Origin of the sequence: Tsukamurella sp. PLM1 (assembly GCF_023168325.1) — a bacterium.
In the GTDB taxonomy this organism is placed as follows: domain Bacteria; phylum Actinomycetota; class Actinomycetes; order Mycobacteriales; family Mycobacteriaceae; genus Tsukamurella.
The window spans coordinates 2445582-2502778 of the sequence record NZ_AP025688.1 but is presented as its reverse complement, the minus strand read 5'-3'; the positions used below and the strand labels follow the sequence as shown (position 1 = coordinate 2502778).

Annotated in this window: 48 protein-coding genes and 9 pseudogenes (2 of these 57 cut by a window edge); 33 read left to right on the top strand and 24 right to left on the bottom strand. The window is 69.9% G+C overall.

The genetic code is table 11. The features are described 5' to 3' along the window. Nucleotides 1-144 carry the 5' portion of a metal-dependent hydrolase gene (locus MTP03_RS12920; protein ID WP_248488644.1) on the bottom strand. Its footprint begins 780 nt before the window's first position, so 144 of the gene's 924 nt are visible here — the first part of the coding sequence; it begins with the start codon at nucleotides 142-144; its stop codon lies beyond the left edge, outside the window. Nucleotides 145-209: 65 nt separating this feature from the next. On the opposite strand from MTP03_RS12920, the pseudogene MTP03_RS12915 reads away from it, so the two are divergent. The 5 genes and pseudogenes from MTP03_RS12915 to MTP03_RS12895 all read left to right on the top strand — a co-directional run bounded on the left by MTP03_RS12915 (nucleotide 210) and on the right by MTP03_RS12895 (nucleotide 4856). Then, nucleotides 210-819, top strand: a pseudogene (locus tag MTP03_RS12915) (TetR/AcrR family transcriptional regulator). A gap of 51 nt (nucleotides 820-870) precedes the next feature. After that, a pseudogene (gene eat, locus MTP03_RS12910) lies at nucleotides 871-2311 on the top strand (ethanolamine permease). A gap of 44 nt (nucleotides 2312-2355) precedes the next feature. Then, nucleotides 2356-3721 (top strand): annotated as a pseudogene (locus MTP03_RS12905) (ethanolamine ammonia-lyase subunit EutB). Next, nucleotides 3718-4548 carry an ethanolamine ammonia-lyase subunit EutC gene (gene eutC, locus MTP03_RS12900; protein WP_248488643.1) on the top strand — a complete coding sequence of 277 codons (831 nt, stop codon included), beginning with the start codon at nucleotides 3718-3720 and terminating at the stop codon, nucleotides 4546-4548. The pseudogene MTP03_RS12905 and the gene eutC overlap by 4 nt, the downstream one beginning before the upstream one ends. A gap of 44 nt (nucleotides 4549-4592) precedes the next feature. Beyond that, nucleotides 4593-4856 (top strand): hypothetical protein, encoded by a 264-nt coding sequence (locus MTP03_RS12895; protein WP_248488642.1) that lies wholly within the window; start codon nucleotides 4593-4595, stop codon nucleotides 4854-4856. 17 nt (nucleotides 4857-4873) lie between these two features. On the opposite strand, the gene MTP03_RS12890 is transcribed toward MTP03_RS12895, so the two are convergent. Together MTP03_RS12890 and MTP03_RS12885 are read right to left on the bottom strand one after the other, a co-directional pair. Next, nucleotides 4874-5950 (bottom strand): acetylserotonin O-methyltransferase, encoded by a 1077-nt coding sequence (locus tag MTP03_RS12890; protein ID WP_248488641.1) that lies wholly within the window; start codon nucleotides 5948-5950, stop codon nucleotides 4874-4876. A 13-nt stretch (nucleotides 5951-5963) separates the two neighbouring features. Then, complete coding sequence (locus MTP03_RS12885; RefSeq protein WP_248488640.1) at nucleotides 5964-6743, bottom strand: helix-turn-helix transcriptional regulator; 780 nt, start codon at nucleotides 6741-6743, stop codon at nucleotides 5964-5966. A gap of 76 nt (nucleotides 6744-6819) precedes the next feature. On the opposite strand from MTP03_RS12885, the gene MTP03_RS12880 reads away from it, so the two are divergent. After that, nucleotides 6820-7317, top strand: a complete 498-nt coding sequence (locus MTP03_RS12880; protein WP_248488639.1) for a glyoxalase/bleomycin resistance/extradiol dioxygenase family protein — start codon at nucleotides 6820-6822, stop codon at nucleotides 7315-7317. Between the two features lie 24 nt (nucleotides 7318-7341). Here MTP03_RS12880 and MTP03_RS12875 read toward each other — a convergent pair. The 3 genes and pseudogenes from MTP03_RS12875 to MTP03_RS12865 form a co-directional block, all read right to left on the bottom strand. Next, nucleotides 7342-8564: pseudogene (locus MTP03_RS12875) on the bottom strand (IS110 family transposase). A 271-nt stretch (nucleotides 8565-8835) separates the two neighbouring features. Beyond that, a complete protein-coding gene (locus MTP03_RS12870) occupies nucleotides 8836-9144 on the bottom strand; it encodes an LppP/LprE family lipoprotein (protein WP_248488638.1) in 309 nt (102 codons plus the stop codon). Between the two features lie 5 nt (nucleotides 9145-9149). After that, nucleotides 9150-9335, bottom strand: coding sequence for a hypothetical protein (locus tag MTP03_RS12865; protein WP_248488637.1), 186 nt, complete (start codon nucleotides 9333-9335; stop codon nucleotides 9150-9152). A 112-nt stretch (nucleotides 9336-9447) separates the two neighbouring features. Here MTP03_RS12865 and MTP03_RS12860 point away from each other — a divergent pair, with 112 nt between their 5' ends. Together MTP03_RS12860 and MTP03_RS12855 are read left to right on the top strand one after the other, a co-directional pair. Then, nucleotides 9448-10443: a glutathione S-transferase family protein gene (locus MTP03_RS12860; protein WP_248488636.1), complete on the top strand. Its 996-nt coding sequence runs from the start codon at nucleotides 9448-9450 to the stop codon at nucleotides 10441-10443. Nucleotides 10444-10501: 58 nt separating this feature from the next. Further along, complete coding sequence (locus MTP03_RS12855; protein WP_248488635.1) at nucleotides 10502-10924, top strand: nitroreductase/quinone reductase family protein; 423 nt, start codon at nucleotides 10502-10504, stop codon at nucleotides 10922-10924. 1 nt (nucleotide 10925) lies between these two features. On the opposite strand, the gene MTP03_RS12850 is transcribed toward MTP03_RS12855, so the two are convergent. Next, nucleotides 10926-12407, bottom strand: a complete 1482-nt coding sequence (locus MTP03_RS12850) for an MFS transporter (RefSeq protein WP_248488634.1) — start codon at nucleotides 12405-12407, stop codon at nucleotides 10926-10928. A 102-nt stretch (nucleotides 12408-12509) separates the two neighbouring features. Here MTP03_RS12850 and MTP03_RS12845 point away from each other — a divergent pair, with 102 nt between their 5' ends. Continuing rightward, on the top strand, nucleotides 12510-13172 hold the full coding sequence (locus MTP03_RS12845) for a TetR/AcrR family transcriptional regulator (protein WP_248488633.1): 663 nt from the start codon (nucleotides 12510-12512) through the stop codon (nucleotides 13170-13172). A gap of 9 nt (nucleotides 13173-13181) precedes the next feature. Here MTP03_RS12845 and MTP03_RS12840 read toward each other — a convergent pair whose 3' ends face one another. The 3 genes from MTP03_RS12840 to MTP03_RS12830 form a co-directional block, all read right to left on the bottom strand. After that, nucleotides 13182-14171, bottom strand: coding sequence for a MerR family transcriptional regulator (locus MTP03_RS12840; RefSeq protein ID WP_248488632.1), 990 nt, complete (start codon nucleotides 14169-14171; stop codon nucleotides 13182-13184). Nucleotides 14172-14190: 19 nt separating this feature from the next. After that, nucleotides 14191-14823, bottom strand: a complete 633-nt coding sequence (locus MTP03_RS12835; RefSeq protein WP_248488631.1) for a HEAT repeat domain-containing protein — start codon at nucleotides 14821-14823, stop codon at nucleotides 14191-14193. Between the two features lie 133 nt (nucleotides 14824-14956). Beyond that, on the bottom strand, nucleotides 14957-15142 hold the full coding sequence (locus MTP03_RS12830; protein WP_248488630.1) for a DUF1508 domain-containing protein: 186 nt from the start codon (nucleotides 15140-15142) through the stop codon (nucleotides 14957-14959). Nucleotides 15143-15299: 157 nt separating this feature from the next. Here MTP03_RS12830 and MTP03_RS12825 point away from each other — a divergent pair, with 157 nt between their 5' ends. From MTP03_RS12825 to MTP03_RS12795, 7 genes are all read left to right on the top strand, one after another. After that, nucleotides 15300-16454, top strand: a complete 1155-nt coding sequence (locus tag MTP03_RS12825; RefSeq protein ID WP_248488629.1) for an SPFH domain-containing protein — start codon at nucleotides 15300-15302, stop codon at nucleotides 16452-16454. Nucleotides 16455-16456: 2 nt separating this feature from the next. After that, entirely contained in the window at nucleotides 16457-17677 is a 1221-nt protein-coding gene (locus tag MTP03_RS12820) for a hypothetical protein (RefSeq protein WP_248492364.1), read from the top strand. 24 nt (nucleotides 17678-17701) lie between these two features. Further along, on the top strand, nucleotides 17702-18136 hold the full coding sequence (locus tag MTP03_RS12815) for a hypothetical protein (RefSeq protein WP_248488628.1): 435 nt from the start codon (nucleotides 17702-17704) through the stop codon (nucleotides 18134-18136). Nucleotides 18137-18171: 35 nt separating this feature from the next. Further along, nucleotides 18172-20925: a DNA polymerase I gene (gene polA, locus MTP03_RS12810; RefSeq protein ID WP_248488627.1), complete on the top strand. Its 2754-nt coding sequence runs from the start codon at nucleotides 18172-18174 to the stop codon at nucleotides 20923-20925. A 4-nt stretch (nucleotides 20926-20929) separates the two neighbouring features. Continuing rightward, the gene (locus MTP03_RS12805; RefSeq protein WP_248488626.1) at nucleotides 20930-21526 is read left to right on the top strand and encodes a hypothetical protein; all 597 of its coding nucleotides are present in this window, start codon (nucleotides 20930-20932) and stop codon (nucleotides 21524-21526) included. A gap of 40 nt (nucleotides 21527-21566) precedes the next feature. Further along, the gene (locus tag MTP03_RS12800; RefSeq protein ID WP_248488625.1) at nucleotides 21567-22043 is read left to right on the top strand and encodes a GNAT family N-acetyltransferase; all 477 of its coding nucleotides are present in this window, start codon (nucleotides 21567-21569) and stop codon (nucleotides 22041-22043) included. 217 nt (nucleotides 22044-22260) lie between these two features. Further along, a complete protein-coding gene (locus MTP03_RS12795) occupies nucleotides 22261-23541 on the top strand; it encodes a reverse transcriptase family protein (protein WP_248488624.1) in 1281 nt (426 codons plus the stop codon). Between the two features lie 264 nt (nucleotides 23542-23805). Here MTP03_RS12795 and MTP03_RS12790 read toward each other — a convergent pair whose 3' ends face one another. Next, nucleotides 23806-24285, bottom strand: coding sequence for a DIP1984 family protein (locus MTP03_RS12790; protein WP_248488623.1), 480 nt, complete (start codon nucleotides 24283-24285; stop codon nucleotides 23806-23808). A 136-nt stretch (nucleotides 24286-24421) separates the two neighbouring features. On the opposite strand from MTP03_RS12790, the gene MTP03_RS12785 reads away from it, so the two are divergent. After that, nucleotides 24422-24808 (top strand): hypothetical protein, encoded by a 387-nt coding sequence (locus MTP03_RS12785; RefSeq protein WP_248488622.1) that lies wholly within the window; start codon nucleotides 24422-24424, stop codon nucleotides 24806-24808. Between the two features lie 11 nt (nucleotides 24809-24819). Further along, the gene (locus tag MTP03_RS12780) at nucleotides 24820-25422 is read left to right on the top strand and encodes an HAD family hydrolase (protein WP_248488621.1); all 603 of its coding nucleotides are present in this window, start codon (nucleotides 24820-24822) and stop codon (nucleotides 25420-25422) included. A 12-nt stretch (nucleotides 25423-25434) separates the two neighbouring features. Here MTP03_RS12780 and MTP03_RS12775 read toward each other — a convergent pair whose 3' ends face one another. The 4 genes from MTP03_RS12775 to MTP03_RS12760 all read right to left on the bottom strand — a co-directional run bounded on the left by MTP03_RS12775 (nucleotide 25435) and on the right by MTP03_RS12760 (nucleotide 33809). After that, nucleotides 25435-26247 (bottom strand): hypothetical protein, encoded by an 813-nt coding sequence (locus MTP03_RS12775; RefSeq protein WP_248488620.1) that lies wholly within the window; start codon nucleotides 26245-26247, stop codon nucleotides 25435-25437. Beyond that, nucleotides 26244-27566, bottom strand: coding sequence for a hypothetical protein (locus MTP03_RS12770; RefSeq protein ID WP_248488618.1), 1323 nt, complete (start codon nucleotides 27564-27566; stop codon nucleotides 26244-26246). The genes MTP03_RS12775 and MTP03_RS12770 overlap by 4 nt, the downstream gene beginning before the upstream one ends. 4 nt (nucleotides 27567-27570) lie before the next feature. After that, a complete protein-coding gene (locus MTP03_RS12765; protein WP_248488617.1) occupies nucleotides 27571-30933 on the bottom strand; it encodes a DUF499 domain-containing protein in 3363 nt (1120 codons plus the stop codon). A gap of 113 nt (nucleotides 30934-31046) precedes the next feature. After that, nucleotides 31047-33809, bottom strand: a complete 2763-nt coding sequence (locus MTP03_RS12760; protein WP_248488616.1) for a DUF1156 domain-containing protein — start codon at nucleotides 33807-33809, stop codon at nucleotides 31047-31049. A 376-nt stretch (nucleotides 33810-34185) separates the two neighbouring features. On the opposite strand from MTP03_RS12760, the gene MTP03_RS12755 reads away from it, so the two are divergent. Then, entirely contained in the window at nucleotides 34186-34464 is a 279-nt protein-coding gene (locus MTP03_RS12755; RefSeq protein WP_248488615.1) for a helix-turn-helix domain-containing protein, read from the top strand. Between the two features lie 7 nt (nucleotides 34465-34471). Here the strand turns inward: MTP03_RS12755 and MTP03_RS12750 are convergent. Beyond that, nucleotides 34472-37871 (bottom strand): annotated as a pseudogene (locus MTP03_RS12750) (helicase-related protein). Nucleotides 37872-37990: 119 nt separating this feature from the next. On the opposite strand from MTP03_RS12750, the gene MTP03_RS12745 reads away from it, so the two are divergent. Further along, nucleotides 37991-38362 (top strand): helix-turn-helix domain-containing protein, encoded by a 372-nt coding sequence (locus tag MTP03_RS12745; protein ID WP_248488614.1) that lies wholly within the window; start codon nucleotides 37991-37993, stop codon nucleotides 38360-38362. Nucleotides 38363-38446: 84 nt separating this feature from the next. Next, entirely contained in the window at nucleotides 38447-38791 is a 345-nt protein-coding gene (locus MTP03_RS12740) for a helix-turn-helix domain-containing protein (protein ID WP_248488613.1), read from the top strand. A 75-nt stretch (nucleotides 38792-38866) separates the two neighbouring features. On the opposite strand, the gene MTP03_RS12735 is transcribed toward MTP03_RS12740, so the two are convergent. The 3 genes and pseudogenes from MTP03_RS12735 to MTP03_RS12725 all read right to left on the bottom strand — a co-directional run bounded on the left by MTP03_RS12735 (nucleotide 38867) and on the right by MTP03_RS12725 (nucleotide 40584). Next, on the bottom strand, nucleotides 38867-39253 hold the full coding sequence (locus tag MTP03_RS12735) for a hemophore-related protein (RefSeq protein WP_248488612.1): 387 nt from the start codon (nucleotides 39251-39253) through the stop codon (nucleotides 38867-38869). Between the two features lie 29 nt (nucleotides 39254-39282). Next, the gene (locus tag MTP03_RS12730) at nucleotides 39283-39468 is read right to left on the bottom strand and encodes a hemophore-related protein (protein WP_248492152.1); all 186 of its coding nucleotides are present in this window, start codon (nucleotides 39466-39468) and stop codon (nucleotides 39283-39285) included. 331 nt (nucleotides 39469-39799) lie between these two features. Then, nucleotides 39800-40584, bottom strand: a pseudogene (locus tag MTP03_RS12725) (class I SAM-dependent methyltransferase). A gap of 91 nt (nucleotides 40585-40675) precedes the next feature. Here MTP03_RS12725 and MTP03_RS12720 point away from each other — a divergent pair. From MTP03_RS12720 to rpsA, 12 genes and pseudogenes are all read left to right on the top strand, one after another. Then, on the top strand, nucleotides 40676-41485 hold the full coding sequence (locus MTP03_RS12720; protein ID WP_248488611.1) for a hypothetical protein: 810 nt from the start codon (nucleotides 40676-40678) through the stop codon (nucleotides 41483-41485). A gap of 118 nt (nucleotides 41486-41603) precedes the next feature. Further along, entirely contained in the window at nucleotides 41604-41963 is a 360-nt protein-coding gene (locus MTP03_RS12715) for a hypothetical protein (RefSeq protein WP_248488610.1), read from the top strand. Next, a complete protein-coding gene (locus tag MTP03_RS12710; protein ID WP_248488609.1) occupies nucleotides 41960-42781 on the top strand; it encodes a hypothetical protein in 822 nt (273 codons plus the stop codon). Before MTP03_RS12715 ends, MTP03_RS12710 begins: the two co-directional genes overlap by 4 nt. A 7-nt stretch (nucleotides 42782-42788) precedes the next feature. Further along, the gene (locus tag MTP03_RS12705; RefSeq protein ID WP_248488608.1) at nucleotides 42789-43895 is read left to right on the top strand and encodes a DUF4132 domain-containing protein; all 1107 of its coding nucleotides are present in this window, start codon (nucleotides 42789-42791) and stop codon (nucleotides 43893-43895) included. Beyond that, nucleotides 43892-44973 (top strand): annotated as a pseudogene (locus MTP03_RS23780) (AAA family ATPase). Before MTP03_RS12705 ends, MTP03_RS23780 begins: the two are co-directional and overlap by 4 nt. Nucleotides 44974-44975: 2 nt before the next feature. Beyond that, nucleotides 44976-45575: pseudogene (locus MTP03_RS12690) on the top strand (DUF5682 family protein); the annotation flags it as partial. Continuing rightward, complete coding sequence (locus tag MTP03_RS12685; protein ID WP_256465145.1) at nucleotides 45545-46936, top strand: DUF5682 family protein; 1392 nt, start codon at nucleotides 45545-45547, stop codon at nucleotides 46934-46936. The pseudogene MTP03_RS12690 and the gene MTP03_RS12685, both read left to right, overlap by 31 nt. Before the next feature lie 14 nt (nucleotides 46937-46950). After that, a complete protein-coding gene (locus MTP03_RS22805) occupies nucleotides 46951-47253 on the top strand; it encodes a DUF5682 family protein (protein WP_371820754.1) in 303 nt (100 codons plus the stop codon). Next, nucleotides 47250-48386 (top strand): VWA domain-containing protein, encoded by a 1137-nt coding sequence (locus MTP03_RS12680; protein WP_248488604.1) that lies wholly within the window; start codon nucleotides 47250-47252, stop codon nucleotides 48384-48386. Before MTP03_RS22805 ends, MTP03_RS12680 begins: the two co-directional genes overlap by 4 nt. Then, on the top strand, nucleotides 48350-49753 hold the full coding sequence (locus MTP03_RS12675) for a hypothetical protein (protein ID WP_248488603.1): 1404 nt from the start codon (nucleotides 48350-48352) through the stop codon (nucleotides 49751-49753). Before MTP03_RS12680 ends, MTP03_RS12675 begins: the two co-directional genes overlap by 37 nt. Next, nucleotides 49696-50301 carry a hypothetical protein gene (locus tag MTP03_RS12670; RefSeq protein WP_248488602.1) on the top strand — a complete coding sequence of 202 codons (606 nt, stop codon included), beginning with the start codon at nucleotides 49696-49698 and terminating at the stop codon, nucleotides 50299-50301. Before MTP03_RS12675 ends, MTP03_RS12670 begins: the two co-directional genes overlap by 58 nt. A 90-nt stretch (nucleotides 50302-50391) precedes the next feature. Then, nucleotides 50392-51870 carry a 30S ribosomal protein S1 gene (rpsA, locus tag MTP03_RS12665; protein ID WP_248488601.1) on the top strand — a complete coding sequence of 493 codons (1479 nt, stop codon included), beginning with the start codon at nucleotides 50392-50394 and terminating at the stop codon, nucleotides 51868-51870. A 70-nt stretch (nucleotides 51871-51940) separates the two neighbouring features. Here rpsA and MTP03_RS12660 read toward each other — a convergent pair whose 3' ends face one another. From MTP03_RS12660 to MTP03_RS12640, 5 genes and pseudogenes are all read right to left on the bottom strand, one after another. After that, on the bottom strand, nucleotides 51941-53047 hold the full coding sequence (locus tag MTP03_RS12660) for an ABC transporter ATP-binding protein (RefSeq protein WP_248488600.1): 1107 nt from the start codon (nucleotides 53045-53047) through the stop codon (nucleotides 51941-51943). A 42-nt stretch (nucleotides 53048-53089) separates the two neighbouring features. Further along, the gene (locus MTP03_RS12655) at nucleotides 53090-53929 is read right to left on the bottom strand and encodes a carbohydrate ABC transporter permease (RefSeq protein ID WP_248488599.1); all 840 of its coding nucleotides are present in this window, start codon (nucleotides 53927-53929) and stop codon (nucleotides 53090-53092) included. Continuing rightward, nucleotides 53929-54933: a carbohydrate ABC transporter permease gene (locus tag MTP03_RS12650; RefSeq protein ID WP_248488598.1), complete on the bottom strand. Its 1005-nt coding sequence runs from the start codon at nucleotides 54931-54933 to the stop codon at nucleotides 53929-53931. The genes MTP03_RS12655 and MTP03_RS12650 overlap by 1 nt, the downstream gene beginning before the upstream one ends. Continuing rightward, nucleotides 54872-56256, bottom strand: a pseudogene (locus MTP03_RS12645) (sugar ABC transporter substrate-binding protein). Before MTP03_RS12645 ends, MTP03_RS12650 begins: the two are co-directional and overlap by 62 nt. Then, nucleotides 56253-57197, bottom strand: the 3' portion of a protein-coding gene (locus MTP03_RS12640; protein ID WP_248492151.1) for a sugar-binding transcriptional regulator. The gene runs 54 nt beyond the window's last position; the window shows 945 of its 999 coding nt (coding positions 55-999); its start codon lies off the right edge, out of view — the gene reads right to left on this strand; its stop codon occupies nucleotides 56253-56255. The pseudogene MTP03_RS12645 and the gene MTP03_RS12640 overlap by 4 nt, the downstream one beginning before the upstream one ends.

Here is a 57197-nt window from a genome sequence, read left to right as displayed (position 1 = left end):
GACGATCATCTTCTCGAAGCCGACGGCGAGGAACGAGACGGCGTTCATCATCGACGAGAAGGCGGGGTTCTCGGGGTTCCACAGGAACGGCACGGGTGCCTCGTCGAAGTGGAAGTCCATCTTGCGGGGGTGCAGGTCCGTCATGGCTTGACCATACACATAGAACATGTTCTGTATGGTGATAACGCGCGAAGCTGTAGCCTGGGGCGATGGCACGCAGGGGATGGGGCGGCACGCCGCCCGCCGGCGACGAGGAGGCGTCCGCGCGCATCGTCGCCGCGGCGGTCGAGCTCATCGGCGAGCGCGGCACCACGTCGATCGCGGAGGTGGCCGACGCGCTCGGCGTGATCCGCCAGACCGTCTACCGCTACTTCCCGACGGTGGACGCGCTGCTGCAGGCCGCGGCCGTGCAGTCGGTGGGTGCATTCCTCGACCGGCTGGCGGATCACCTGCGGGGCGTCCACGATCCGGCGGAGGCGGTGGTCGAGGGCATCGTCTTCACCCTGGAGCAGGTGCCGCGCGCGCCGCACCTGCGCCTGATGCTGGCGGGGGAGCACTCGCACACCGAGGCCATCGCGTCCCGGCAGGCCATGGCGTTCGGCATGACCATGATCCGCCGGTTCGACGTGGAGTGGCCCGCCCACGGCTACGACGAGGTCCGGCTGCGCGAGCTCGTCGAGTTCCAACTGCGCATCATGCAGTCCTTCTTCATCTCCCGGGGACCCGCCGCGCGATGCGGGTGATCTCCGCGCGTATCTGCAGCGATGGGTCGCACCGGCGGTCACGCGTCCGGCGCTGCAACCCCGCTGCAACCGTTGACTCGTAGTGTTCTGGATCACACCGATGCACCTGTCGGTGGGGAAGGCACACATGACGACAGAGCGCCCGGCGCAGCAGCTCCACCACGACGGGGTGGACGCCACCATCGAATCCGACGACTACCTCGCCAAACGCACCCTCCGATCGGGTTCCGCCGGCTGGGTGCTGCTGGCCGGCCTGGGCGTGAGCTACGTGATCTCCGGCGACTACGCCGGGTGGAACAACGGCCTCGCGCAGGGCGGCTGGGGCGGCCTCGCGATCGCCGGCGTGATCATCGCCGGGATGTACCTCGCGATGGTGCTCGGCATGGCAGAGATGTCGTCGGCACTGCCCGCAGCGGGCGGCGGCTACACGTTCGCCCGCCGCGCGCTCGGCCCCTGGGGCGGCTACGCCACCGGCATCGCGATCCTCATCGAGTACTCGATCGCGCCCGCGGCGATCGCCACGTTCATCGGCGCGTACGTCGACTCGCTCAACTTGTTCGGGATCACCGACGGCTGGTGGGTGTACCTGTTCGTCTACGCGCTGTTCATCGGCATCCACCTCACCGGTGCGGGCGAGGCGCTCAAGGCGATGTTCGTCATCACCGCGATCGCGCTCGTGGGCCTCGTGATCTTCGCGGTCGCCGCGATCGGGAAGTTCGACGTGCACAACCTCACCGACATCCCCGTGACCGACGCGGTCGGGGCCTCCAGCTGGCTGCCCTACGGGTACCTCGGGATCTGGGCCGCGGTGCCGTTCGCGATCTGGTTCTTCCTCGCCGTCGAGGGCGTGCCGCTGGCCGCCGAGGAGGCGCGCGAGCCCGAGAAGAACGTGCCGCGCGGCATCATCGTCGCGATGGCGATGCTCGTCGTGACCGGTGCGACGGTGTTCCTCCTCGCCCCCGGCGCCGTCGGCGCGAACGCCATGGCATCGTCGGGCAATCCTGGTGGAGGCCCTCGGCGACGGGACCGCCTCGAAGGTCGTCAACTACATCGGCCTCGCCGGGCTGGTCGCGAGCTTCTTCTCCATCATGTACGCGTACTCCCGCCAGACCTTCGCGCTCTCGCGCGCCGGCTACCTGCCGAAGAGCCTGTCGGTCACCAACGCTCGCAAGGCGCCGGTCCTCGCCCTCGTGGTCCCCGGCGTGATCGGGTTCGCGCTCTCGCTCACCGGCAAGGGCGCGACGCTGCTCAACATGGCGGTCTTCGGCGCCGCTGTCAGCTACGTGCTGATGATGGTCAGCCACATCGTGCTGCGGCGTCGCGAGCCCGACATGCCGCGCCCGTACCGCACCCCGGGCGGCATCGTCACCACCGCGTTCGCCCTGGTCGTCGCCTGCGTCGCCGTGATCGCCACCTTCCTCGTCGACCCGCTGGCCGCAGGGCTCACGCTCGCCGCCTTCGGCGCGTTCCTCGCGTACTTCGGCGTCTACAGTCGACACCACCTGGTGGCCAACTCCCCGGACGAGGAGTTCGCCGCCCTCGCCGACGCCGAACGGGAGCTGCAGTGATCCGTACCCAATCCGTCCGCGGGGAGAGCTTCACCTTCACGTCGATGGCCGACCTACTGGCCAAGGCCACGCCGCTGCGCTCCGGCGACGAGCTCGCCGGGTGCGCGGCCGCCTCCGACGCCGAACGCGCCGCCGCCAAGTGGGCCCTCGCCGACGTCCCGCTCACCGCGCTGCTCGAAGAACTCGTCGTGCCCTACGAGTCCGACGAGGTCACCCGCCTCATCATCGACACCCACGACCGGGCGGCGTTCGCGCAGATCGCGCACCTCACCGTCGGGGACCTCCGGGACCTCCTCCTGCAGACCGCGGTGGCCGACGATGCCGGTGCCCGGCTCGCCGCGCTCTCGCCGGCGCTCACGCCGGAAATGGTTGCGGCGGTGAGTAAATTGATGCGCAACCAGGACCTGATCGCCGTCGCGCGGGCCGTTCGGGTGACCGCCGGGTTCCGCACCACGATCGGCCTGCCCGGCACCCTCGCGACCCGCTTGCAGCCGAACCACCCCACCGACGACCCGCAGGGCATCGCGGCCGCGACCCTCGACGGTCTGCTGCTCGGCTGCGGCGACGCGGTGATCGGCATCAACCCCGCCACGGATTCGCCGCACGCCACCTCGGATCTGTTGCACTTGCTCGACGAGGTGCGCACCCGCTTCGACATCCCCACCCAGTCGTGCGTGCTCAGCCACGTCACCACCACGCTGGGGCTGATCGAGAAGGGGCACCGGTCGACCTCGTGTTCCAGTCGATCGCCGGCACCGAGGGCGCCAATTCCGCCTTCGGCGTGAGCATCTCGCTGCTCGAGGAGGCGAACGCCGCCGCGCGCGAGCTCGGAAGGGCACCGTCGGGAACAACGTGATGTACCTGGAGACCGGGCAGGGCTCTGCGCTCTCGTCCGGCACCCATCTCGGTACCGGCGGCGCGCCCGTCGACCAGCAGACGCTCGAGACGCGCGCGTACGCGGTCGCGCGGCATCTCGACCCGCTGCTGGTCAACACCGTGGTCGGGTTCATCGGACCCGAATACCTCTACGACGGCAAGCAGATCACCCGCGCCGGCCTGGAGGACCACTTCTGCGGCAAGCTGCTGGGCCTGCCGATGGGGGTGGATGTCTGCTACACCAACCACGCCGAGGCAGACCAGGACGATATGGACGACCTGCTCACGCTGCTCTCGGTGGCCGGGGTGTCGTTCGTGATCACCGTGCCGGGCGCCGACGACGTGATGCTCGGCTACCAGTCGCTCGCCTTCCACGACGCGCTGTACGCGCGCCGCGCGCTCGGCCTGCGGCCCGCGCCCGAGTTCGATGCCTGGCTCGAGAAGCAGGGCATGACCGACGGATCCGGCGGGCTGCGCGACGTGGCCGTCGAGGCCTCGCCGCTCCGCGAGCTCACGGCGGGGGTGGCGCGGTGACCTCGCCCGAGCGCACCGACGGTGACGACCGCCGGCCCACCGACGGGGACTTCTGGGACGCCCTGCGCACCACCACCCAATCGCGGATCGGGTTGGGCCGCACCGGCGACGCGCTGCCGACGCGTCGGGTGCTGGAGTTCGCCGCCGCGCACGCCTCGGCCCGCGATGCCGTGCACCAGCCGCTGGACCTCGACGAGATCGTGCCGCGCGCACGCGAACTGGGGTTCGGCGAGCCCGTCGTCGTCACCAGCCGTGCCGCCGACCGCGGCGAGTACCTGCGGCGGCCCGACCTCGGCCGGGCGCCCGCCGACCTGTCCGGCCTCCCGACGGTACCCGTCGGCACCCGGCCGCCCGACGTCGCGATCGTGTTGGCGGACGGGCTCTCGCCCCGCGCGCTCGCCGATCACGGCGTGACCCTGGCCCGCGCGATCCTCGGTGCGCTGCCGTCCGACGTCGTCGTTGCGCCGCCGGTGATCGCGACGCAGGCCCGGGTGGCGCTGGGCGATCACGTCGCCCGAGCGCTCGGGGCCCGGACGCTGCTCGTGCTGATCGGGGAGCGGCCGGGTCTGTCGGTCGCGGACAGCCTGGGCATCTACCTCACCCACCGCGCCGACCCGGAGGACTTCGCGACCGGCGTCACTGACGCGCACCGCAACTGCATCTCCAACATCCACCCGCCCGAGGGGCTCGGCTACGCTGGCGCCGCCCGGATCGCCGCGGGGCTGGTCGTCGGCGCCCGGCGACTCGGCCGCTCGGGCGTCGACCTCAAGGACACGTCCCGGGCGGAGGTCGGCGGCGCACGGTCCCGCGGAGAGCTCTCGGGCTGAGCGACACGGGGCTACGCTGGGATGACCTCAGCGAAGGAGTAGTCATGGTCGCGAAGCGGATCAAGGACAACATCGACGCGGCCACCAGGATCGCGACCAACTCGGTGCACCGCGCCGGCGACATCGTCGAGGGCGCGGCCGACGTGCTCAAGGGCGATGTGAAGGGCGGGGCCGGCAAGATCGCGGCGAGCGCCGCGAACATCGCCACCACCGCGGCCTCGGAGAGCGTCAAGATCGCGAGCCAGAACCTGGACGCGGCGCGTGAGCAGTCGGACGCCGTCGCCGACAGGATGACGCGCAAGGACTGACGCCCGCCACCCGGCGGCTACCCGGGCGTCGCCTCGATCAGCGAGTGCAACGCGCCCTCGTACAGCGCGGTCCGGTGCAGGTCCGCGGCGGCGAACAGTCGGTCGAACTCGGCCGGCGAGCGCTGCCGCCCGCCGTCGGTCTGGGTCAGCATGGTGAGGTCCACCATCGGGACCAGGGGATGTGCGCGGTCGGGGTTCTGGAGGAACTCCACGAGCACGAGCCGGTCGTCCACGCGCATCGCGTCGCGGACGGAGCGCAGGATCGCGATCGCCCGCTCGTCGTCCCAGTCGTGGAGGATGTCCTTGAGCACGTAGACATCGGCCCGAACGTCGAGCGGAGCGAAGAAGTCGCGTACCTCGAGGAGCACCCGGTCGCGCACGCCCCGCCCAGCGAGGAATTCCGGTGCCTCGCCGATCGGGCCGGCCTGGTCGACGACCACGCCCCGCAGGCTCGGATCGGTAGCGAGAACGTGCGAGATGAGCGTGCCGATTCCGCCGCCCACATCGCAGATCGTCGCGCCTTCCGGCCACGGGTACAGCGCAGCCAGTTCGGGGCCGTTGTAGTCGCACAGCGCGCGCATCGCGGCGGTGAACTCCCGCTCGCTCTCCGGGTGGTCGGTGAACCACTGCCAGGTAGTGCTGCCGTTCGCGGCCTCGAACTGGGATCGGCCGGCGCGCACCGCCTCCGCGAGACGCGACCACGCGGCGCGGGTGGCCGGATTGTGGGCGTAACGGGCGTACGGGGCCGCCGGCGCGGCCGCCGCGGAGTCCCGCAGTGCCCGGCCCATCGGGGCCAGACGGTACGCCGTCCCCGCGCGCCGCACGAGGTGCAGCGATTCGGCGACGCGCAGCAGCCGCAGCAGTGCGTCCGGATCCGCGTCGACGGACGCGGCGATGTCCGGTGCGGTCCGGGGACCGTCGGCGAGCGCGTCCGGGACGCCCAGGCGGACGAGTGCGATGACCACCTCGGTTTCGTACGCGCGGTTGAGCAGGGTGAACACCCGCATCTCCGGCGGGACTGGCGCATCCGCGATCGTGTGGAGCAGGCGGCCGGCGGCGGCCCCGGTCCGGACCGCGAGCGCGGAGAGGTTCATGGACCGATTGTAGTCAGTCCCTCTGACTATTGGAAGAGCTGGATCGGTAGCCGCCCGGCGTGAAGCCGAGGACCTTGCGGAAGTCCCGGACCAGGTGGGGCTGATCGGCGTAGCCCAGCTCGGCGGCGATGTCCGCGATCGAGGTGTCCGGCTTCGTGCTGAGCAGGTGCGCGGCCTCCTGCAGCCGGCGGCGGTGGATCAGCTGCAGCGGGGTGAGCCCCACGAACCGCCGGGACAGGCGTTGAGCGGTTCGCGCCGAGACGCCGATCCTCGCGGCGGCGTCCTCGACCGTGAGGATCGCCTCGTCCTCCTCGATCGCGACGACGAGCCGATTGGCGAGCGCGGCGTCGTCGGACACCGTCGGAACCCGTGCGGTGAGCCAGGATTCGATGGCGAGGCACGCGGAACCCAGGTCGCCCCCGCTCATCGCTGCGGCGACCGCCGCGTGCAGGCCGGGGGCGTCGACGGTGGGGTAGCCGCCCAGGATCGCACGGGCGTCGTCGGTCACCGCCGGCGTCGCCGCGGGGCGTAGCAGCGCGCCGACCGCCCACCCGGTGCCGACGAGGTCGCGGTGGGTGCGCTCCGTCGTCGCGCCCGCGAGCCCGACGAGGTCGGTTTCGACCACCAGGTTGAGGGCGGGGAAGGCCAGTACGTCCTGCCGGGAGGTGCGGCCGGGGGCGATCTGCCACTGCGAGATCCAGAACCAGCGCACCAGCGCGTCCGCGCTCGGAGAAGGCGCCCGGCGCTCGAAGGTGGGCAGTTGCGCCGGGTAGAGGATGCCGCGGGGGTTCACGTTTCGATCGTAGGGGCGCGTGATCTGTCGCGAATGTTCAATCGGCCGGGTGGTCCGCGCTCGTAGCGTTATCGGCATGACAGAGAACTTCACCGCCGCGAACGGCGCGCACACCACCGACGGCGTCCCGCACTCGTTCACCTCGCTGACGCCCTTCCTCGCGATCCCGAATGCCAAGGCGGCCATCGACTTCTACACCTCGGTGTTCGGAGCCCGCTCGCTCGGCGTCACGGAGATGGGCGGCGTCGTCGTCCACGCCGAACTCGATTTCGGCAACGACCGGCTGCAGCTGGGCGAGCCCACCCCGCAGTTCGGTCTCGTCGCCATGCCCGACGGGGAAGCCGACTGCTACTCGATGGGGCTGTACTGCAGCGACGTCGACGACGTGGTCGCGCGGGCCGAGGCCGCGGGTGCCACCGTCCGGGAGCCGGTGGCGGACTTCGTCTCCGGCGACCGGTTCGGCAGCATCCGCGACCCGTTCGGCGTGCGCTGGTCGATCATGACCCGCGTCGAGGACCTCAGCGACGCCGAGAGCGCCGCGCGGGTCGAGGAGTGGGCGGCGGCCCAGGGCTGATCAGACATCCCTGGACGTTGAGTGTCAAGCAGCGACGGGATGTCGGTGGGCCCATGCGACTGCCGAGTCGTATTGGGCACCGTGGATGAGGCAGCCGTGGAGGATGCCGACGAGGCGGTTGGCGAGCTGGCGCAGGGCGGGGTTGTGCTTGAGGCCGCGGGCGCGGAGCTGGTCATAGTAGGTCTTCGCGTCTGTGTCGTGCAGCAGGGCGCAGGAAGCCTGCAGCTGGAGCGCGTCGATGAGGCGGTCGTTGTGCACGTATCGGGCTGCGACGACTCTCGTTTTGCCGGACTGTTTGGTGATCGGGCTGGTCCCGGCGTAGTTCTTGCGCGCTTTGGCGCTGCGATAGCGGCCGGGAGCGTCCCCGAACTCGGCGAGCACCCGGGCACCGAGGATCGGTCCGAGGCCGGGCTGGCTGCAGATGATCTCAGCGGCCGGGTGCCGGCCAAAATGCGCCTTCACCTCCTCTTCGAGGACGGTGATCTGCTCGATGACCACACCCAGCACTGCGACCGAGGAACGCACCGAAGCCGCATACGCGGCGGTGACCACAGCAGGTTGCCCGAGGTGCTCGCCGCGCAGGATCTGCTGCACCCGAGCCGCTTTGGCGTCCTTGTTACGGCAACCCTTGAACATCGGGAGGATCTGCCGCGGTGTGAGTTTCGCCGCCGACCCAGGATCGGGTGCCTTGGCCAGCAACGCCAGAATCGGGCGGCTGGTCAACGCCAGGTCCAGCTCCGAACAGAGGATCAGGATCGCGGGGAAGTACTCCCGCAGAGCTGATCGCAGTCGCAGCATGTGTCGGGTGCGGTCCCAGATCATGCTCTGATGCGCGCGGGTGACGACCTTGACCGCCTCGGAGATCTCCGAGTCCCGACCGGCCTCGAGGAGCTGATGCCGCCGCACCCGGACCATGTCGGCCAGGGCGTGCGCATCACCCTTGTCGCTCTTCGCGCCGGAACTGGACAGGATCTCCCGATGCCGATGCGCCTGCCGCGGATCAACCCCGAACACCCGGTACCCGGCGGCGATCAGAGCGTTCACCCACGGGCCCCGGTCGACCTCGATGCACACCAGCACGTCAGCGGCTTCACCGTCCTCGGGCAGGAACCGGCCGACGAGTTCACCGAACGCGGTGATGCCCTCGATACCCTCCCGCAAACGGGCGCGGCGCAGGACGCGGCCGTGTTCGTCTGGACCTCCACATCGTGATGGTCCTCAGCCCAATCGTCTCCGATGAACAACATTCCCGACACCTCCCTTGGCTGCAACAACACGGAACTTGCTCCGGCAGCCCTGCCGGGGAAGGTAAGTCGCGGACTAATGGACCAGTACTCACACACCTGCCGAGCAGGGCCGGCACGACATCCCAGCAGCGATCGACCTTTCCTGGCGCACCGCTGGGGGCACGATCTGACCCAAGGGCTCGAAGGCCCAGTCCGCGAGAGTGCTCACCCAGCAGCGGCTACCAGTTGCCAAGTCTGCCGAACATCGATCCAAGCTGACCGGCACTTCCCATTAGTCCGCGACCTGCGGCGGGATCGGATCCAGCGGCCGCGGGGTGTCCTGCGGCAGGGCCTGGAAGCGGACGTCGGCCCTGCCGGTGGGGTTGGCGTTCGCGTCCCCCGGGTTGAGCCACTTGAACCGGACGGTGATCTGCCCGGGGCCCCGGCTGCCGACCACATCGGTGAACGCGTCGCCCTTCGGGGTCGGGGTGCCGGCAAACTTCTTGTGGTCGAACAGGAGGATCTGGACCGGGGAGCTCCCGGTGCCGCGGTCGGTCTCGAGGCGCACCCAGTTCAGCGTGCAATCCACCGAACCGCCCATCCCGGTCACCTTCCAGGGGACGCCCGGGAACGGCGGCGCGACGGTGCGCAGCGCACCGTCGACGCGGTCCTGGGGAGCTCGGGGCAGGCGATCGGCGTCGCACCGGCGGCGCCGGTGCCGGCGATGACGGATCCGGCGCCGGTGGCGGCGGCCGCGGCGGAGAGGGCGAGGGCGATCAGAGGCTTGCGCATGGCTTCGTTCCTTCCGGTAAGGGAGGTCGACGCGGGCTCCATCGACAGGCAATGCTTGTATCGGGTAACGATCACTCGACGTTACGCCGCGGGAGTCACTAACGTGGACGCCATGAGCGAGGAGCAGGGCACCTACGTCACCGAGAACCAGCCGTACGAGCGTGACACCCGGTACATCGAGACCCGCATCACCAGGGACGGCCGGGACGGCTATCCCGTCGAACCGGGCCGGTACCGACTGGTCGCCTCGTACGCCTGCCCCTGGGCCACCCGCACCATCATCGTCCGTCGGCTGCTGGGTCTCGAGGATGCGATCTCCCTCGGGATCGCCGGCCCGACGCACGACAAGCGGTCGTGGACCTTCGACCTCGACCCCGGTGGCCTTGATCCCGTGCTGCAGATCCCGCGGCTGCAGGACGCCTACTTCAAGCGAGTCCCGGACTACCCGAAGGGGATCACGGTGCCCGCGATCGTCGACGTCCCGACCGGGGCGGTGGTGACCAACGACTTCCCGCAGATCACACTCGATTTCTCGCTCGAGTGGACGGACTTCCACCGCCCAGGCGCGCCGCAGCTCTACCCGGAGGACCTGCGCAGCGAGATCGACGAGGTGAACAAGCTGGTCTACCGCGACGTCAACAACGGGGTGTACCGCTGCGGCTTCGCGGGTTCGCAGGAGTCCTACGACGCCGCGTACGATCAGCTGTTCTCGCGGCTCGACTGGCTCTCCGAGCGCCTCGCGACGCAGCGGTACCTGGTGGGCGACACCATTACCGAGGCCGACGTGCGGTTGTTCACCACGCTCGCCCGGTTCGATCCGGTGTACCACGGTCACTTCAAGTGCAACCGGGAGAAGCTCAGCGAGATGCCGGTCCTGTGGGCGTACGCGCGGGACCTGTTCCAGACCCCGGGCTTCGGCGACTCCACCCACTTCGACCACATCAAGCGGCACTACTACGAGGTGCACCGCGACATCAACCCGTCGAGCATCGTGCCGAAGGGGCCGGACCTGCAGAACTGGTTCACCCCGCACGGACGGGAGAAGCTGGGCGGCAGCCCCTTCGGCGCCGGCACCGCGCCCGCGCCGCTACCTGTGCCCGCGGGCTGACACCGCGGACGAGGTCACCGATCTCCCTGCCGCCCCTGCTAGGGCGCATGATGATGCCATGAACGACTTCAATCAGGGCATCATCGACGAGTTCCGCGCCAACAACGGCACCGTGACCGCCATGGGGTTCGGGCGGGCGCTCGCGCTCGTCCACAGCACGGGCGCCAAATCGGGTGAGCCGCGGGTGAACCCGTTGGCTGCGATCCGCGACGACGAGGGCTGGCTGCTGCCGGCCTCGGCCGGCGGCTCGCCGACGAACCCCGCCTGGTACCACAACCTCAAGGCCCACCCGGACATCGAGATCGAGTACCCGAACGACGACGACGGGATCTCCACGGCACTGGTCACCGCAACGGAGCTGATCGGCACCGCACGCGACGAGGCGTGGGAGCGCTTCAAGGCCCGCTCGGCCGGGTTCGCCGAGTACGAGAAGACGGCGCAGGGGCGCGTGATCCCCGTCTTCCGCCTCACCCCGCGCTGAGTCAGCAGGCCACGGGCTCCGGCGCGACGGGAGTCCGCTCGCGCAGCACGACGAAGGCGGCGGCCGCGGTGAGCACGAGCAGCAGGCTCGACACGCCCACCGTGGTGGTCAACGCGTCGACCCAGGCCGAGCGGGCCGCGTCGGCGAGGGCCGCACCGTCGGGCCCGCCGGACTCGCCGGCCCGTGCCAGCGTGTCGCCCAGCGTGCGCGACATGCCGTCGTGCCGGGTGAAGACCGCGGTGGCGACCGAGCCGAGCACGGCCAGGCCGGTGGCGGTGCCGAGCTCGAAGCTCATCTCGGACATCGACGATGCCTGGCCCGCGCGCTCGGGCGGCGCCGACGCGAGGGCGACCGCCGAGACGAACGTGAACAGGGTCCCGTAGCCGAACCCCGCCACCACGGTGCCCAGCACGTACAGCCAGGCGGGCCCGTTCGTGCCCAGCCCCACCAGCAGCACCTGGCCGAGGGCGGCGAACAGGAGCGCCGCGACGAACGTGGTCCGGCGGCCCAGGTACTGCTCGATCCACGGTGCGCGCATCGAGAAGTACGCGACCGACGCCGCGGCGGGCAGGCCCAGGAAAGCAGCGGCGAGCACGTCGAACCCGACCACGGATTGCAGGTAGATCCCGGTGAGGTACGACATCGAGCTCAGCGTGGAGATCGCTATCACGGTGCCGACGATCGCCATGGCGAACACCCGGTTCCGGAACAGGTCGAACGGAATCAGCGGGTGCGGGGTGCGCCGCTGCTGCATGATGAACGCGATCAGCATCGCGACTCCGGCCGCTGCGATCAGCACCGTCGACAGGTGTACGCCGTGTCCGGCCGCGGATTTGACGGCGTAGACGATCGGGAAGATCGCCGCCATCGACAGCGCGACGCCCACGAGGTCGAACGGCGCCGACGATCCGGTCCGGAACTCGGGGATCAGGAGGGGCCCGGCCACCAGGAACGCGAGGAACACGGGCGCGTTGATCAGGAACACCGACCCCCACCAGTAGTGGTGCAGGAGGACGCCGCCGATCACGGGGCCCACGGCCATACCGAACGAGAAGGCGGCGGTCCAGACGCCGACCGCGACGCCGCGCGCCCTGGCGTCGCGGAACATGTTCGCGATCAGCGCGAGGCTGGCGGGGAGCAGGGTGGCGCCGCCGACGCCCATCAGGGCGCGGGCCGCGATCAACAGGCCGGGCGTGGGGGAGAAGGCCGCGATCACCGACGCCACGCCGAACAGTCCAGCGCCCCAGGTCATCAGCCGACGCCGGCCCCAGCGATCGCCCAGGTTGCCCATCGTGATGAGCAGGCCGGCGAGCATGAACGGGTAGATGTCGAGGATCCACAGCTGTTGCGCGGAGGTCGGGTTCAGCGCGGTGGTGAGGTGCGGCATCGCCAGGAAGAGCACCGACGCGTCCATCGACACCAGGAACACCGGCAGGAGGAGGGCCGCGAGACCGGCCCAGGCGCGGCGCGGGGTGGTGGACACGAGAGGCTCCTTGGTACGAGACGGGTGCGTACGCCGTACGCATCGGGGGTGGGTACACTGTACGCAGACCGATCCAGTGAGGTCAACGGAGAAAGGGCGCCGGTGTCGGAGACCACTCTTACCCGGGAGGCGATCGTCGCCGAGGGCGTCCGGCTCGCCGACGAGGGCGGGCTCGGCAAGGTCTCGATGCGGCGGATCGCCGACGCACTGGGCTCCGGCGCGATGTCGCTCTACCGTCATGTGCCGGACAAGGACGCCCTGCTGCGCGACATGACCGCCGCGGTCGGCGCCGAGTACCTGTACCCGGACGAGCTCATGGGGGCCCCGGACTGGCGTCGTCGCGTGCACGCCGCGGCCGAGGCGGACATGCGCCTGTACCTGCACCACCCCTGGGTGCTGCTCGCCCACACGATGCCGCGCGCGGCGATGGCGCCGTCGGCGATCTCCTGCTTCAACTGGCTCGTCGAGGCGCTCGTCCACCTCACCGGCTCGGTGCCGGAGGCCGCCGAGCTCTCCCTGCACGTCTGGAATCACGTGCAGGGCGCGGGGATCGGCGCGGTCGGGCAGCTGCTGCTGGCCCCCGGTTCTTCGCTCGAGGGCGCGGGATTCGTCGCCGACCTCGCGGACAATCCGCTCGTGGCGGACTTACCGCTGCTGCGGGAGCTGACCGAGGTGGACCGCCCGGACCTGTGCTCCGCGATGCCGCTGCTGCATGCGGGGATCGAGGCGCTCTGCGACGGGTTCGCCGCGCGCTACGCCGGCTGAACCCGCTCCTCAGCGTTCGTCCCGCTGCTGCAGGATGAACGCGGCAGTGCCCGCGATGCGTGCGTCGACGTCGCCCGTGAGCGCGCGCAGCGCGACCTCCGCACCGGCGGTGGGGATCTCGGCGAGGGCCTGCACCGCCCGTTGACGAACGGCGTAGTCGCCCGGATCCCGGGCGATCGTCGCGAGTTCGGCGCTGACGGTCTCCCCGCCCGGGTCCGCGGCCGCGATCACCCCGAGCGACTCCGCCGCGTCGACGTCCTTCTCACCGTCCCGCACCATCCGCAACAGCTGCGGCGTGGCCGTGGCGTCTCCGCGCCGGCCCAGGGCGACGGCGGCGAGCGCGCGCACCGCCCCGTCGTCGTGATCGAGGGCGCGCCGCAGCGCCGATGCCTGGCCGGGGAGCTCGGCGAGGGCCTCCGCTGCGCGGCGCCGGATCACCGGCTCGGGGGAGTCGAGCGCGGCGACCAACCGGGCGACGTCGCGCGAATCGCCCTGTGCCAGTGCCCAGCGCAACGCGCCCGCCACGTTGGTGCTCTCCTCCCTCAGGAGGGCCTCGGCCAGCGCGTCGGTGGGGGCGCGCCCCGCGCTCGTGAGGGCGGCGTGTTGCCGGGCCGCGGGCGTCACGTCGTCGAGCCGGGAGAGCAGGCCCACGACGTCGAGAACCTGCTCCCAATCGGTCGGTCCGGTCGCGGCGACCTGCCGCAGCCGCTCCAACAGCTCGGTCTCCCGGCGAATCCGCTCCCGGCTCCGGGCGATCATGTCGGCGACCAGCCGGTCGGGTGCGAAGGACGGGTCGTCGAGCGCGCGCCGGATCTCCTTGAGGGACAGCCCGAGTGAGCGCAGGCTCTCCACGTGGAAGATCCGCCGGATGTCGTGCTCGGAGTACTCGCGGTAGCCGCCGAACGACCGGCCGGACGGGCGGACCAGGCCCAGCGAGTCGTAATGCCGCAGCATCCGCGCGCTGACGCCCGACCGCGTCGCCACCTCGCCGATCCGCATCGTCCTGCCCCTCCTACTGTCAAGCGTGCTCGCCCAGCGCGGCCACGCGCTTCGCCTCGTGCATCGAGCCCGCGAACCCGGAGTCGGGATCGTCCAGCAATCGGATCGTATCGGCGATGTGGGCGCGCACCGCGTCGTTCGGTGCGGCCACCGCCGCGAGCGCGGCGAGGCCCTCGTCGCCGAGTGCGACGAGCGCCCGGCTCAGGCTGCGCCGGGTCTCGACGCCGCCGTGCCCCAGCCGGGTCGCCAGGGTGCGGGCGGCGGACCGTCGGGCATCCGGGCCCGGTGCCAGGGCGACGACGGTGCGCCACGCCGCCGTCGCGACGCCGTCCTCCGGATCGCCTGCCAGCGCGACCGCCTCCGGGAAGGCGACGCCCGCGTCGGCGGGGCCGATCTTCGAGAGCGTGTGCAGGGCCTGGCTCCGCGCCTGGGGGGCGGCCGATGCGAGCTCCGCGCGGAGCAGCGGCACCGTCGTCCCGGCGGGGAGGCGGGCCAACGCCCAGGTCAGCATGTCCCGGACGAAGAAGTCCGGTTCCACTGCACACCGCGCGATCAGCGCGTTCGCGGCGTCCGGGTCGGCTGCGGTCCCCGCCGCGAGTGCGGCGCGCAGACGGGTCGAGGGATCTCGATGGTCGAGCATTGTGAGGGCCATGGTGGCCACCTCCTTCCGAGGTGCCCACCAGTGCAGACCTTCGCACGGTGTGAAGGTCAAGTCCCGCAGGTCGGGACGGGTCGGGGAGGGCGCCCGCGGCGGCCCTCCCCGACACTCGAATCGCGCGCGGCGATCACTCCTTGTCGACGTCGACCACCTTCGCGCCGTCGGCGGCGCGCGTGACCGCGGCGGCACCGTCGTGCGCACCCTTGCGGGTCGCGTAGGCCTGGCCCGAAGCCACGACCTCGCCGTTGCCGGCCTTCAGACGGAACCGGAACTTGCCGGCGTTGTCCTCGTACACCTCGAACTTGCCTGCCATATCGAGCACCTTTCTCGCGGTGATCCCCGTGGGTGGGGCTGGATGAAGCCTAGAGGTGTTCCACCGCTTCAGCGAGGGCTCAGCCGACTCCAAGGACGCTGGCTATCGTGGATTCCGACAACGGCAGCGACCGGAGAGGTACGCGTACATGGGCTTCATGGACCGGGTTCGGGGCGAACTCGTCGACATCATCGAGTGGCTCGAGGACGACCGCTCGACGATGGCGTGGCGATTCCCGCGCTACAACAACGAGATCAAGAACGGCGCGCAGCTGATCGTGCGCGAGGGCCAGGAGGCGCTGTTCGTCTACCGCGGGCAGCTCGCCGACCGGTACGGGCCCGGCAACTACCAGCTGGTCTCCGAGAACATGCCGATCATGTCCACGCTGCAGGGCTGGCCGCACGGGTTCAAGAGCCCCTTCCGCAGCGAGGTCTACTTCATCAACAGCCGCCCCATCACCGACCTTCGGTGGGGCACGGCCAATCCGATCACCATCCGGGACCAGGACTTCGGCATGGTCCAGGTGCGCGCCAACGGGCTGTGCGTGGTGCGGGTCGTCGACGCCCCGACGTTCCTGCGCCAGATCATCGGGACCGATTCCGCCGTGGATTCCGACGAGATCGCCGAGCTGCTGCGACGCACCATCACCACCGCCTTCTCCGAGATGCTGATCGAGACCGGCGTGGGCGCGATCGACCTGCAGGCCCGGCAGCGGGAGCTCGCCGCGAAGCTGCAGGAGTACGTGCAGTCCAAGATCCACCAGCAGTACGGACTCGCGTGCGAGGCCGTCGAGCTGAACATCACCCTGCCCGAGGAGATCACGCAGGCCATGACCCGCGGCGTCGCCCGCGGTGTCGAGGAGCGCGGGTACTACGGCAACGTCGGTGACATGAACCGGTTCCAGCAGGGGCGTGCCGCCGACGCGATGCTCGGCGCCGCGACCAACGAGGGCGGCGGCGGAGCCGGCGACTTCCTCGGCGCCGGCATGGGCATGGCGATGGGGCAGCAGTTCGCGCAGAACTTCCAGAACCAGGCTCAGGGACAACAGGCGCAAGGCCAGCCGGGCCAGGGCCAGCCGGGGCAGGGCCAGCAGGCCGGGCCGCCGCCGCTGCCGAACGCGCAGGTCTTCCACGTCGAGCAGAACGGGCAGTCCGCGGGGCCGTTCCCGATCGAGCAGCTGCGCGGCATGAACCTGACGCCGCAGACCCTGGTGTGGGCGTCCACGTTGTCCGGATGGACCGCGGCCGGTCAGGTGCCTGCCCTCGCGTCGTTGTTCGGGCCGACCCCGCCGCCGCTCCCGCCGAGGTCGTAGCAGTGACCGCACCTCAGCCGCCGCAGCAGCCGCAGCCGTCCCCGCTCCCGCAGCCACCGCCGCTCCCACAGCCGCGCCCGCTGGCCGGATCGCCGGCGGCGGCACCGTCGGCGAACGACCGCGAGATGCTGCACCTGACCGAGCAGACCCGCACCTACCCGTGCGCCAACTGCGGCGACGCGTTGGTGTGGGACCCGGCCGTCGGACAACTGCGTTCGCCCAGTTGCGGCAGCACCTACCCCGTGCTGCTGGACGCGAGCAAGCACTTGAGCCCGCACCCACTGGGACCGACCCTGGCGGAGCTGCGGGCGCGGGCGCAATCCGCCGAGCAGGTGCAGGTGGTCGACCACGAGGTGGTGTGCCAGAGCTGCGGCGGCCACACGCTGTTCAGCGGCACCCTCACGGCGGTCCGGTGTCCGTACTGCAACACCCCGATCCAGCGCACCGACGTGCAGGTGGCGCCGGCGCGGCTGCCGATCGACGGGATCCTGCCGCTTCGGGTCGGCGAGGACAGCGCGCGGCAGAACATCGAGGCCTGGGTCAACAGCCGCTGGTTCGCGCCGCGCGAGTTCAAGAAGTACCGCGTCCTGGGCTCGTTCACCAGCGTCTACCTGTCGTACTACAGCTACGACGCCGAGGTCACCACCGACTACTCGGGGGCGCGCGGTACCACCCGCACCCGGCGCGACCGCGACGGCAACGTTGAGACGTACACCGATTGGTGGCCCGTGAGCGGGCGGGTGCACGACAGCATCCGGCAGCTGACCGAGTCGGCGAACACGGGCCTCGACGGCGACCGCGTGCGCGAGCTCGAACCGTGGCCCACCGAGCAGGCGGTGACGTACACGCCCGAGTTCGTCGCGGGGCACCTCGCGCGGACCTACGACGGTGACGCGGGCCAGGTCTTCGAGGCGCAGGCGCGGGGCCGGATCGAGAACATCGTCGAGAACACGGTCCGGCGAGACATCGGCGGGGACGCCCAGCGGATCACCCGTATGAACCCGGTGTATCAGTCGGTCGACTTCCTCTACCTGCTGATGCCGGTGTGGCTGCTGACCGTGACTTTCGCGGACAAGCCGTTCCAGGTGTTCGTCAACGGGATCACCGGCGAAGTCCAGGGCCAGCGGCCGTGGAGCGCGATCAAGATCGCGTTCGCCGTGCTCGCCGCGCTGATCGTCGTCGGGCTGGCGGTATACCTGTACATGCAGGCGCGCGGCGGGTAGCCGGGGCGTACGAGGAGGAACGTGATGTCGTGGGTGATCCTGGTCCTGTTGGGGCTGGTCGTGCTGGCGGTGCTCGTGGCGACGGGGTTCGCCATCGCGCTCGTCCGCAACAGTCGCCGGCAGCAGCAGGCGGAGGCGGCCATGCCGTTCCCGTCGCGCGCGCCGCTGTCGTGGTCCGGCTCGCACGTCCCCGAGGCGCGGCTGCACCGCCGCATCCGCACGGCGCTCCGTTCGCTCGACCAGCCCGCGGGGGCGCTGTCCGCGGCGCAGCTCGACGCGCAGGTCACGCTGACCGTCACCGCGCAGGAGATCGACGACCGGCTGGTGACGATCGCCGCGCTGCCGGAGACGGAGAAGGGGCCGGCGCTGCAGGCCGCCACCGCGGACGTCGCCGACCTCGAGCGACGGATCGCCGACACCGTCGTCACGCGGCCGCACCAGCCTCCCTCGGCGACCTGACGAAAGCTGTCGGAGTCGATCACTAGACTGCCGGTGTGACTTCAGCGAACCCCCCGGCCACCGTCGCGCCCGCCCCCGGATCGTCGGCGGAGGTGGGGGAGCGGCCCACGATGCTCCTCATCGACGGGCACTCGATGGCGTTCCGCGCGTTCTTCGCGCTCCCGCTCGACGGTGGCCGTTTCCGCACCAAGTCCGGGCAGCCGACGAACGCCGTGTACGGCTTCACCTCGATGCTGATCAAGCTGCTCAAGGAGGAGGCGCCCGGGTACGTGGCCGCGGCGTTCGACGTCTCGCGGCAGACGTTCCGCGCCGAGATGTACCCCGAGTACAAGGCGCAGCGCTCCTCCGCACCCGACGACTTCCGGGGCCAGGTGGACGTGGTGAAGGACGTGCTCACCGCGATGGGCATCCCCACCATGGCGCAGGAGGGGTACGAGGCGGACGACATCATCGCCACGATGACGACGCAGGCGCAGGCGCAGGGCTTCAAGGTGCTCATCGTCACGGGTGATCGGGACGCGCTGCAGCTGGTCAACGAGAACGTGACGGTGCTCTACCCGCGTAAGGGTGTCTCGGACCTCACCCGGTTCACCCCGGAGGAGGTGGAGGCGAAATACGGCCTCACCCCGTCGCAGTACCCGGACTACGCGGCGCTGCGCGGCGACCCGTCGGACAACCTGCCCGGCATCCCCGGCGTCGGCGAGAAGACTGCGGCCAAGTGGATCCGCGAGTACGGCAGCCTCGAGGGGCTCGTGGAGAACGTCGACAAGGTGCGCGGCAAGGTGGGGGATTCGCTGCGCGAGAACCTCGCCACGGTGCAGCTGAACCGGCAGATCACCGAGATGGTGCGCGACATGTCGTTGCCCTACGTCCCGGCCGACCTCGCGCTGCAGCCGTGGAACCGTGAGGCCATCCACCAGCTGTTCGACGATCTGGAATTCCGGGTCCTGCGCGACCGGATCTTCACCGAGCTGGCCTCGTCGGAGCCGGAGGCGGACGAGGGTTTCGAGATCTCGGGCGGCATCGTCGCCGCCGGCACCGTCGCCGACTGGCTCGCCGAGCACGGCGCCTCGGGGGAGCGGTCCGGGCTGGGCGTGGTCGGCCCGGAGGTCGTCGTCGACGGTGACGCGGAGGCGGTCGTGATCGCCGCCCCGGACGGCGAGGGCGGATACATCGAGCTGTCCTCCCTGACGCCCGAGGACGAGGCGGCGCTCGGGGCGTGGCTGGCCGACGAGGCACAGCCGAAGGCGGTGCACGAGGCGAAGTGGGCCATGCACGCGCTGGAGAGCCGCGGCTGGGCGCTCGGCGGCCTCACGTCGGACACCGCCATCGCGGCGTACCTGGTGCGCCCGGGGCAGCGCAGCTTCAACCTCGACGACCTCTCGGTGCGCTACCTGCATCGCGAGCTGCGCGTGGAGTCGTCCGCCGGCGCCGACGCGCAGTTGTCGCTGTTGGACGATCCCGACGATTCGGCGGCGCAGCGGGCCCAGGAGCAGATGCTGCGGGCGCGCGCGGTGCTCGACCTCGCAGCGGCGCTGGACGTGGAGCTCGACGCGATCGAGTCGAAGCCGCTGCTGGCCGAGATGGAGCTGCCGCTGCTGCGGGTGCTCGACGTCATGGAGGCCACCGGCATCGCAGTGGACACCGCGCACCTCGAATCCCTGCACAGCGAGTTCAGCGAGCGGATCCGCGCCGCGGAGGCGTCGGCGTTCGAGGAGATCGGCGAGCAGATCAATCTCGGCTCGCCGAAGCAGTTGCAGGTGGTCCTGTTCGACAAGCTCGGCCTGCCGAAGACGAAGAAGACCAAGACGGGATACACCACCGACGCCGCGGCGCTCGAGGCGCTGTACGAGAAGGAGCCGCACCCGTTCCTGCAGCACCTGCTCGAACATCGGGACGCGACCCGGCTCAAGGTCACCGTCGAGGGCCTGCTCAAGACCGTCGCCTCGGACGGGCGGATCCACTCCACCTTCAACCAGACGGTGGCGGCCACGGGCCGGCTGTCGTCGACGGACCCGAACCTGCAGAACATCCCCGTCCGCACCGAGGCGGGGCGGCAGATCCGGCACGCGTTCGTCGCGGGCGAGGGCTACGAAACCCTGATGACGGCGGACTACAGCCAGATCGAGATGCGGATCATGGCGCACCTGTCCGGCGACGAGGGCCTGATCGAGGCGTTCAACACCGGCGAGGACCTGCACAACTTCGTCGGGTCCAAGGCGTTCGGCGTTCCGATCGACGAGGTGACGCCCGACATGCGGCGCCGGGTCAAGGCCATGTCGTACGGGCTCGCCTACGGGCTGTCGGCGTTCGGGCTCGCCGCGCAGCTGAAGATCTCCCGCGACGAGGCGAAGGAGCAGATGGAGGCGTACTTCGCCCGCTTCGGCGGCGTGCGCGACTACCTGCAGCACGTGGTCGTGGAGGCCACCCGCAACGAGTACACCGAGACGATCTACGGGCGCCGGCGCTACCTGCCGGACCTCACCTCGACCAACCGGATGCGCCGCGAGGCCGCCGAGCGGATGGCGCTGAACGCCCCGATCCAGGGCAGCGCCGCTGACATCATCAAGGTCGCGATGATCCGGCTGCACGAGAGGATCCGCGAGGCCGGGCTGAAGTCGCGCATGCTGCTGCAGGTGCACGACGAGCTGGTGCTCGAGGTGGCCGCCGGTGAGCGCGAGCAGCTCGAGGCACTGGTCCGCGACACCATGGGCGGCGCGGCGGAGCTGTCCGTGCCGCTGGACGTGTCCGTGGGCTACGGCCGCAGCTGGGACGACGCGGCGCACTAGCGCAATGGAATCGGCGGGCCGGCGGCCGGATTCCGCGATAGGGGGCGCGGTCCTCGGGATCGGGCTCGTGCTGTGGTTCGCCGCCGTGCTCTACTCGTACCTGCGGATCAGCCTGTGGGTCTTCGACCTGGTGGTGGTCCCCCTCATGTGGGTGCTGTGGGCGGTGGGTTCCACGGCGGTCGTGGTGGGCGCCGCGCTGCTGCGCCGCCCGCTGCGGTACGCGGGCAGCCTGGTCATCGTCCTCGTGGTGGCAGCGGTCAGCGTGACGGTCGGCGCATGGTGGCAGGTCTCGCCGCGGGGCTGGTTCGCCACGCACCGCGTCCTGTACGAGCGGGCGCTCGCGGTGGACCCCGGCGTCGACACCGCCGGCGCCGCCCTGCCACCGCACCTGCGGTTCCTGGCGTCGGGTGGGCGCGTACGCGGCGACGCCGATCACCCTGACACCCGGTTCTTCCCGCAGACCAGCGCGTTCCCGGAATTCTCCGGCGGGTTCCTGCATAGCCCGGGAGGGCCGCCGGAAGGTTTCAACATGCGGCCGGTGCCCTGCTTCGGACCTGTGTCGCTGGGCGGCGACTGGTGGATGTGCGGCATGGGCCGATAATCCGTTGTCGTCGGCCCGCGCATGCGCGCACACTGGATCCATGCAGGTGCAGATCGTGGGTTCGGAGCACGCCGCGACCGCAGCGCGGCTCCAGGTCGACTTCAACAGCGAGTTCGACTCGCCGACGCCGACCGTCGAGGTGTTGCAGCGCCGGTTCGCGGGCCTGATGGACGATCCGGCCGCGTTCGTCCTGTTCGCGCGCGACGGCGACCGTCCGGACGCGCCCGACCCCACCGGATACGCGGTCGTCACGCTGCGCCCCACGGTGTACTGCGAGGGCCCGCTCGCGGTGCTCGACGAACTGTACGTGGTCCCGGAGCTGCGGGATCAGGGCATCGGGACCGCGCTGCTCGCGCGGGTGATCGAGGAGGTCCGCGCCCGCGGCGGCGGCGAGATGCACATCAACGTGGACGAGGTGGACGCCGACGCGCGTCGCTTCTACGAGCGGTACGGCTTCTACAACGTGGAGCCCGGTACCGACTACCGGATGCTCTGCTACATCCGCGAACTGGAGTGAGTCGCGGCGCCGCCGCGGCGATGTCCGACCTGTGGCACGGTGGATTCATGCGACGTCGCTCGGGTGAGGCGGGATCCATGCGATCCGTCCCAGCGGTAACCGCTGGGGGCTCTGCACAGCTACACCTCGCGTCCCACGCCGGTCAGTGCGCTGCGCGCACCAGACGGCGCTCCGGGAACTCGTTCCAGGTCACCCGGGCGGCGTTCGCATCGCGCTCATGACGTCGGTCGAGGTCACGCGTCGTCTCCAGCGCGCGCAGCGGTACACGATCGCCGCACGCGTTGAATGGTTCACCCCGACACAGTGGACCGTCGACCGCGTCGCCGGCGCGATCTCGGGAGTCGTTCCCGCCGACGAGGCGAGCGCCGTCGCTGCGGCGCTGATCGCCGCGCACCCGCGCGCTCCGCTCGATCCGCAGGACGACGGTCCGCCCGTGCTCGCGAACCCCGCCGCGCTGGTCGCCGCGCTGGACGGGTACCGCACCGTCGAACTGCTCGAGCCGGACGGCCCGCTCGACGTGCCCGGGCTCGCCCTGCCGGACCTGTCCGCGGTCGCCCGGATGCTCGATCTGACTGCGCCCGAGTTGGAGTGGTGCGCGGACCCCGGCGGTTGGCTGCGCCATTCGTCGAAGCCCCTGCGGCACTACCGGGTCCGGCGTATCCCCAAGCCCGCCGGGGGAGTGCGGGTGATCGAGGCGCCGAAGCCGCGGCTCGCGGAGGCGCAGCACCGTGTTCTGCGTCGCGTGCTCGATCCCGCCGGGGCGCATCCGGCGGCTCGTGGCTTCCGCCCCGGCGGATCGGTCCTCGCGTACGCTTCTCCGCACGTCGGCGCGTCCTCGGTCGTGCGCCTCGACCTGCGGGACTGCTTCTCGACGGTGACCGTCTCCCGAGTCCGGGACGTGTTCCGACGCATGGGATATCCGGCGCCGGTGGCCCGCGTGCTGGCGGATCTCTGCACCGTCGCCACGCCGGGTGACGAGCTCCGCGGGCTCGATCCGTGGCAGGCGGCGGTCCTGCGGTCGCGGCACCTGCCGCAAGGGGCGCCGTCGTCGCCCGCACTGGTGAACCTGGTTCTGCGGCGGCTCGATTCGCGGCTGACGGGTCTCGCTCAGTCGCAGGGGGCGCGGTACACGCGATACGGCGACGACCTGGCCTTCTCGAAACCGCGCGATCCATCACTGATCGCGGGCGTCGTGCCGAAGATCGTGGCGGCCGAGGGGTTTTCGGTGAACTCCACGAAGACGCGGGTGATGCGTGCCGGATCCCGGCAGGAGCTGGCCGGGGTGGTGGTGAACGCGCGGGCCCAGGTGCCGCGGGCGGAATACGACGCCCTGCGGGCCCTGCTGCACAACGCCGCTCGGTTCGGCGCGGAGAGCCAGAACCGGGACGGGCACAGCGACTTCCGGGCGCACGTGTACGGCCGGATCGCGTGGGTGGGGCAGGGTAATGAGAGCAGACGCGAACGCCTCCTCACCATGGCCGCACGGGTGCGGTGGTGAGGAGGCGTCCTGCTCGGCCGAGGCGGTCCCCGAACCCGCCCTCGTCGCCGTCGGTCACGTCGATGGTCGGTGATGTGCGATGCGCGTGTGCGCCGTGTGCTGATCAGCGATGCCGGACTTGTGCGATACCGGTTTTCGGCGGTCCCCACGCCGGACTCATGAATCCTAATCATGCGCTGACTACAGCTTCTTCGGCCCGAAGGCCTCCCATCCGCCCGTGACCGGCCAGCGACTACCTGCTCGTCCCGGCCGGGCCGGCCCCGCTCAGCTCGCGAGCGGGGTCAGCCAGTTCAGTTCCTGCAGCCGCAGGTCCAGGCGCCGCAGGTCCGCCGACAGGGCGTCCGCCTCGGCGCGCAGCGCGGGGACGTCGACGGCGCGGAGCGTCTTGATCTCGGACCGCGAGTACAGGAAATCCCGCCGGTTCGTGCCGGCCTGCGCCAGCTCCGTGCGCAGGGAACGCCGCAGCCGCAGCGTGTCCCGGCGCGCGAGGGCGTCGGTCACCGTCATCGCCTCGTCGAAGCGGGTCGCGAGGTTGGTGCGGTTGATCCGGGCCAGCAGCGTCTCGAGCTCCGATGCGGCCTCGTCCGCCTGGGCGACGAGGGCGGCGGGATCCTCGGTCGGCTCGTCGCCCTCCTGGTACAGCGCGGCCTCGCCCGCGCGCTGGCGCAGCTCGGTGATGCGTGCGATCAGATCGGCCCGGCGAGCCAGCGCCTCGGCGACCTTCATCTCCTCCTTCTCGTTCATGAGCGAGAACGCTACGACCGCGTGTGCTGTGCCTCAAGCGATTATTCGGGCACGGTCGGTCTGATCGGGAAGCACCCGGCCGCACCGAAACATGTCGGTGGCTTGTGACAGATTGCTCGCTATGACAGGGAGATCGATGGCGGTCCGCGGCCTCCGCCTGCCACGGTTGCCGAAGCCGGATCCGATGCGGGTGGCGTGGTACGCGCAGGTGCCCGCCGCGGCCGTATTGTTCGCCGGCGCGCTCAGTCCCGAGCGCGTTCCGATCGTCGTCATCGCCATCGGCGTCGCTGCTTGCTCCCTGGGCGCAGGGGCCGTGCTGGCGGCATGGCGGCGCCGCGAGATCCCGGAGTTCGCGCGGATGATGGCGGTCACGGTGTTGGCACAAGCGATCTTGAACGGCGCCGTCATGGTCTCGATGTTGTTCCGGGACACGATATCGGCCGAGAGTCGCATCCTCTGGGGGATCTGTGCGGTGATGTTGGTGGTCAACAGTGCTCGTACGCTCACGACCTGGCGTCGGTAACGTGTCGTGGCGTGTTCACCATCGGCTTCGACCTGGACCTGACGCTCATCGACTCGCGGCAGCGGATCCTGACCGCGGCGCAGCGAGCGTTCACGGATCTGGGATACGCGGTGGCCGACGCCCTGCTGCTGCCGCATATGGGTGTGCCGATCGACGACGTCGCTGCTTTGATCGTCCCTGGCGTCGACCGTGCCGAATACCTCCGGCGGTACCGGCACCACTACGACGCTGACACGACGACGCCGGTGCCGGTACTGCCGGGAGCGCACGAGCTCCTCGCCGCGATCCGCGCGGCCGGCGGCCGGTCCGTGGTGGTCTCGGCCAAGCAGCAGGCCGCCGCCGAGCGGGCGGTGGCCGACGCGGGCCTGGACGTGACCGACGTGGTCGGTGGGCAATTCGGCGCCGATAAGGGTGCGGCTCTCGGCCGGTTCGGCGACGTCCGCGCCTACCTCGGCGATCACGTCGAGGACGCCTCGGCTGCCCGCGCCGCCGGGTGCACGTTCATCGGCGTGACCACCGGCGAGTTCGACGCCGACGCCCTGCTCCGGGCCGGCGCGACGCGCACCGTCGGGCATCTGGCGGAGGTCATCGAGCACCTCGCCGCCCTCGTCTGAAATCCTGCGTCGTCAATTGGTCTGTTTGGTCGGGAGGTGGGGACCGATGTACCCGACGTAGATCTTCTGGGTTCGTGCTGTGTCATCGAGGTAGTGGAGGCGTGGACTGATCATTCCCGACTGAGCGATCTTGAAATGGGCACCCATGAACGTCTGCTCGTTGACATCCACGGTCGCCGGGACGCGGAGAACGCGCGGCCCCCAATACTTCGGATTGTTATGGACATCCTCCGACTCATCGGCAGCGTGCCGGTTCTTCGGAAACCCCCTGTACTCGCTGCTGGGAGGTGACTCGAGATACATGTCCACGCTGCCGCTGAACCCGCTGGCGCGTGCTCGGCCGAAGTCGTCGAGAGCGAGGAGCGCATCCCAGATCTTCCTCGCCCAGTTCCCTTGGGAATCGTGGGTACCGAGGTCGAGGACGATCTCCTCGTCGCCCGTGAACTCGATGTGAGTGAGCTCGTCCAATCGGAGCACGAGTTCGTCGTAGCCCTCGGGTGGAACGTCGCGTGGATCGGCTTCGGGCAGGGCCCAGGCGGCGTCCGCCTCACCCAGTTCGGCGAGACGGCTCTGTAAGAAACGGTTCCGCCGGTCTAGCTCGCGCACCTTGTCTGTCGCATCCGCATGATCGACTTGCTCCTGCCGGAGTCGTGCGCGAAGCTCCTCGCCATCGGACCAGCTCTGCTCGAGGTCGGTCTCGAGCCCTGTGATTCTCGCCTTGAGGTCCTCGCGCGCTGCGTTCGCGTACTGCCCCGTGAAGGCAAGCTGACACAAGTCCAGCACCGCATCGACACTCGGGGTGAATGTTCCGAAGAGCCGCTTCACGGTATCTCGAACGATGCGAGCGGCGTCGCCGATGATCGCCTCCTCGTCGACGATCGACGCGCGCCCCTGCGCGGTCGGGGGCTGACGACGTGCAACGTGCTGTCAGGCGCAGTAGCCTCGGTGTCCTGCGCAGTCGTGACCTCGGCGACGGCCGGGGCGGTGCCGGGAGGCACATCAACGTGCGAGGCGGCCTGTTCCTCGACCGCGGAGTCGGTGGGTGCAGGTATCGCCACCGCTGTTGCGGGCTCATCGACGACGGCCGGTTCGGCGGCGACAACGTCGGGTTCCGGCGTGGCTGCCACGACCGGCCTCCGCCGGAAGATGTCGAGCGGGGTGGGCGCCGCAGTCGTCGCCCGAATGTCACCTTCGGTCTCCACGGCGGGATCGTTCGCGCGACTGGGGTCTTGTATCGGCTGAGGCCCGGGCATGGCGATCGTGGGAGCCGGACTGAGAATGAGGTCGTCGAGCTTCTTCCGGAGAAGAGCGTCAACGGCCAGTACTCCGTCCGGAAGGCGCGTGGTCAACGCGGTCTCTCGCGCCCTGCTCGCGAGAACGCGAGAGGTGGGACCGGGCCGCTCGTAGCTTGCGGCGAGTGTCTGCCGGGTCAAGAACCGGTGACGTAGCCCGTCATCCCGGTCTCCCAGCACCACCCCTGGGAGGAACGTGCGGAGCGTGCCCGGCGCCACCTCGTGGTGGGGTCCCACCGTCGATGTGAACTCCGTCGCCGCTGCGCCAGTCAATATGAACGCGGATGCGGCGCCGATGGTCCCGGAGGTCAGCCGAGCAACGGTGTCCTCCACGACGAAGCGATCCTGTTTGAGTGGATCCTCGGCGGCGACGAACACCAATCCTCGGCGCCGCGGATCGGTGATGCGCTGGACGAGTTCCTGCGTGCCGAGGCGATCGACGATCGTGGGATCGGCGCTGAGGACGAACTTGCCGTCAGTGGCCTCCAATCGCTCAAGCAGCCGCCGAGCGAGCTTCGGAACCCTGACATTCGGTCCCTTCGGCGGTCGATGAATGTCCAGCCAGACCCAGCCGGTCGCACCGGTCACGCCGTGGTGCACTGTCAGCTCGGATACCCACGTCCCTGATGCCTCTTGCTGCACGAAGCGGTGGCGCCGCGTGACTCCACCTTTGGTATGGGTGTGTCGGACGACCATTGCCCGGACGTTCGTAGCCACCCACGCGGGGTGATCCTCCGTAGCCGTACCGTTCGCCCAGCCCTTTTCCTTGATCCACTCGTCGAGGCGCTCGTCGACGTGTTCCATCAGGTTCGGTTGATTCGCCGCGCCCACGAACATGCGGTATCCGAGCATCGGGCTACTCCGCCTCGAACCCGTTGTTGACGAATTTCAAGGTGTTGCCGTTCTCCGAGACGGTGCGGCGGGTGGCGTCGTCGAAGCCCGCCGGGGTCGTCGCCTCGATCTCGACGGTGATCGTGAGGTTCACGCCGGGGGTATTCGCGAGATGGGCGATCACTTCCGCTGCGGTGTCGTTGAATGACCGCTGGTAGGCCACGGGATCCAACTCCACGGTGCCGAAGTATCGAGTGGGAGAGGGATTCGGGCGTGGCCGGGGATCCAGGCCGGGGCCAACAGCCCCGCCGCTTCCGTCCCCGCCGCTGGACCCAGTTCCGGTCGAGCCGGAGTCGCCGTCATTGCGGAACTCCGCGAGCTCCGACTCCCGCTGCGCCACGGCGCGCGCCGGCTCGACGATCAGTGTCGAATCGATGTACGCCGGTGTGGTCGAGTCGGTGGGGAGCGTGAGATCGACGTATGTACCGCCCTCGAAACCGGAGGCGAACGCGAAACCTTGGGATTCCCACAGCATGGAGTCGCCGAAGACTCCGTCCAGTGCTCCGACAAGCACCTCGCGATCCCGGAGCCGCTGCAGGTACGGGTACTTCGAGTGCAGGTCCCACAGTTCACCGATGGTGATGTGCCCGTCGTCGTTCCAGTAGCGCGAGAGGACCCCGCGGAGCTCCCGACCGACGGCGCCGGCGTTCCACGACAGGGACAGTGCGCCGGAGTCGTTGAGCTTCTTCCCTGCCCGGGTTACGAGGTCGTCTCCGGCCCGGACCTCGACTGCGTCAAGCTCGAACTTGCCGCCGGCGTTCTGTACCGGCTGGATCACGAAGTCGTACGTGTCGAGGATGCGGCTGTCGGTGATGCCGTCGGCCTCGGCCATACGGGTCTGCGCCTGGCGTTCCTGCTGGCCGGACAGGGACATCGCGTCGCGCTCGTTGTAGATGTGCTTCCACGCGAGGTACCGCCGAACCGCCTCGGCGAGCTCGCTGCGTCGCCGGTCGTCGGCTGCGAGGAACACCACCGAGTTCTGGAACTGGCGCATTCCGCCGGCTCGCTCGGTGAGCACCGAACGCACGAATTCCATCGCGGGCGAGGCGTCGTCGCCCTTCTTGTGCTGGTGCTCAGGGCTGAGGACGACCAGTCGGACGCCTTCGACATCGGCGATGTCCGCCGGTCCAGACGGGGCGGTGATCAGTCCGGTGAAATACGTCCCCGAGCGGAGCCGCGCGCTGAGGCGTCGGCCCACCTCGGTCCAGACCTCGACATCCTTGATCGACGCGGCGTAGTCCCGCGCGGTCTTGCTGATATTGGGGTGCAGGTCGTACCAGAAGCTCTGGCCCTCGGAGTAGAGGTACGTCGAGCGTCCCGACAGCTGGTCGAGCGCGGAGTGGAAGTTGCCGGGGACGTCGCCCGGGAGTGCTGTGCCGGTGAAGATCCGCTTCTTCTCGATGCCCTTGTGCCCTGAGGTCAGGGCCGGCGTGGCACCCATGAAGACGGTGCGGGCGAGCCGCCGAGCCGTGAACCGCTTGCCGTACACGGCGCTGGATTTGTCGATGATCGCGCTCGTGGCGTCGGCACCGTCGATGTCGGTGTCGATGATCGCCTTCCACATGTCCGGCAGGTAGGACGTGAGCTCCGCGACCACCTTGGCGTCGTCGAGCGGGATCGTAGCGGGCATGATCAGCGCCGAAGGGTCGTTCGCCGACCAGAGCCGTCCGACGATGGCGTTCATCAGGCGGAGAACGCCGCGCGTGCGCTGGAACCGCTCCAACGTCGACCAATCCTTGTAGAGGCGATCGAAGAGTTCGGGGTGGATCGGGTACGAGCGGCGAATCCGATTCGCGTACTCGACGTCGGTCACCTCGGCCGGAAACTCGCCGTGGTGCTTCTGGTAGTACTCGACGACCGACTTCGAGATCGTCGCGATCGTGGCGAGCGTGTTCGCGTCCGCCGGCTCGAACAGTCGGCGACGAACGATCTCGAAGCTCTCCTCCGAGTTGGCAGAGCGCCACTGTTCGGCGGAGCGGCCGACGATGTTCTTCAGGCGCTCCAGGGCGGCCGCGCCGTGCTCGCCGCCGACCTCCTCGGCGTTCGCCGCGTCCTCGTTGCGTTCGGAGGCCGGAAGAGAGATCACTAGCTGCACGCCGGGAATGGCTTTCGCGGCCTCGGCCAGCGTCTGCGCGAAGGTGAACTGGGTGTCGAACGTCCCGCCCGGGAGGGGATCGGCGGTGACCAGTTGCCGCGCGTACGCCACCCACTCGTCCACCAGGATGATCGCCGGCGTGTACAGCTCGAGGAGCTCCCGCAGCGCGGCGCCCGGGTTGGTGCCGGTGCGGTCCGCCTCGGCGACGATCGCGTGACCGTCGGGCCCGCCGAGCTGGTACGCGAGCTCACCCCACATGGTGCGGACGACGGTGCCGTCGTCCTTCTGATCTGCCTGCGCCGCCTGGAGCTGGGTTCCGACGAGCGCGACCCGTTGGATGTGTCGCGGGAGCGCGGGCACGCCGGCCTGCGCGAGGGCGTCGGCGATGACGGACTGCACCTCGTCGGGGTACGCAGTGGTCGGCGTTCCCGAGGCGAGGTGCCACAGCGCCAGCATCGAGTGCGTCTTGCCGCCACCGAAGTTGGTCTGCAGGTTCACCACCGGCGGTGCGTTCCGGTCGCCGGCCACCCGTCGGGCGGTGTCCGAGAGGAGCTTCTTGAGACCCTCTGTCAGGAAGGTCCGCTCGAAGAACTGTGCCGGATCGCCGTACTCGCCCTCGGCGCTGCCGCGCATCACGGTGAACAGGTCCGCGGCGAATTCGGCGGCGTGGAACTTGCCCTCGATCACGTCGCGATGCGGCGTGACCACCTCGCGCCATGCGGGCAGGGTGTCACTCGCGACCATCACCTGGGCGGACGACCGCGCCGCGTCCCGGTCGAAGCGGTCGTTCGCGACCTTCGCGACAGCCTGGCGTTCCTGGCGGACCTGTTCCGATTCGGCGGGGGCGCCCACGGCCTTGAGCAATAGCGACGCTGTTTCCAGTGCGCGCTGGGTCTTCTCGTTGTCGAACGCCTCGTTGTGGGCCCAGTCGTTGCGTGCCTCGATCAACTCGTCGACGTACGCCTGCTGGGTCCTGCTCAGGTGGCCGTTGAACGGGTACCAGCGCGGCTTCGCCTTCGACGGCAGGTTGTTCGCGATGAACCGCAGGCTCAGCTGCGGGTCGGTCGCGCTGTACTCCTTGGTCGCCGGCGCGTTGTCGGCGATGCGCGCCACGTCGACCCACGTGCCCGCGCCGTCGAGGTCGGCCGCCAGCACTCGTGTGATGAACGCGTCGAGAGCAGGGCCGAGAAGCTCCAATGCGCGCCCCACGCGCTCCCGGTTGGTGGTCGCCATGTCCTATCCTCCCCGGTTGTAACAATGTGTTGTGCAACGGTGTCGACGGTAGCGCCGAGCACTGACGTGTTTGCCCGGATCCGGCGTTTACCGCGCGAAGGGCGTGGCTCGAATCAGAAGATCGTCTCCTGCTTGCCGGCCGACTTGGCACCCTCGGCGATCTGGTTCCACTCGGCGCCGAGCGCGTTGAACGCGATCGCGAGCTTGGTGTTCTTACCGGGTCCCGAATCGGCCAGGCGGAACAGCAGGTTCGCCAGCTCCTTGCACAGGTCGCGGTCGACGTGATCGGGCACCCTGGCGAGCAGCGCCGAGGCTGCGGGGATGCCCTCGCCCTCCAGTGCACGCGTCAGGTGCATGACGACCTCCCACTGGCTGATCAGCGCATCCGACTCCGGCGCGTAGTCCTCAGGGAGCTCCTCCAGCGGGACGAGTTGCACCTTGCCGCCGCCCTTGGTGAGAATGCCGGCGCGTTCCAGGTGATCGAGCGAGACCCCGCGGGCGTTCGAGATCGATTCCGCGGCGCCGAACGTGCCGACCGTGAAGCCGTTCGTCTTGAACCAGGCGAGCGCGAAGCGCGTGTCCGCGTCGAAGTCGTTCTCCTGCTCGGACAGCACCTCGTCGAGGATCGCGTTGATCTGCTGCAGTGCCGTTCGGACGGTCATCTTCCGGCCGTCGTCCTCATACACGCCGGAGTATCGCGAGAACACCGCCATGCCCGGTCCGATCGCTGCCTGCGGAAGGTCTACCGGCGCGATCGCACCCTGCTGCAGCTCCTTGAGCTTCTGCGGCAGCTCGGACTTCAGGTCGTTCAGGAACCCGCGCCGGTCTGTCGACAGGGCTCCCTCGTCGCGCGGACGCAGCGCTAGGACGATCGACGACGCGAGGGCATTCGTGCCGACGCTGAGCATGCGGCCGGTGCGCTCGCTTCGCATGGGCCATGTTGCGGTGATTTGCCAGTTCGACTGGATCATACCCTCCAAGAGGGTTTCCCAGCCCGATGAAGATTGTCCCGAGGCGGCTTGATCTTGTTGTTTAAAGGCATAGTAGACCGTGATTGGCAAGTCTGTATGCGCTGAACCTCGAGCACGTTTGAAAACCTCGGCGAATCCAATCTCGAAGAATCGATGGGCGCGATCTGTTCCGCCATGCCGATACGGATTTGCAACGAGTTCGTCAGCCTTAGGCACTAGCATGGTGCTGAGAATCGAGGGGTGAATGCCACCAAGGGAGCGTCGTAGCCACACATAGAAGAAGTCGGACAGATCCGAATACCCGATGTTGTCGTAGTACGGTGGGTCACTTGATATCAGATTCGTGCCGAATTCGAATCGTCCCGCGTCGCCTTGAGTGACGAATCCTTCCTTGGACGCGGGTAGCCCGATAAGGGCCTTGGTGATCGACTCGAGCGCTACATACGGATCTCCCGCGGCGTCAGCGAAGGGAGAAACCTCTACGAAGTCCCAGGCCATCGGGACCGCTTGACGAGCAAAGAGGTTGCGCGTCTGGTCGCGGCTACTCGACCAGGTGGCTAGAGTGTTATTGATATCGGTCGATCGACTCACGCCGAGGCCGAGGTACGTGGCCACAGCGTCGGCGTATGCATCTGCGCCGCTGCCGCCAGCGTCGAGGCGGTCGCTGTGGGGGAGACCGGCGGCGACTGCGTCGGTCAGGACCCGCTCGCGGGCCTCGCCGACCAGGTCGCTGAAGGTTGTCAGAGCAGTGAGTTGTCGATTGGTAAAGAGTTCCGAGTATCGCTTGAATCCGTACGCCTGGACCCTGAAGCTTGGAGCCTTAGCGGGGATGTCGCCAGCGGGTGTCGATTCAGGTTCCGGCACGTGCGCGGCATCAATCATTTGGTGACTCGGATCGAGGTAAATCCGGGACCGATTCCCCTCGGCGACGGTTGCCAACAGATCGAAACCGATTCGCATGGCCTGCCCCTCAGCACGGATGTACTTGAGGTCGACACTGGTTTCGCAAGCAACGCACCGCGCGCCTTTTCGGTTCACGGTCCCGTCATCGTCGCCACTAGGACCGTGCGGGTTGTGCTGGACCTCGTAGCGCACCGTCTTGCCCTCGACGATCGGCTTGACCCAGGCCGCCTTGCCCTTCTTCTTGCCGAGCCACCAGGACCGCACCAGTGGCATCTGAATGCCACACGCGGGGTTGGGGCACGTGACGGTGCGGGCCCAGATCCATGCGATGACGGTGGCTTTGGAGCCATCGGGAAGCGTGGCGTCAGGGTAGAGGTGACCGATACGCTTCTTCGCCTCGTCGCGCATCCACTCGCCGTAGCGGCGGACGTCCTCTGCGAGGCCGGTCGCGCGGGGCCACGTGCTCAATTCGGCAGCGCCGGGGAACACGGGCGGCTGCCCGGCGAACTTCGGCGGGATCTCGATGAGCGCCTTGTTGATCAGCACGGCAACGGGGTTCAGGTCAGAGGCGTGCGCCTCGAGGCCGAGACGCTGCGCCTCGAGTGGGATCGTTCCACCGCCTGCGAAGGGGTCGAGGATCGGGGGCGGGTTGCCGTCCGTGGACTGCATGATCTCCTCGTGCGCCTCGCGCAGGAGCTCCTCGTCGCTGGTGTTCTCCCACTTGACGAGTCGTTCGATGAGCTGGTGGAGGCGCCTGCGCTCACGGGTTTGGTCTTCCTCCGTGGGGAAGCGATCGGGATGGCCCGAAGGGTCGTCAACGAGCTGGGCGAACAGCACCGCGCGAGCCGCAGCGAGCGGGCGCCGAGCCCACCATAGGTGCAGGGTCGAGGGGTGGCCGTGTCGGATCGACTTCTCGCGGGCCGACTCCTTGTTGATCGCCTCCAGGGGGAGGGAAACTTCGATCAGTTTCGGTCGAACAACATGTTGTGCATCGTTGGACATGCGACTCGCTCTCGGAGGAGTGGGAACAGACTCACAACATAGTGTGTGTCCGAATTGAGGTGACCGTGAGGCTACAGCTGGGGGCTGACAAGTTCGCCGGTCGCTCGGTGCCAAGGGGTGACGAGCCTGGCGTGTCAGTGGCCGGGCCTACGCCGCGGGCGAGAGGGGCGGGCGCCCACGGTGGTTTCGCGGCGAGCCTGGCGAATATATCGGTATCGATATACGATCGGGGAGATCGTGCGTGACCTGGAGTGGGTCGGCTCGGCGTTGTCGGACCTGAAGGAGTTCCCGGATGCTTTCGCCCGATGTCGAGGTGGGGCGCCGGCGCTACGAGTTGGCGCGCAGGATGTCGCAGCAGCGGAAGGGATGACCGGAAATGAGTGTGTGGGACGACATCGCGGATACACCGGACGAGGCCGCGAACTTGGCGCTCCGTGCCGAGTTCATGCATGCGATCGGTGAGCAGGTCGAGTGCCGAGGGTGGACTCAGGCCGACGCGGTTCGCGAACTGGGTCTGACGCAGCCTCGCGTGTCGGCGTTGCTCCGCGGGAAGATCAGCCAGTTCAGCCTGGACGCGCTCGTCGTCATCGGCTTGAAGCTCGGGCTCCGCGCGGAAGTCCGGGTGACGGATCCGGGTCCGGTGCTCGCGGGGTAGCGTCGCATCACTGCGGCGGTGTGCCGGCCGACCAGGTGCGGCGCCAGTCCAGCTGGATCCGTGTCGTGGCCACGGCGCCGACGTCGATGGTCCGGAAGTGGTCGGTGAGGTAGCGCAGCTCGTCGTGCGGGGCACCGTCGGGATGCACGGAAACGAGGGCGAGGCGATGGGCCCGGCCCATGTTCTTGCCGAGCATCACCTCGCTGAACGTGACCTCGAACGTGTCGGCCCCGAGGACCCGGCCCTTGACCTCGATGTACACGGTGGAGCCGTCGGGAGCCGTGCTGCGGACGTCGTATCCCTTGTTGTTGTGCGGCATCTCCTCCGGACTGCGGCCCAGCGCGCGCTCGGCGGCGAGGACGGCGTCCACCGCACGCCGCTCGGTGGCGGCGGTGTCGGACGCGTAGCGAGCCACCTCTCCACCCACCAGACCAGCCGGGATCACCACCGCCGCGCCACTGAGTACCGGAGGTTTCGCGGCGAGCCGGCCGCGGGCGTCGAGGAGGCGCATGCGCGCCTCGAGGCGCCGTTCCAGCTCCGCCGCCTGGGCCTCGAGCGCCTCCGGTGAGGTGCGGCGCCTGCGGTCGGGTGTGTCGCGGAGATCCGCGGCTGTCCGGTAGAGGAAGTTGATCTGCTCCGTCAGCCGGACCCGGACCAACTCGCGGGTCTTCGCGACCTCCGGTTCGATCCGGGCGCGAACCTCGGCCGCGTGTTCTGCGACCGCGGAGCCGGACACCCACGCCGCGGCCCGGCGGTCCGCGCCCTCGGCGAGCCAGGACTGGGCGAGGACGCCGGCCGCGACGTCACGCGCACCGTCGGGAAGCGGAACGAGGTCGTTGAACGGACCCGGCCCGGCATCCTCGACGACGCCGTCCGCCGAGACCCGGACGTACTCGAACCGCCGGCCCACGGTGGTCCCCGTCCCGTCGACGACCTCGGCGGCGAGCGCGATCAGGAGATGCGGATCGGTGCCCGGATCCTCGGGATCGAGGAGCACGGTCCCGGCCGCGACGGCATCGCGCCCCGCTCGACCGCCAGCTCGAGGACCGTGTCGAGCAGCGGATGTCCCGGCGCCAACAGCTCGGCGTCGGCGGAGCCGGGTACGTGGGCCTCCTTCGGTTCGAAGGTGACGCGCTGGTAGGCACCGGCGATCGGTTGCGCGGACCGATGGCGCACGGCCGACGGCACGGTGCGGATCTCCAGCCGGCGTCCCTCGCGGGCGGCCATCCGTCCGCCCAGTGCGCGGAACGCACGGTCGAAGCACGCCTGCACGTAGTGCGGCTGGAGGCGACGCGCCTGCGCCTCCTCCATGTCGCGCCGGATCCGTTCCACGTCGGCCGCGGCGAGGCCCTCGCGGGCCAGAGCGCGATCCGCGACGAGCTTGGTGCACCCGTCGGCCACCTGCGCGTCGACGACGCGCTCGATCTCGTCACGTCGGGCCGGATCGTCGCCGTAGCGGATCGCGTCCATCAGGAGTTCGGTGAGTGGTCGGTCCAGGAAGGCCTCACCCAGGACGTCGAACAGCTTGCCGCCGTATGCGAGCCGCTGCTCCTCCATCTTCTCCAGGAGCCGTGCGTACACCTGACCCTCGCGGGTCTGATCAGCGACCAGGTTCCAGAGCCGGCACACCTGTTGTTGCCCGATTCGGTGGATGCGGCCGAACCTCTGCTCGAGCCGATTCGGGTTCCAGGGGAGGTCGTAGTTGACCATGAGGTGCGCGGCCTGCAGATTCAACCCCTCGCCCGCGGCGTCCGTCGCGACGAGCACTGATCGCCTCGGTTCGTTGGTGAACTGTTCGCGGATCCGTTTGCGCTCGAGGCGATGAGTGCCGCCGTGGATGGTCTGTACAGCGTCTTCGGAACCCAGGAGATTCCGCAGGCGTGCCACCAGGTAGTCGAGAGTGTCGCGGTGTTCGGTGAACACGATGAGCTTGCGGTGCCCGCCGTCGGGCGAGCGCAGCTCGTCGAGGTGGAACAGTGACGCGAGCTGTTCCCACTTGCGGTCGATTCCGGCGTCGCGGACCCCGGACGCCAGCTCGACCAGCCGGTCGAGAGCCGCGATCTCGAGGTCGAGCTCGGCGACGGTGCGCGCCGCCGTCGCCGAATCGAGCACATCGTCCTCGAGTAGCTCGACGGCTTCGGCGTCGTACTCGTCCGTGTCGTAGCGAGCCGCATCGCGCAGGAACTGCTTCCCCGCGTCGGAGGACCAATCCGCCTCGGAGAAAGTGCCGTTCGCCATCTCGTCCCGTCGCCGGGAGAGGCGAGCGCGACGGCGCTCCAGGCTGCGCGTGACGGCGTGGCTGCTCGACGCGAGTCGTCGTTGCAGCACTGTCAATGCGAATCCGACGGTGCGCCGCCTCCCGTCCTCGACGGCCTCCGCGCGGTTCATCTCATCCCGCACGTACGCGGTCACCGCCTCGTAAAGCTCCAACTCGGCGGCGGACAACGTGTACGGCACCGTCTGCGCGATCCGCTCGGGGAACAGCGGTCGGCCCTCGAAGGTGAGGAGCTCCTCCTTCACCATGCGGCGCATCAGTCCCGAGGTGTCCCGGCGATGCGAACCCGGGCGGAACTGCCCCGCGAACCGGTCGCGATCGAGGAGAGCGAGGAACGCCTGGAAAGCGTCCTCCTTGCCGGCATGCGGGGTGGCGGACATGAGGAGGAGATGCCGGGTGATCCCGCCGAGCAGTTCCCCGAGGTGGTACCGCTTCGTGCGATGGAGCTCGCCACCGAACCAATTGGCGGACATGCGATGCGCCTCGTCGACCACGACCAGGTCCCAACGGGATCGCTCGAGGTGGGCGCACAGTTCGTCGCTGCGGGCCAGCTGGTCCATCCGGGCGATGAGTACCGGATGGCCGGGGAACAGGTCACCGTCGTGAGAGACCTGGACCAGCTCGCGCGTCAGTACCTGGGCCTCGATACCGAACTTCTCCTTCAGTTCGTCCTGCCATTGGTCGACGAGGCCGCCCGGAGCAACGATGAGAAGACGCTCGCAATCGCCGCGGAGCATCAGCTCCTTGGCGTACAAGCCGGCCATGATCGTCTTGCCCGCGCCCGGATCATCCGCCAGGAGGAAACGTAGCGGGGTACGGGGAGGAGTTCCTCGTACACGGCGCGGATCTGGTGCGGCAACGGCCGCACCGAACTGGTCGAGAGTGCCATCATGGGGTCGAACTGCCCGGCTTTGCGAATGCGCTCGGCCTCCATGGCCGAGGTGAAGACGACCGGGTCGCCGTCGAACCGCCAGCGCGGTCCACTGGCAGTCTCGATCATCGAGAGCTCGCTGGGCGTGAGAACTCGCTCGTCCACGCCTCCGCCGTCGGGGCGATAGGTGATGGTGGCGCTTCCGGACGGGTGGCGCTCCACAGCGATGACTGTGACGTCTTCACCGATCACTCCGCGCACGCGGTCACCGGTGAAATCGTGTCGTCCGCACGTCTCTGATCCGCCATCGGCTTCGCCTCCCCACGAGTGCACAACATGTGAGGCAGACATTACGTTGTGCATCCGACAACCTGGATCAGGTGGATCGTCCCGACTTGAGTTGGAGCACGTACTCCGACTCCTTCGCGTTCCGGGTCGCGACCCTGCGCGCCGGACTGGGGATGACGCAGGACGAACTGGCCGAGCGCTCGGGATTGAGCCGTGGCGCGATCCAGGGCGCCGAGTACGGTCGCGGCGGCCGCCCCGGCGAGTTCAAGAACCCGACACTGAGGACGGTGTACCAGCTCGCGAGAGGTCTGGGTGTGCGGCCGATCGATCTGCTTCCCGACGGTGATCGGCAGGTACAGATCAGGTCGCCCGAGCAGGAATCGCTGGCCGCGAGGGCCGGGGTCGAGGAGGTGTTGGCCGACGTGGTCCGGCAGCGCCTCGGTCGAGACTCCGTCGACTCGTGATGTGACATGAAACATCGTGCGCTGCAACCAAATGCACAACGTGTAGGGCAGACAATGTGATGTGCATCCGGCACCGTGGATCGGGTGAGCGGCGGGGAGATCGAGTGGGGCACCTATGGTGATTCCCTCGGCCGCCGCCTGGTGACGGTGCGCAAGGCGCGCGGCCTGTCGCAGGAGAAGCTCGCCGAGCTGGCGGGGATCCACCGCAACCAGGTCTCGAACATCGAACGCAACGTCAGCTCGAACGACGGCGTCTCGGATCCGCACATGTCGACGGTGTACCGCCTCGCGGCCGCCCTTGACGTGCCGCCGTCGATGCTGCTGCCGGACCTGGATCGACGCGTGCTCAGCCGCTCGCCGGAACAGGAGACGGCCGAGGCGGTGTCGGCGGTCGAGACCGCGTTGCTCGCGGCCCTCGAGAGTCACTGACCGCGGGCCTTCCGGCTGTACGACGCGAATCGGCGGCCCGCGCGATGCGCGGGCCGCCGATCGGTGGAGCAGGGGTTACTTGGCCTTCTTGGCCGTGCCGCAGGTGCGGTACGCGTCCGCGAGGGCGTTGCGCACGTTCTGCTGCTCGGCGAAGATCCCGAAGCCCGCGGCCGAACCGGTGAACACCAGTGCGGCCAGCTGGAACTGGCGGGTGGCCGGATCGCCCGTGGCGATGTCGGCGAACTGCTTGGTGCCACCGGTCACCTGGTCGAGCTTGGCCACCAGGCCCGGCGACGAGCGGTCGATCGCGGTGCGCAGCTGCCCCACGTTGCACGACGTGCCGGGCACGGCGCGCGACAGGTTGGGGTCCGCCGGCTTCGGGGCGGCGGTGGCGAGCAGGGCGCCCGCCAGGGCGATGGCGCCGGTGATGGCGACGGTGGCGGCGGTACGGCGGAAGGTCATGCGGGCCTCTCGGGGGATTCTGTTGTGGATCAGTACTTGTCGCAGGTCGCGATGACCTTGGCGATCTTCGCGTCGATGTCGGCGCGGTTCTCGCGGTAGTAGGTCGCGGCTGCGGGGTTGTCCTTGGTCAGCTTGTCGATGATCTTCTGCCGGTCCTCGGGCTTCGCCGTGAGGAGCTCGGTGGCCTGGGCGCGGCCGCCCGGCGTGGCGTCCATGACGGCGATCGCCTCGGGAGCGACGACCTGGGTGGCGCGCTCGACCTGGGCGACGGTGCACTTGGTGCCGGGGACCTTGTCGTTCGGCGCGGCGGAGGCGACGGCGGGGATCAGTGCGACGGCACCCGCGAGGGCGGCGACGGCGGCGGCGATGCGCGTCCGGTTCATGTCTGTCTCCTGTTCTGGGACCGTCTCGACGAGCGGCCCACGTTCGACGACTGCCCCGGCGAGACTACCGGGCCGACAGGAACGAGGAAAGCGCACGCGGGGTGAAGAACAACCCGGCGCACGGTGACCGCTACCCCTGTTCAGGCCGGTCGAGGGGCGATACTCACTGCGGCTTCTCGCACACGAAGATCGCGGTGCCGGGGAAGATCGCGCCGCGCAGCGGCTCCATTGCCCCCATTCCTCGGTGAACCCCTCCGGCCACTCCGGCTCGATCACATCGACCGCCCGCAGGCCCGCCCCGACGATCTCGCGGATCCGGTCGCCCATCGTGCGGTGGTGCTCGACGTAGGTCGGCGTACCGTCGTCGTCCGTCTCGACGTACGGGGACCGGTCGAAGTAGGAGAGGGTCGCGACCAGGCCGTCGGGGCCGGGGTCGTCGAGGAACATCCAGCGCATCGGGTGGTTCACGGAGAACACGAAGCGTCCGCCCGGCCGCAGCACCCGGTGCGCCTCGCGCATCACCCGCGCCGAATCGGCGACGAACGGGATGCCGCCGAAGGCCGAGCAGACGACGTCGACGGCACCGTCGGGAACCGGGAGGTCCTCGGCCCCCGCCTGGACCAGGAGCGGGTTGTCGCCGCGCACGTGGGGGAGGCCTCGGCGCAGCATTCCGGCCGAGACGTCGATCCCGATCACCGTGGCGCCCCGGGTCGCGAGCCAGCGTGCGCACGGGGCGCTCCTGCAGCCGATCTCGAGGGCGACGGTTCCGGGCCCGACGGTGCCGAGCAGGCCCAGTTCGGATTCGCGGAGCCCCTCGGGGCACCAGACGAACTCCCCGTCGGCCGTATCGACGCCCAGGAACGCGGCGTGCTCCTCGTGGTAGGCCGCGGCGTCCGAGTCCCACCAGGAGCGGTTCGCGGCCTCGGAGCCTGCGCTGTCGTGCCGCATGTCCGGTTTGGGGCGGTAGGTCACCCGTCGACTCTAGTCGTCACGTCCTACAGTCCAGTCTCCTGGATCGCAGATCCGCTAACATCGACCCATGGGTGGAGGCATCAGCGTGGAGGATGAGTTCCAGGTTCCGCCGTCGGTCCGGCGCGCGATGCTGGCCTGGCGAGGCGAGACGGACGGGGTTCGGACGTTGCCGAGGATCGCGGCCGACGCCACGGAGCCGCTGCCCGGTGCGTTCGCCACGGCGGTTGATCACCCGGGCAGCGACCCGGAGCTGGTCGCCGCAGCGCAGCGATTCCTGGCGGGTGAACCGGATGTCGACGGCGCTGCGGTGGCCCTGTACTTGCAGTCGAACCAGTATCACGAGACCTCGGGCCCCGCGCTGCTGGAGCATCTGATCGCTGTCCACGGCCTCGCGTTCGCGGTCGACGCAGCGTTGCGGACGACCACGTTCTGGATCGACACGGTGTGGACCAGCCCCACCAGGGACGCCCTGGTGCGTCACGACGGAGGCTACGGCGCGTACCGGCTGGTGAATTACCTGCCCGTCATTCGCGACGTCGCGGCCCGGGCGACCGACGAGGATTACGCCGCGGTGGTTCAGGCGTGCCGCCGCTTCGACGGCAGCGACCTCGGGCGCATGTACGCCGCGTTCCTGTGCTCCGACCAGGACGACCTGGTGGCGCGCGTGGGCGGTGACATCGGAGAAACGGAGTTGGTCCCTGCGTTCGCGCACACCGTCGAGCACCTCGTCCACGCCACGCGGTCGTTCACCGACTACTCGCGGGCCAACCCGCGGCGGTCCTGCGGACCGCGTTCGTGCGCATGGGGCCGGCCGTGCTGCCCTACTTCGTCGAGGTCTCGCAGCAGACGACGTTCAAGCCGATCGTGGCGCTGGTGATCGACCTCGCCGCGCACCTGCCCACCGACGACGCGGCCGCGTTCGTGCTGCGCGAGCACGCGCGCGGAACCGAGGGCCTGCGCACCCTGATCGAGCGCTTCCCCGGCGCACCCTGCGCGTGCTGGTCGCCGGCGGCGACACGGCGCTGCTCCGCGACGTGGTGGTGCGCAACGTCGACGCCGTGCGTGCGGTGCTCGCTGATCTCGATCCGGACACAGCCGGGACCGTCCGCGCCGTGCTCGACACCGTGCGGGTGTTGCCCGACGCGGGACCCGAGGACGTTCCCGACCTGTTGCGCACGCCGCCCTGGACGCTGCCGCGCACGAAGCCCACCGTTGTTACCGGGTGCAGGTCGAGGACCGACCCTCGTTCGACGGTGCCCCGCCCCGGCTGCCCGAACATGAGATGGACTGGATCCGATCGCTCGCCCGGCATATGCCGCCATCGGTACCCACTGCGCAGGGCGCCGGTCGCGTGACCGATTGGAGCATGTTCCGGGCCGTCGCCTACAGCCTCCCGGCGGCGGAGCTGGAAGCGCTCGTGACGGACCTCGACGTCCGGTCTGCGCCGAGCTACTACCTGGACCCCGCTGTCACCGTCGCCGCGAACAGGTTGGGGGTCGGGGCCTATCCGCTGGTGGTGGCCGCGAGCCGCAGGATCGGCGAGGGCGCGGCGGCCGCCGAGGCGTACTTGGGAGCAGAGCTCACCACGATCATGGCTGAACTCGCACAGGGCAAGGGCGCCCGCCGAGCCACCGGCCGAGAGTGGCTGCATCACCACGGGCCTGAGGCCGTGCGCTACCTCGTGCCGGCCGCGGTCGGGAAGGTGAACAAAGCGCGGGCCACCGCTCAGGCTGCCCTGAGGTTCATCGCGGATGCGCACGGCGCCGACGCGGTCCGCGCGGGCGCCGCCGAGTTCGATGCGCCGGTGCGGGCCGCGATCGACGCGCTCCTCGACACCGACCCGGCCACCGAGCTGCCGGCTCGGATGCCGGTGTCGCCGCCGTGGCTCAATCCCGCGGGCCTACCCCAACTCGTCCTCGCCGACGGCGCCAGGGCGGTACCGCGCGGCGATGCCGTGCACCTGGTCACGATGCTGCAGCTCTCCGACGACGAACGGCCCTACGTGGGCATCGACCGCGTGCGCGCCGGCCTCGACCCGGAGTCCGCGGCGGCGTTCGCGTGGGAGGTTTTCGAGCAGTGGCTCGCAGGGGAGCACCGCCGAAGGACGCCTGGGTACTCGCGGGCCTGGGGTGGCTCGGCGACGACGACACCGCCCGGCGACTCGCGCCGATGATCGCGAAGTGGCCGGGGAGAGCCAACACAAGCGCGCCGTGGCGGGCCTGGGCGTGCTCGCCGCGATCGGCACCGATGTCGCGCTGATGCAGCTGCACCGAATCTCGCTGCGGGTCAAGTTCAAGGCGCTCAAGGAGCGCGCCCAGGAACGGATCGCCGAGATCGCCGAGGGACTGCGGCTGACCACCGACGAACTGGCCGACCGCCTCGTCCCCGACTTCGGCCTCGCCGCAGACGGCACCCTCGTGCTCGACTTCGGGCCGCGCGCGTTCGTCGTCGGGTTCGACGAGCAGCTGCGCCCCACCATTGCCGACGACACCGGTAAACCGCGCAAGTCGCTGCCGAAGCCCGCGGCCTCCGACGATGCGGAGCTCGCCGCCGCGGCGACCAAGGCCTTCGCGGCGCTGAAGAAGGACGTGCGCACCGCGGCGAGCGACCAGGTCGCCCGGCTGGAGGCGGCGTTGCGCGCGCAGCGCCGATGGTCGGCGGGCGACTTCCGGACGTACCTGCTCGAGCACCCGCTGCTCGTGCATCTCGTGCGTCGCCTGCTGTGGGGCGTGTACCCCGATCATGACGCGGCGAGCGCACCGTCGACCGCGTTCCGGGTGGCGGAGGACCGGACTTTCGCCGATGTGGACGACGAGACGTACAACCTGCCCGATGACTCCGTGATCGGGCTCGTGCACCCGCTGCACCTCGACGCGGACGTCCTCGCCGCGTGGTCGGAGGTGTTCGCCGACTACGAACTGCTGCAGCCGTTCCCGCAGCTGGGGCGACCGGTGATCGCGCTCACTGAGGAGCAGCGTGCGGCCTCCGACCTCGTCGCGGACTTTCGCGTGACGGCACCCACCCGGGCCTTCCTCGGTCTCACCAAAGCCGGGTGGAACCGCGGCGCACCCATGGATGCGGGCGTCGAGGAGGACATGTGGATCGCCGCGGGCGAGCGTCGGGTCACCCTCGGACTCGACCAGGGCATCGTCGTGGGTGATCCCGACGCGCTCGGCGAGGAACAGACCGTTACCGGGATCACCGTCGACGAGGGCGTGTTCGGTGACCTGCCCGCCATCGCCGTGAGCGAGCTTCTCGCCGCGCTGCAGCGGATCGGCACCCGGTGACCCACGAGCAGGTGCAGCGCCCACCCGCCGAGGTGCGGTACGCCGCCGAACTGGCGGAGCTCGCGGCGGGGGACACCGCGCAGCGCCCGCCGGGCTGGGCGCTGAGCCTGCGCGCCGCCCGCACGTTCATCGTCGGCGACGGTGCCGGCATCACCCGCAAGTTCGTGGGCGATATCGCCCTCATCGAACGTGCCCTGGTGACCCTGGCCACCGGCCGTGGCCTCATGCTGATCGGCGATCCGGGGACCGCGAAATCGCTGCTCTCGGAGCTGATCTCCGCCGCCGTGAGCGGCGCCTCCACGCTCACCGTCCAGGGCAGCGCGGCCACGACCGAGGACCAGATCCGTTACGGCTGGAACTACGCGCTGCTACTCAGCGAGGGGCCCAGCGAGGCATCGCTCGTGCCCGCACCGCTGCTCACGGCGATGCGCGAGGGGCGGCTCGTGCGGTTCGAGGAGATCACCCGCTGCGCCCCGAGGTGCAGGACACGCTGCTGTCCGTGCTGTCCGATCGGGTTCTCGCCGTGCCCGAGCTCGGCGCGGCCGGACAGTTCTTCGCCCGTCCCGGCTTCAACGTGATCGCCACCGCCAACACCCGCGATCGGGGGGTCAACGAGATGAGCGCCGCGCTCAAGCGCCGCTTCAACTTCGAGACCGTGTTCCCGATCCGGAACTTCGACACCGAGTTGGCCCTGGTGCGGTCCGAGGTGACGACACTGCTGCGCGAGTCGGGAGTGCCCGTCGACCCCGAGCCCGACCTCACCGGCGCCCTGGTCACGCTGTTCCGGGAACTGCGCGAGGGCCGAACCGCCGAGGGGCGCGCCGTCGACGCGCCCCGCGCCACCATGAGCACGGCGGAAGCGATCACCGTCGGCCATGCCATCGGGGTGAGCGGCTGGTACCTGCACGAACGCCCCGGTGACGCCGCCGATCTCGTGGCGGCCCTCGCCGGCACCGCAGCGAAGGACAACGCCGACGACGTGGTGAAGATCCGCCGCTACCTCGACGGCCTGTCGGCACGCACCGGCGACGTGTGGGCCCGCCTGCACGCCGAGCGGCACCGCCTGCCGGAGGGCTGAACATGCCTGCGGCGGATGGGGCCGTGCGCCTACTGGGCGTGCGCCACCACAGCCCCGCGTGCGCCCGATCGGTCCGTGATTCGATCCTCGAGGGCCGCCCCGCGCGCGTCCTGATCGAGGGACCCGCCGACTTCACCGATCGAATCGGCGAACTGCTGCTCGGCCACACGCCGCCGGTCGCGCTCTACAGCTACCTTCGCACCGACGAGCGTTCCGTCGCCTCCTACGCGCCGTTCTGCGAGCACTCGCCGGAGTGGGTCGCGCTGCACGCGGCGAAACAGGTGGGGGCGGAGACGATCTTCATCGACCTGCCGGCTTGGCACCCCGCGTTCGACGGCCGTGCCAACCGCTACGGCGACGCCGAACGTCGGTACGCCGCGGCGATGGACCGGCTGTGCGCCGCGTTCGCCGTCGATTCCGTGGACGCGCTGTGGGACCATCTCGTGGAACTGCCCGCGGAGAGGATGACGACCGAGGCTCTGCGCGAGCGGCTCGACGGCTACTTCGAGGCACTGCGCGGCAACACCGCCGCGTCACCGTCCGACGCTGAGCGGGAGAGCTACATGCTCGAATGGATCCGTTGGGCACGGGCGTTGCCCGGCGACACGTTCGTGGTGACCGGCGGATTCCATCGGCCGGCCCTGCTGCGCGGTTTGTCCGAACCCCTCGCCTCGCCGCCTACCCGCCCGCGGGTGCCGGCACCCCGCAGCAGCCCGACGGCGGCGCGCCCCGCCGCGGGACGTACGTGATCCCGTACAGCGACCGACGGCTCGACGCGTTTGGTGGCTACCAGTCGGGGATGCCGTCGCCGGGGTACTACCGCTGGCTGTGGCGCGGCGATGCCGCATCGGCCGCGGAAGCCGCGGTGCGGGGCGTCGTGGCGCGGCTGCGCACCGCGGGCCTTCCGGTGTCGTCGGCCGACCTCGTCGCGGCGGGGACCCTGAGCCGTGGGCTCGCAGACCTTCGCGGCCACCGCACCCCGAGCCGCACGGACGTGCTCGACGGGCTGGTGGGGGCGCTCATCGCCGACGACCTGCCGGCACCCCCGCCGTGGATCACGCGCGGCGCGATCGCGGACGGCGCCCACCCGGCCATCACCGCGATGGTCCAGGTACTCACCGGTGACGCCGTCGGACGCCTGCACCCGGACACCCCGACGCCGCCGCTCGTGGGCGCCGTCGAGGCCGAGCTGGCCGCCCTGGGCCTCTCGGACGGCGAGCACCACCTCGATCTCGGTGACCCGCGGGATCAACGCCGCAGCGCGGCCCTGCACCGCCTGCGCATCCTCGGCATTCCCGGCCCGCGTCTCGACGACGGCCTCGGCTCGGTCACTCACGTGCGGCTCGCCGAGCGATGGACCCTGCGGCGCGGCGACGACTGGCGACCCGCCCTCATCGAGGCCGGCGCACACGGTCCCGGACCGGCGGAGGCGGCGGCGTTCGTCCTGCGTGACCGGCTGCACGACGCCGACCTCGCGGCGCTCGCGGGTGTGCTGTTCGATGCGCTGCTGTGCGCGCTCGGCGACCTCGTGGCGGACGTACTCGGCGGCGCCACAGGTCTCATCGACAGTGCGCACGACCTGGCCGGTCTCGCCCGGGTGGGCCGCACCGCGTTGGCCCTGTGGCGGCACGGGGAGGCGTTCGCCGCGGCCCACGAGACCGCGTTGCTGGCCCTGGCGGCGGCGGCCGCCGATCACGCCGCGGACCTGCTTTACGACACCGTGCACGGCGGTCGGGCTCCCGAGGGAGCGGGCGAGGCAGTCGTGCTGATCCGCGACCTCGCCCGCCACGGCGACCGCGCCGACCGGACCGACCTGATCGGCGATGTGGCAGCGCTCGCCGTGAGTTCCGCGCCCCGCTCGTGCGCGGCGCGTGCACAGGCCTCGGCTGGTCACTCGGCACCGTCGACGCGACCACCACGACCGCCAGGCGCCCCGGCCCCGACGGTCTCGGCGACTGGCTGACGGGACTGTTCACAGTGGCCAGGCAGGAGGCGCTCGACGATCAGGATCTGCTGCGCGCCATCGACGGCGAGCTCGCAGACATGACCCACGACGAGTTCCTCCGCGCGCTGCCCGCGTTGCGGGAGGCCTTCGAACACTTCCCGCCTCGCGAACGGGAACGCATCGCCCAGACGGTGCTCGCGGTGCGCGGACATCGCCCCGACCGCCACACGGCCCGTGAGTTGCTGCGCGCACAGTCGGACCCGGTCGCCGCCGCGCACGCCGCCCAGCAGGAGGCCCGCATCGTCGCCGAACTGGACGCGGACGGCCTGCGATGAGCGACGAGCAGACCCTGACCCGCTGGCGCCTGGTGCTCGGCGAGCCCGCGGATGCCTGCGCGGACCTGTCCGACGTCGACCGTGCTCGCGACGCCGCGATCGACTGGCTGTACGGCACCGACCCCGACCGGGAGCGCCGCGGCGTGCGCCGCTCCGGCGGCCGGGGCAGCTCCACCGTGGACCCCGTGACCTGGCTCGACGACATCGCGACACTGTTCCCGCGGGAGACGGTGGAGCGGCTGCAGCGCGATGCCATCGAGCGCTTCGAGATCGTCGACATCCTCACCGATTCCGCGGCGCTGCAGCGGGCCGAACCGAGCCGGGCCCTGCTGCGGGCCGTGCTGCGCACCAAGCACCTGATGAACCCCGACGTGCTCACCGCGGCCCGCCGCATCGTCGAGCAGGTCGTGTCCGAACTCCTGGAACGCCTGCGGCCGGAGCTGCGGGCGAGCTTCCACGGCACCACCTCGCCGCGCCGCGCCCGGACCGGCCGGGCAGCCGACTTCGACTGGCGATCGACGATCGCGCGGAACCTGCGGCACTACGACCCCGCCACCGGTGCCCTCCCGATCCAGCGCCCCGTGTTCGGGGAGCGCACCACCCGGCACCTGCAGTCGTGGCAGGTGGTGCTGCTGGTCGATCAGTCCGGGTCCATGGTCGATTCGGTGATCCACGCCGCGGTGACCGCCGCGTGCCTGTGGTCGATGCCCGGCGTGCGGCCGCACCTCGTGGCCTTCGACACCGCCGTGGTCGACCTCACCGATGACGTGACCGATCCCGTGGAACTGCTGATGCGGGTGCAGCTCGGCGGGGGCACCGACATCGCCCGGGCCGTGGCCCACGGCGCCTCGCTGGTCACCGAGCCGCGCCGGTCCATCGTGGTGCTGATCAGCGATCTGTACGAGGGCGGCAGCTCCTACATGCTGCTGCGGACCGTGGGGGAGCTCGTCGCGCAGGGCACCGTGGTGCTCGTGCTCCCCGCACTCGACGCCGACGCGGCACCCGCGTACGACCGCGAGCTCGCCCAGCGGCTGGCCGATCTGGGCGCGCACGTGGGCGCAATGACGCCCTCCCACCTGGCACTCTTCGTGGCGGAGTGCCTGGCCGGGCGGCCGCCGGGGGCGGCGTCCTGATGGGCCGCCCCGATCTCGCGCCGCTCACCGAGGAGACTCTCGCGGCCCTGACCAATCGCGGCCTGGTGAAGCGGGCGGTGAAGGAACTCGCCGCCGGCGCGCTCACCGGGCGTGCTGAGGAAGCCGACGGTGCGCTCGTCGGGGAGTTCGGGGACGTGCGGACGGTCCTCCCGCCAGCGGGGATCGACGCTGCGCGCTGCACCTGCGGGGCGAGTGGGGTGTGCCGGCACGTGGTCATGCTGGTGCTGGCGGCACGGGCCGAGGGTGCCGAGCAGCCGGCGCCTCCGACGCAACCGTGGTCGCCCGCGACGTTCGACGACGATGCCCTGCGGGCCCGCTTCGGGGAGAGGGCGGTGCGCCGGGCCGCGACGGTGCGACGGTCCGGCATCGACGCCGTCGTTCGGCGCGGAGCCCGGCCGAGCGTCGTCCTGCCGACGGCGACGGTGATCTTCCTGTCCGCCGGCGACCCCGGGCTCGTGCTGCGCGACGCCGTCGCCGACGACGTGCCACATCTGGCGTGCCTCGCGGTCTGGTCGTTCCGGGAGGCGGACGGTGCCGCGGCCGCCGCCGGTGACCGGGTCGAGGTGCGTCTGACCGCCGGCACCGCGGCGACCGCGTCGTTCACCCCGCCGCCGCGGCTCGACGGCCTCGCCGAACGGCTCCTGCGGAGCGGTTGCGCGGATGCCGACCCGGTGCTCGTGGCGGCGGTGGCCGCCGCCGCGGCGCAAGCCCGCGTTGAGGGCCGGGTATGGCTCGCCGACGTGTGCGACGACATCGTCGACCAGTGGCGGGCCTACGCCGATCGTTCGGCCGTGCACGATCCGCTGCGCGCCGCGGGCCTGCTGGCGGAGCTGTGGGCCCGCCTCCGCGCTGCGACCGTGCCCGGGGCTGTGATCGCGCGGATCGTCGGCGCCGATACAGCGGGGGACACCCGCCTGCGGACCGCGACGCTGATCGGGCTCGGTGCCCGCGTGCGTGCCACTGGTAGATCCGCCATGGTCGAGGTGTTCCTCGCGCACCGCGACGGGGTGCTCGTGGCCGGTCAGCGCTGGACCTCACCGGACGACGCGCCGTTGCGTGGGTCCGACCTCGCCCAGCGGCGCCTCGGTGGCACTGCGCTGAGCACGCTCGCTGCCTCGAGCGTGGTCTCGCAATCGCTGAGTCGCGCCCCTAACGGGCGGGTCCGGTTCGGCCGGGGGCGAGTGGGGCCGCCTCCGTTCTCCCCGTCGGCGACGGCTGGGATCGGCTGCCCACCGGACTCGCCTTCGACGATGCGGTTGCCCTCCGCGAGCACTTGCGGACCCGGCCGATGCCGCTGCTCCGCGCACGACTCGCGGCGGACGGCCTGGTCGTTCTCCGCGGCCTGACCGCCCGCTCGGTGCGGTACTCGCCCGGGGCACAGGTGCTGACGGTGGAGGCCTACGATCGCACCGGCGCCGCGGTGGTGATCGAGCGCGAGCACCGCGCGGAGGTGCCCGGCGCGCTCGCGGCGCTCGCAGCGGCAGCGACCGACGGGATGTCACTGCAGGTCGCTGGATTCGCCCTCGTGCGGGGCGGGACGGTGTGCGTCGATCCGGTGGCGGTCCGGACGCCGGTGGGCACCTTCGTACTCGACCTTGCCGACGATGCCGCCGACGAGAGAGTCGGACCGGTGGGTGGGCCATACGACGGCGGGGTGTGCCGTGCGGTGTTCGAGGTGCTGGCGGAGGTCGCCCACGTGGGCCTGGACGCGATGACAGCGGCACGGCGGCAGCGGCTGGGAGATGCGTCGGCGGCACTGCGCGCCGCCGGATTCGCGACCGCGGCCGGCGATGTCGCGGACGTCGCCGCAGCCGGAAGGCCCGAGGCGTGGTTGCGGGCGGCGACGCTGATCGTTGCTCTCGAGGAAACCGAATGGGGCGGTTTGCCCAGCTAGCGGGGCGTGGAGTAGCCTGGGACACGCGTGTGCCCATGCGTGCGCGATTTCGACCCAACTACGAGCACCTTGTCCGGAGCAACTTACCCAATGCCCACCACTACTGTTACGTCCCCGCAGGTCGCCGTCAACGACATCGGCACCGCGGAGGACTTCCTCGCTGCGATCGACGCGACGATCAAGTACTTCAACGATGGCGACATCGTCGAGGGCACCATCGTCAAGGTCGACCGTGACGAGGTCCTCCTCGACATCGGTTACAAGACCGAAGGCGTCATCCCCTCCCGCGAGCTGAGCATCAAGCACGACGTCGACCCGTCCGAGGTCGTCAACGTCGGCGACGCGGTCGAGGCCCTCGTCCTCACCAAGGAGGACAAGGAAGGCCGCCTGATCCTGTCCAAGAAGCGTGCGCAGTACGAGCGCGCCTGGGGCACGATCGAGGAGCTCAAGGAGAAGGACGAGGCCGTCAAGGGCACCGTCATCGAGGTGGTCAAGGGTGGTCTCATCCTGGACATCGGCCTCCGCGGCTTCCTCCCGGCCTCGCTGGTCGAGATGCGTCGCGTGCGCGACCTCCAGCCGTACATCGGCAAGGAGATCGAGGCGAAGATCATCGAGCTCGACAAGAACCGCAACAACGTGGTCCTGTCGCGCCGTGCGTGGCTCGAGCAGACCCAGTCCGAGGTCCGCAGCGAGTTCCTGCACCAGCTGCAGAAGGGCCAGGTCCGCAAGGGCGTCGTGTCCTCCATCGTCAACTTCGGTGCCTTCGTGGACCTGGGCGGCGTCGACGGCCTGGTGCACGTCTCCGAGCTGTCCTGGAAGCACATCGATCACCCGTCCGAGGTGGTCACCGTGGGCGACGAGGTCACCGTCGAGGTCCTCGACGTCGACCTGGACCGCGAGCGTGTCTCGCTGTCGCTCAAGGCGACCCAGGAGGATCCGTGGCGCCAGTTCGCCCGGACCCACGCCATCGGCCAGATCGTGCCCGGCAAGGTCACCAAGCTCGTCCCGTTCGGCGCGTTCGTGCGCGTCGAGGAGGGCATCGAGGGCCTCGTCCACATCTCGGAGCTGGCCGAGCGCCACGTCGAGGTCCCGGACCAGGTCGTCTCGGTCGGCGACGATGCGATGGTCAAGGTCATCGACATCGATCTCGAGCGTCGGCGTATCTCGCTGAGCCTCAAGCAGGCCAACGAGGACTACACCGAGGAGTTCGACCCGTCGAAGTACGGCATGGCCGACAGCTACGACGAGAACGGCGAGTACATCTTCCCCGAGGGCTTCGATCCCGAGACCAACGAGTGGCTCGAGGGCTTCGACAAGCAGCGCGAGGAGTGGGAGGGTCGCTACGCCGAGGCGGAGCGTCGCCACAAGATGCACACCGCGCAGATGGAGAAGTTCGCCGCCGACGAGGCCGCCGAGGCCGCTGCCGGCGGTCCCGCCGCGGGTGGCGCGAACTACTCGAGCGAGTCCGCCGACCGTGGCGGCAACGACGCTCCGCAGAGCACCGGCGGTTCGCTGGCCAGCGATGCGCAGCTCGCCGCTCTCCGCGAGAAGCTGTCGGGCAACGCCTGATCCGCTTCACCGCTCAGCCGGGAACGCCCCGCACCCTCTCGAGGGTGCGGGGCGTTCCGTTTCCGGACTCCTAATTGAGGCGGTCGCCCGTGTCGGGGTGGAACAGGTGCACGGCCGGCTCGACCTGAGCAAGCCGCACCCCGTCGCCGATGCGGGCCGGGGTGCGCCGAGGGCACCGCGACACCAGTGTCACCGGGGCGCCGTCGACACCGGTCACGTCGGGGTCCTCGACCCGCGCGTACACGAAGGTGTCGCTGCCGAGGTCCTCCTTGATCGCGACGGTGCCCGCCACCCCCGCGTCCGGCCCGGCGAGACCGAGGCTCTCGGGCCGGATCCCGACGGTGACGCGATCCAGGCCGGAGGTGCGCAGGGCCGCCTGCGCGTCGGCGTCCAGGTCGACGGTGCCGCCGGCGACCGCGATCGCGCCGTCGCGGACGGGCGCCGTGAAGAGATTCATCGCCGGCGAGCCGATGAAGCCGGCCACGAAGGCGTTGCGGGGTCGGTCGTAGAGCTCGGCGGGTGTCGCGAACTGCTGCAGCACGCCGAACTTCAGCACCGCCACGCGGTCGCCCATCGTCATCGCTTCCACCTGGTCATGGGTCACGTACACCGTGGTCGTGCCCAGGCGTCGCTGCAGCGCGGCGATCTGCGTGCGGGTCTGCACCCGCAGCTTGGCGTCGAGGTTCGACAACGGCTCGTCCATGCAGAAGACCTGGGGCTCGCGGACGATCGCGCGGCCCATGGCCACGCGTTGCCGCTGCCCGCCGGACAGCCGCGCCGGCTTGCGGTCGAGGTACTCCGTGAGGTCGAGCAGCTTCGCGGCCTCGGCGACCTTCTGCTTGCGCTCGTCGAGCGGGACGCCGCGCATCTTGAGCGCGAAGCCCATGTTCTCGCCGACCGTCTTGTTCGGGTACAACGCGTAGTTCTGGAAGACCATCGCGATGTCGCGGTCCTTGGGCGCGACGCCCACCATGCTGCGGCCCCCGATGGAGATGGCCCCGGAGTCGATCTCCTCCAGGCCGGCGAGCATGCGCAGCGCGGTCGACTTGCCGGAGCCGGACGGCCCGACCAGGACGACGAATTCGCCGTCGGCGATGTCGAGGTCGAGCGAGTCGACGGCGAGGGTCTCGGCGCCGGGGTAGACGCAGCACGCCTTGTCGTACGTGATGGAAGCCATGGGGTCCTCCTGGGACTGTGCGAGGGGTCGAAGGGGTTGCGGCTACTTGATGGCGCCGAAGGACAGGCCGCGGACCAGCTTGTTCTGGGCGATCCACCCGCAGATGACCACGGGGAGGGCGGCCAGCACGGAGGCGGCGGACAGCTTGGCCCAGAACAGGCCCTGCCCGGACATGAACCCGGTGAGGGCCACCGGCATGGTCTGGGCGTTGACCGCGGTGAGGTTCACCGCGAAGAAGAACTCGTTCCACGAGAAGATGACGCAGATCAGCGCGGTGGCGGCGATGCCGGGGGAGATGATCGGGAGGATCACCTCGCGGACCGACGTCCACAGACCCGCGCCGTCCATGCCCGCGGCCTCGAGCAACTCGCTGGGGACCTCGAGGAAGAACGATCGCATCATCCACACGGCGATCGGCAGGTTCATCGCCGTGTAGAGGATCACCAGCGTCCAGATGTTGTCGAGCATCCCGATCCGCCCGACGATCACGTACAGCGGGATGATCGCCGCCACGATCGGCAGCATCTTGGTGCTGATGAAGAAGAACAGCGCGTCCTGCGTCTTGCGGACCGGCCGGAGCGAGAGGGCGAACGCCGCCGGCACCCCGAGCACCAGCACGAGCGTGGTCGAGACGACCGTCGCGAACACGGAATTGAGCAGGGGGACTGCGATGCCGGAGTCGAAGACGGCCGTGAACTGATCCAGGGTGGGCACGAAGAACAGGGTCGGCGGCCGCGTCGCCGCGTCGCTCTCCTGCTTGAACGCCGTGAGCACCATCCAGAGCACGGGGAAGAAGAAACCGATCGCGATGATCCAGGTGAGCGCGGTGAGCGCCCCGCCCTTGGGATCCCGCCGGCGACGGGGAACGATGGTGGTGGACATCAGGCTGCTTCCTCTCCGGCGCCGAAGCTCTTGAAGATCAGGCGGATCGCGAGCGTCGCGACGACGATCGTGCCGATCACGGTGACGACGCCCATGGCCGCGGCCTGGCCGATGTCGAAGCCGAGGAAGGCACGCTGATAGATGTAGAAGGGCAGGTTGGAGCTGGCGACGCCCGGCCCGCCCGAGGTCATCATGTAGACCGCGTCGAAGGTGTTCACCAGGTAGATCGCGCCCAGGACCGCGCCCAGCTCGATGAAGCGCCGCAGGTGCGGCAGCGTGAGCTCGCGGAACAGCCGCACGCTGGTGGCACCGTCGACCCGCGCGGCCTCCTGCACGTCCCGGGGCATGGACTGCAGGCCCGCGAGGATGAGCAGCATCATGAACGGGGTCCACTGCCAGACGAGCTCGGCGACGACGGAGGCGAGCGGGTACTCGCTGAGCCAGTCGACGTGGATGCCGAGCGGACTGAGCACCCACGCGAGCAGTCCGTTGGTGGGGGAGAGCAGGCTCGTCTTCCACAGCAGCGCGGCCGCGACGGGTGTGACCAGGAACGGGGTGATGAGCAGCGTGCGAACCACTCCGCGTCCCAGGAACTTCCGGTCCAGCAGCAGCGCGAGGATCAGGCCGAGGATCACGGACAGCACGACGGTGCCGACGATGAGCAGCACGGTGTTGAGCGTGACCGTCCAGAACTGGGTGTCCCGGAAGACCTCGACGTAATTGCCCAGCCAGTTGAACTTCCGCGATCCGGGTCGCACCAGGTTCCACGACTGCGTGGAGTAGTACAGCGTCACCAGGAACGGGATCTGCGTGACGACGACCATGAAGATCAGCGCGGGCAGCAGCGGCCCGCGTCGCCGCCACGCCTCGGCGCGGGTGATCCGGTCGCGCTTGGAGCGCAGGGGGTGGCCGACCCTTGTGCAGTCGGCGAACTGGTCGTGGTCATCGTGCTGCTCCCGTCCGGTCCTGGCTCTCGCGGTAGCTCTTCCCGACCACCTCGGCATACTTCTGCGACTGGGCCAGCGCGTCGTCGACGGAGATCTGCCCGGCGATCGCGGCGCTGATCTGCTGGCTGACCCGCGTGCCGAGGTCCTGGAACTCGGGGATGGCGAGGAACTGGATGCCGGTGTACGGCACCGGCTTCAGCGTGGGTTTCGACTGATCGGCCGCGAGCATCGAGTCGAGCGTCTGCTGGGCGAAGGTCGACGACAGCTCCTTGTAGGCGGGCAGCTCGTAGGTCGAGAGCCTGCTGCCCGGCGGGACCCGGCTCGGTCCCAGCTCGTCGGCGACGTGCGCGATGTACTGCTTGCTCGTCATCCAGGAGACGAACTTCCACGCGTCCGAGGCCCGTTCGCTCTTCGCCGGAATGCCGAGCGACCAGGTGTAGAGCCAGCCGTTGCCGGACTTGGCCATCTTCGGCGCGGGGAGGTAGCCGACCTGCCCGGCGATCTTCGAGGTCTCGGGGCTCTCCAGTGAGGAGACGGCGGCGGTGGAGTCGTACCACATCGCGGCCTGCCCCTGCGCCAACAGGTTTCCGCATTCCTGGAAGCCGGTCGACGCGGCGCCCGCCTCGCCGTAGTCCCGCACCGTGTCGACGTAGAACTTCACCGCGTCGCGCACTTCGGGGGAGTCGAACTGCGGGTTCCACTGCTCGTCGAACCAGCGGCCGCCGAAGGCGTTGATCACCGTGTTGAGCGGGGCCAGCACCTCGCCCCACCCGGGCTTGCCGCGCAGGCAGATTCCCGCGACGTCGCGCGAGTGCAGCTTGCGGGCCGCCTCGGCGACCTCGGCCACGTCGGCTCCGCGGGCAGGCTGATGCCCGCCTGCGCGAACATCTGCTTGTTGTACATGAGGAAGGACGACTCGCCGTAGAACGGGACGGAGTACATCCGGCCCTGGTACGAGAGCGCCTCACGCAGCGTGGGAATGAAATCGCCCGGGTCGTACGACGGGTCACGGTCCATGAAGGTGGACAGGTCGGTGAGCCAGCCGTTCTGTGCCCACATCCGGGTCTCGTAGTTGCTGATCATCACCACGTCGAACTCGCCGCCGCCGGTGGAGACCGAGGCGGTGATCTTGGCGCGCGCCTCGTTCTCCGAGAGCGTGACGAACTTGAGTTTCACGCCGGGGTTGGCGCGTTCGAACTCGGGGGCCAGGCCCACCGCGTCCGTCATCTGCGAGTTCGACACCATCGCGACGGTGACGGCGGAATCGCCCCCGTCGGTGAACACACCTGCGCCGGAGCAGCCGGCGAGCAGCGCCGTTGCGGCGACCAGGCCGCCCGCGGCCGTGATATGGCGTCTTACGGATCTGCGGATCACGGTCATCCCTTCTGTTCGGTGAGCAGCCACTGCGCAGTGGTTCGGTCCGTGACCAGAGCGGTCGCGAAGCCGCCGCGCAGGGCGCCCAGGATCGATTCCCGGCGGTGCTCCCCGCCGGAGGTGAGAATTGCTGTGGGGCAACGCCGGATGTCCTCCAGCGGTACCGAGACGGTGCGTTCGACGAGCGACGAGACGACGGGCGCACCGTCGATCCCGTAGAACCGGCCGCCGATCTCGCCGACGGCCCCGAGGTCGCGCAGCTCGCCGAGGACCTCGGTGTCGATGTACGCACCCTCGAAGAGGGTCGTCGAGGTGGAGACCGACCCGACGCCGAAGAGCATCACCTCCGCGGAGCGGGCGGCCGCGAGCGCCTGCGAGACGATGGAATCGCGCTCCAGGGCCCGCACGGTGTCCGGGTCCGCGAACAGCGGTGCCACGAGGCGGACGGGCCGGGCGCCGAGGCGCTCGGAGAAGCGCGCAAGGGCGTGGTCGACGCCGGTGTGGTACTCGACGGAGGTCATCGAGCCGTCCATCTGCACGACGCGGGCGCAGGCCGCGGCGCCGCCGAGTGCGTCCGCGACGGCCACCTGCTCGGGCCCCCAGGTGAACCCGAAGGTGTCCGTCGGCTGCAGGCGACGGGCCAGCAGCGAGGAGCCCGCGCGGCCCAGCGCCGCGTCGCCCGACGGCGTCCCGTCGGCGTCCTCGTCGATGATCATCGCCTCGGTGAGCCCGAAGGCCGCCTCCAGATCGCGCTCGAGATCCGGGTGGATGGAGTCCGCGAGGTGCGCGGGCGCGGCGACCGTCACGGTGACGAGCCCCTGCGCGCGGGCCCGGGCGACGAGCCGGCCGGCGGTGGGACGGGAGACACCCAGCCGCTCGGCGATCTGCGCCTGGGTGAGCCCCTCGAGGTGGTACATCGTGGCCGCGCGCACCAGCAGGCGCAGATC

Excerpts from the sequence above, each read along its gene's own strand:
- MTP03_RS12680 (WP_248488604.1), top strand. The coding sequence starts at position 47,250 with ATGAGCGACGAGCAGACCCTGACCCGCTGGCGCCTGGTGCTCGGCGAG.
- MTP03_RS12720 (WP_248488611.1), top strand. The coding sequence starts at position 40,676 with ATGGGTGGAGGCATCAGCGTGGAGGATGAGTTCCAGGTTCCGCCGTCG.
- rpsA (WP_248488601.1), top strand. The coding sequence starts at position 50,392 with ATGCCCACCACTACTGTTACGTCCCCGCAGGTCGCCGTCAACGACATC.
- MTP03_RS12650 (WP_248488598.1), bottom strand. The coding sequence starts at position 54,933 with ATGCCGAGGTGGTCGGGAAGAGCTACCGCGAGAGCCAGGACCGGACGG.
- MTP03_RS12800 (WP_248488625.1), top strand. The coding sequence starts at position 21,567 with ATGCAGGTGCAGATCGTGGGTTCGGAGCACGCCGCGACCGCAGCGCGG.
- MTP03_RS12760 (WP_248488616.1), bottom strand. The coding sequence starts at position 33,809 with ATGTCCAACGATGCACAACATGTTGTTCGACCGAAACTGATCGAAGTT.
- MTP03_RS12735 (WP_248488612.1), bottom strand. The coding sequence starts at position 39,253 with ATGACCTTCCGCCGTACCGCCGCCACCGTCGCCATCACCGGCGCCATC.
- MTP03_RS12890 (WP_248488641.1), bottom strand. The coding sequence starts at position 5,950 with ATGAACCTCTCCGCGCTCGCGGTCCGGACCGGGGCCGCCGCCGGCCGC.
- MTP03_RS12825 (WP_248488629.1), top strand. The coding sequence starts at position 15,300 with ATGGACCGGGTTCGGGGCGAACTCGTCGACATCATCGAGTGGCTCGAG.
- MTP03_RS12670 (WP_248488602.1), top strand. The coding sequence starts at position 49,696 with ATGCCGCTGCTCCGCGCACGACTCGCGGCGGACGGCCTGGTCGTTCTC.
- MTP03_RS12860 (WP_248488636.1), top strand. The coding sequence starts at position 9,448 with ATGAGCGAGGAGCAGGGCACCTACGTCACCGAGAACCAGCCGTACGAG.
- MTP03_RS12755 (WP_248488615.1), top strand. The coding sequence starts at position 34,186 with ATGAGTGTGTGGGACGACATCGCGGATACACCGGACGAGGCCGCGAAC.
- MTP03_RS12870 (WP_248488638.1), bottom strand. The coding sequence starts at position 9,144 with ATGGGCGGTTCGGTGGATTGCACGCTGAACTGGGTGCGCCTCGAGACC.
- MTP03_RS12895 (WP_248488642.1), top strand. The coding sequence starts at position 4,593 with ATGGTCGCGAAGCGGATCAAGGACAACATCGACGCGGCCACCAGGATC.
- MTP03_RS12660 (WP_248488600.1), bottom strand. The coding sequence starts at position 53,047 with ATGGCTTCCATCACGTACGACAAGGCGTGCTGCGTCTACCCCGGCGCC.
- MTP03_RS12685 (WP_256465145.1), top strand. The coding sequence starts at position 45,545 with ATGGATCCGTTGGGCACGGGCGTTGCCCGGCGACACGTTCGTGGTGAC.
- MTP03_RS12795 (WP_248488624.1), top strand. The coding sequence starts at position 22,261 with ATGACGTCGGTCGAGGTCACGCGTCGTCTCCAGCGCGCGCAGCGGTAC.
- MTP03_RS12765 (WP_248488617.1), bottom strand. The coding sequence starts at position 30,933 with ATGGCGACCACCAACCGGGAGCGCGTGGGGCGCGCATTGGAGCTTCTC.
- MTP03_RS12655 (WP_248488599.1), bottom strand. The coding sequence starts at position 53,929 with ATGTCCACCACCATCGTTCCCCGTCGCCGGCGGGATCCCAAGGGCGGG.
- MTP03_RS12805 (WP_248488626.1), top strand. The coding sequence starts at position 20,930 with ATGGAATCGGCGGGCCGGCGGCCGGATTCCGCGATAGGGGGCGCGGTC.
- MTP03_RS12815 (WP_248488628.1), top strand. The coding sequence starts at position 17,702 with ATGTCGTGGGTGATCCTGGTCCTGTTGGGGCTGGTCGTGCTGGCGGTG.
- MTP03_RS12730 (WP_248492152.1), bottom strand. The coding sequence starts at position 39,468 with ATGGACGCCACGCCGGGCGGCCGCGCCCAGGCCACCGAGCTCCTCACG.
- MTP03_RS12830 (WP_248488630.1), bottom strand. The coding sequence starts at position 15,142 with ATGGCAGGCAAGTTCGAGGTGTACGAGGACAACGCCGGCAAGTTCCGG.
- MTP03_RS12770 (WP_248488618.1), bottom strand. The coding sequence starts at position 27,566 with ATGCTCGGATACCGCATGTTCGTGGGCGCGGCGAATCAACCGAACCTG.
- MTP03_RS12865 (WP_248488637.1), bottom strand. The coding sequence starts at position 9,335 with ATGCGCAAGCCTCTGATCGCCCTCGCCCTCTCCGCCGCGGCCGCCGCC.
- MTP03_RS12855 (WP_248488635.1), top strand. The coding sequence starts at position 10,502 with ATGAACGACTTCAATCAGGGCATCATCGACGAGTTCCGCGCCAACAAC.
- MTP03_RS12835 (WP_248488631.1), bottom strand. The coding sequence starts at position 14,823 with ATGGCCCTCACAATGCTCGACCATCGAGATCCCTCGACCCGTCTGCGC.
- MTP03_RS12785 (WP_248488622.1), top strand. The coding sequence starts at position 24,422 with ATGGCGGTCCGCGGCCTCCGCCTGCCACGGTTGCCGAAGCCGGATCCG.
- MTP03_RS12790 (WP_248488623.1), bottom strand. The coding sequence starts at position 24,285 with ATGAACGAGAAGGAGGAGATGAAGGTCGCCGAGGCGCTGGCTCGCCGG.
- MTP03_RS12840 (WP_248488632.1), bottom strand. The coding sequence starts at position 14,171 with ATGCGGATCGGCGAGGTGGCGACGCGGTCGGGCGTCAGCGCGCGGATG.
- MTP03_RS12880 (WP_248488639.1), top strand. The coding sequence starts at position 6,820 with ATGACAGAGAACTTCACCGCCGCGAACGGCGCGCACACCACCGACGGC.